Source organism: Nocardiopsis moroccensis, from assembly GCF_055763695.1.
In genome coordinates this window covers 2,215,806-2,272,280 of the sequence record NZ_CP199747.1, presented here as the reverse complement: position 1 = coordinate 2,272,280, position 56,475 = coordinate 2,215,806, and the positions used below count along the sequence as shown (strand labels likewise).

Annotated in this window: 51 protein-coding genes (1 of these 51 cut by a window edge); 37 read left to right on the top strand and 14 right to left on the bottom strand. The window is 70.9% G+C overall.

Annotation, left to right across the window (positions count from 1 at the left end; translation table 11 throughout):
- Window positions 1–170 precede the first annotated feature (170 nt).
- Window positions 171–419, bottom strand: a complete 249-nt coding sequence (locus tag ACUKCB_RS10165) for a hypothetical protein (protein WP_473040267.1) — start codon at window positions 417–419, stop codon at window positions 171–173.
- 525 nt (window positions 420–944) lie between these two features.
- On the opposite strand from ACUKCB_RS10165, the gene ACUKCB_RS10160 reads away from it, so the two are divergent.
- Together ACUKCB_RS10160 and ACUKCB_RS10155 are read left to right on the top strand one after the other, a co-directional pair.
- A complete protein-coding gene (locus ACUKCB_RS10160) occupies window positions 945–1,505 on the top strand; it encodes a GNAT family N-acetyltransferase (protein WP_473040266.1) in 561 nt (186 codons plus the stop codon).
- Window positions 1,506–1,642: 137 nt separating this feature from the next.
- Window positions 1,643–2,950, top strand: a complete 1,308-nt coding sequence (locus ACUKCB_RS10155) for a phosphoribosyltransferase family protein (protein ID WP_473040265.1) — start codon at window positions 1,643–1,645, stop codon at window positions 2,948–2,950.
- A gap of 140 nt (window positions 2,951–3,090) precedes the next feature.
- On the opposite strand, the gene ACUKCB_RS10150 is transcribed toward ACUKCB_RS10155, so the two are convergent.
- Window positions 3,091–3,390: a WhiB family transcriptional regulator gene (locus ACUKCB_RS10150; protein WP_017588640.1), complete on the bottom strand. Its 300-nt coding sequence runs from the start codon at window positions 3,388–3,390 to the stop codon at window positions 3,091–3,093.
- Window positions 3,391–4,143: 753 nt separating this feature from the next.
- Between ACUKCB_RS10150 and ACUKCB_RS10145 the strand changes: the two genes are divergently transcribed.
- The 11 genes from ACUKCB_RS10145 (at window position 4,144) to ACUKCB_RS10095 (ending at window position 17,385) form a co-directional block, all read left to right on the top strand.
- Window positions 4,144–4,551, top strand: a complete 408-nt coding sequence (locus tag ACUKCB_RS10145) for a YccF domain-containing protein (protein ID WP_473040264.1) — start codon at window positions 4,144–4,146, stop codon at window positions 4,549–4,551.
- A 124-nt stretch (window positions 4,552–4,675) separates the two neighbouring features.
- Window positions 4,676–5,992 carry an AI-2E family transporter gene (locus ACUKCB_RS10140; protein ID WP_473040263.1) on the top strand — a complete coding sequence of 439 codons (1,317 nt, stop codon included), beginning with the start codon at window positions 4,676–4,678 and terminating at the stop codon, window positions 5,990–5,992.
- Between the two features lie 266 nt (window positions 5,993–6,258).
- Window positions 6,259–7,857 carry an ABC-F family ATP-binding cassette domain-containing protein gene (locus ACUKCB_RS10135; protein WP_191271073.1) on the top strand — a complete coding sequence of 533 codons (1,599 nt, stop codon included), beginning with the start codon at window positions 6,259–6,261 and terminating at the stop codon, window positions 7,855–7,857.
- A gap of 209 nt (window positions 7,858–8,066) precedes the next feature.
- Window positions 8,067–8,273 (top strand): helix-turn-helix domain-containing protein, encoded by a 207-nt coding sequence (locus ACUKCB_RS10130; RefSeq protein WP_191271071.1) that lies wholly within the window; start codon window positions 8,067–8,069, stop codon window positions 8,271–8,273.
- Between the two features lie 186 nt (window positions 8,274–8,459).
- Complete coding sequence (locus ACUKCB_RS10125) at window positions 8,460–9,302, top strand: enoyl-CoA hydratase/isomerase family protein (protein WP_473040262.1); 843 nt, start codon at window positions 8,460–8,462, stop codon at window positions 9,300–9,302.
- 367 nt (window positions 9,303–9,669) lie between these two features.
- Window positions 9,670–11,223, top strand: a complete 1,554-nt coding sequence (locus tag ACUKCB_RS10120; protein ID WP_473040261.1) for a DEAD/DEAH box helicase — start codon at window positions 9,670–9,672, stop codon at window positions 11,221–11,223.
- A 239-nt stretch (window positions 11,224–11,462) separates the two neighbouring features.
- Window positions 11,463–13,046, top strand: coding sequence for an alanine/glycine:cation symporter family protein (locus ACUKCB_RS10115; protein ID WP_473040260.1), 1,584 nt, complete (start codon window positions 11,463–11,465; stop codon window positions 13,044–13,046).
- A 119-nt stretch (window positions 13,047–13,165) separates the two neighbouring features.
- Window positions 13,166–14,248: a permease gene (locus ACUKCB_RS10110; protein WP_473040259.1), complete on the top strand. Its 1,083-nt coding sequence runs from the start codon at window positions 13,166–13,168 to the stop codon at window positions 14,246–14,248.
- Window positions 14,245–15,084 (top strand): TIGR03943 family putative permease subunit, encoded by an 840-nt coding sequence (locus ACUKCB_RS10105; RefSeq protein ID WP_473040258.1) that lies wholly within the window; start codon window positions 14,245–14,247, stop codon window positions 15,082–15,084. Before ACUKCB_RS10110 ends, ACUKCB_RS10105 begins: the two co-directional genes overlap by 4 nt.
- 120 nt (window positions 15,085–15,204) lie before the next feature.
- Window positions 15,205–16,626 carry a sensor histidine kinase gene (locus ACUKCB_RS10100; RefSeq protein WP_473040257.1) on the top strand — a complete coding sequence of 474 codons (1,422 nt, stop codon included), beginning with the start codon at window positions 15,205–15,207 and terminating at the stop codon, window positions 16,624–16,626.
- Between the two features lie 30 nt (window positions 16,627–16,656).
- A complete protein-coding gene (locus ACUKCB_RS10095; protein ID WP_473040256.1) occupies window positions 16,657–17,385 on the top strand; it encodes a TVP38/TMEM64 family protein in 729 nt (242 codons plus the stop codon).
- Between the two features lie 21 nt (window positions 17,386–17,406).
- Here the strand turns inward: ACUKCB_RS10095 and ACUKCB_RS10090 are convergent, their stop codons facing one another.
- Together ACUKCB_RS10090 and ACUKCB_RS10085 are read right to left on the bottom strand one after the other, a co-directional pair.
- A complete protein-coding gene (locus ACUKCB_RS10090) occupies window positions 17,407–18,723 on the bottom strand; it encodes an ABC transporter substrate-binding protein (protein WP_473040255.1) in 1,317 nt (438 codons plus the stop codon).
- A gap of 307 nt (window positions 18,724–19,030) precedes the next feature.
- The gene (locus tag ACUKCB_RS10085) at window positions 19,031–19,927 is read right to left on the bottom strand and encodes a LysR family transcriptional regulator (RefSeq protein ID WP_473040254.1); all 897 of its coding nucleotides are present in this window, start codon (window positions 19,925–19,927) and stop codon (window positions 19,031–19,033) included.
- Between the two features lie 252 nt (window positions 19,928–20,179).
- On the opposite strand from ACUKCB_RS10085, the gene ACUKCB_RS10080 reads away from it, so the two are divergent.
- Window positions 20,180–21,334 (top strand): acyl-CoA dehydrogenase family protein, encoded by a 1,155-nt coding sequence (locus ACUKCB_RS10080; protein ID WP_473040253.1) that lies wholly within the window; start codon window positions 20,180–20,182, stop codon window positions 21,332–21,334.
- Window positions 21,335–21,373: 39 nt separating this feature from the next.
- On the opposite strand, the gene ACUKCB_RS10075 is transcribed toward ACUKCB_RS10080, so the two are convergent.
- Window positions 21,374–22,144 (bottom strand): 4'-phosphopantetheinyl transferase family protein, encoded by a 771-nt coding sequence (locus ACUKCB_RS10075; RefSeq protein ID WP_473040252.1) that lies wholly within the window; start codon window positions 22,142–22,144, stop codon window positions 21,374–21,376.
- Between the two features lie 101 nt (window positions 22,145–22,245).
- Between ACUKCB_RS10075 and ACUKCB_RS10070 the strand changes: the two genes are divergently transcribed.
- The 5 genes from ACUKCB_RS10070 (at window position 22,246) to ACUKCB_RS10050 (ending at window position 24,997) form a co-directional block, all read left to right on the top strand.
- Window positions 22,246–22,380 carry a hypothetical protein gene (locus ACUKCB_RS10070; RefSeq protein ID WP_473040251.1) on the top strand — a complete coding sequence of 45 codons (135 nt, stop codon included), beginning with the start codon at window positions 22,246–22,248 and terminating at the stop codon, window positions 22,378–22,380.
- Window positions 22,381–22,439: 59 nt separating this feature from the next.
- Window positions 22,440–23,246: a DeoR/GlpR family DNA-binding transcription regulator gene (locus ACUKCB_RS10065; RefSeq protein WP_191271047.1), complete on the top strand. Its 807-nt coding sequence runs from the start codon at window positions 22,440–22,442 to the stop codon at window positions 23,244–23,246.
- 145 nt (window positions 23,247–23,391) lie between these two features.
- Window positions 23,392–24,216, top strand: coding sequence for a polyprenol monophosphomannose synthase (locus ACUKCB_RS10060; RefSeq protein WP_473040250.1), 825 nt, complete (start codon window positions 23,392–23,394; stop codon window positions 24,214–24,216).
- Between the two features lie 83 nt (window positions 24,217–24,299).
- Window positions 24,300–24,563, top strand: coding sequence for a hypothetical protein (locus tag ACUKCB_RS10055; protein ID WP_473040249.1), 264 nt, complete (start codon window positions 24,300–24,302; stop codon window positions 24,561–24,563).
- Between the two features lie 140 nt (window positions 24,564–24,703).
- Complete coding sequence (locus ACUKCB_RS10050; protein WP_191271044.1) at window positions 24,704–24,997, top strand: hypothetical protein; 294 nt, start codon at window positions 24,704–24,706, stop codon at window positions 24,995–24,997.
- Window positions 24,998–25,023: 26 nt separating this feature from the next.
- Here the strand turns inward: ACUKCB_RS10050 and ACUKCB_RS10045 are convergent, their stop codons facing one another.
- The 3 genes from ACUKCB_RS10045 to ACUKCB_RS10035 all read right to left on the bottom strand — a co-directional run bounded on the left by ACUKCB_RS10045 (window position 25,024) and on the right by ACUKCB_RS10035 (window position 30,451).
- The gene (locus tag ACUKCB_RS10045) at window positions 25,024–26,643 is read right to left on the bottom strand and encodes an MFS transporter (protein WP_473040248.1); all 1,620 of its coding nucleotides are present in this window, start codon (window positions 26,641–26,643) and stop codon (window positions 25,024–25,026) included.
- Between the two features lie 344 nt (window positions 26,644–26,987).
- A complete protein-coding gene (locus tag ACUKCB_RS10040; RefSeq protein WP_473040247.1) occupies window positions 26,988–29,681 on the bottom strand; it encodes an ABC transporter permease in 2,694 nt (897 codons plus the stop codon).
- Between the two features lie 5 nt (window positions 29,682–29,686).
- The gene (locus tag ACUKCB_RS10035; protein ID WP_191271041.1) at window positions 29,687–30,451 is read right to left on the bottom strand and encodes an ABC transporter ATP-binding protein; all 765 of its coding nucleotides are present in this window, start codon (window positions 30,449–30,451) and stop codon (window positions 29,687–29,689) included.
- Between the two features lie 407 nt (window positions 30,452–30,858).
- On the opposite strand from ACUKCB_RS10035, the gene ACUKCB_RS10030 reads away from it, so the two are divergent.
- The 5 genes from ACUKCB_RS10030 to ACUKCB_RS10010 all read left to right on the top strand — a co-directional run bounded on the left by ACUKCB_RS10030 (window position 30,859) and on the right by ACUKCB_RS10010 (window position 35,329).
- Window positions 30,859–32,121, top strand: coding sequence for a sensor histidine kinase (locus tag ACUKCB_RS10030; protein ID WP_473040965.1), 1,263 nt, complete (start codon window positions 30,859–30,861; stop codon window positions 32,119–32,121).
- Complete coding sequence (locus ACUKCB_RS10025) at window positions 32,096–32,755, top strand: response regulator (RefSeq protein WP_473040246.1); 660 nt, start codon at window positions 32,096–32,098, stop codon at window positions 32,753–32,755. Before ACUKCB_RS10030 ends, ACUKCB_RS10025 begins: the two co-directional genes overlap by 26 nt.
- 142 nt (window positions 32,756–32,897) lie before the next feature.
- A complete protein-coding gene (gene fabG, locus ACUKCB_RS10020; RefSeq protein ID WP_473040245.1) occupies window positions 32,898–33,602 on the top strand; it encodes a 3-oxoacyl-ACP reductase FabG in 705 nt (234 codons plus the stop codon).
- A gap of 87 nt (window positions 33,603–33,689) precedes the next feature.
- On the top strand, window positions 33,690–34,454 hold the full coding sequence (fabI, locus tag ACUKCB_RS10015; RefSeq protein ID WP_473040244.1) for an enoyl-ACP reductase FabI: 765 nt from the start codon (window positions 33,690–33,692) through the stop codon (window positions 34,452–34,454).
- Between the two features lie 113 nt (window positions 34,455–34,567).
- Window positions 34,568–35,329: an SDR family NAD(P)-dependent oxidoreductase gene (locus tag ACUKCB_RS10010; RefSeq protein WP_473040243.1), complete on the top strand. Its 762-nt coding sequence runs from the start codon at window positions 34,568–34,570 to the stop codon at window positions 35,327–35,329.
- A 77-nt stretch (window positions 35,330–35,406) separates the two neighbouring features.
- Here ACUKCB_RS10010 and ACUKCB_RS10005 read toward each other — a convergent pair whose 3' ends face one another.
- Entirely contained in the window at window positions 35,407–37,197 is a 1,791-nt protein-coding gene (locus ACUKCB_RS10005; RefSeq protein ID WP_473040242.1) for a helix-hairpin-helix domain-containing protein, read from the bottom strand.
- A gap of 104 nt (window positions 37,198–37,301) precedes the next feature.
- Window positions 37,302–37,874: a MarR family winged helix-turn-helix transcriptional regulator gene (locus ACUKCB_RS10000; RefSeq protein WP_473040241.1), complete on the bottom strand. Its 573-nt coding sequence runs from the start codon at window positions 37,872–37,874 to the stop codon at window positions 37,302–37,304.
- Between the two features lie 97 nt (window positions 37,875–37,971).
- Here ACUKCB_RS10000 and ACUKCB_RS09995 point away from each other — a divergent pair, with 97 nt between their 5' ends.
- On the top strand, window positions 37,972–40,242 hold the full coding sequence (locus tag ACUKCB_RS09995) for an LLM class flavin-dependent oxidoreductase (protein ID WP_473040240.1): 2,271 nt from the start codon (window positions 37,972–37,974) through the stop codon (window positions 40,240–40,242).
- Here ACUKCB_RS09995 and ACUKCB_RS09990 read toward each other — a convergent pair.
- On the bottom strand, window positions 40,239–41,186 hold the full coding sequence (locus ACUKCB_RS09990; protein ID WP_473040239.1) for an aldo/keto reductase: 948 nt from the start codon (window positions 41,184–41,186) through the stop codon (window positions 40,239–40,241). The two genes, ACUKCB_RS09995 and ACUKCB_RS09990, sit on opposite strands and share 4 nt — an antisense overlap.
- 212 nt (window positions 41,187–41,398) lie before the next feature.
- Between ACUKCB_RS09990 and ACUKCB_RS09985 the strand changes: the two genes are divergently transcribed.
- From ACUKCB_RS09985 to ACUKCB_RS09970, 4 genes are all read left to right on the top strand, one after another.
- Window positions 41,399–42,148, top strand: a complete 750-nt coding sequence (locus tag ACUKCB_RS09985) for an MSMEG_4193 family putative phosphomutase (RefSeq protein ID WP_473040238.1) — start codon at window positions 41,399–41,401, stop codon at window positions 42,146–42,148.
- A 175-nt stretch (window positions 42,149–42,323) separates the two neighbouring features.
- On the top strand, window positions 42,324–42,905 hold the full coding sequence (locus tag ACUKCB_RS09980; RefSeq protein ID WP_473040237.1) for a DUF3090 domain-containing protein: 582 nt from the start codon (window positions 42,324–42,326) through the stop codon (window positions 42,903–42,905).
- A gap of 5 nt (window positions 42,906–42,910) precedes the next feature.
- A complete protein-coding gene (locus ACUKCB_RS09975) occupies window positions 42,911–43,708 on the top strand; it encodes an SCO1664 family protein (protein ID WP_473040236.1) in 798 nt (265 codons plus the stop codon).
- 99 nt (window positions 43,709–43,807) lie between these two features.
- On the top strand, window positions 43,808–44,611 hold the full coding sequence (locus tag ACUKCB_RS09970) for an HAD-IIA family hydrolase (RefSeq protein ID WP_473040235.1): 804 nt from the start codon (window positions 43,808–43,810) through the stop codon (window positions 44,609–44,611).
- An 87-nt stretch (window positions 44,612–44,698) separates the two neighbouring features.
- Here the strand turns inward: ACUKCB_RS09970 and ACUKCB_RS09965 are convergent, their stop codons facing one another.
- Window positions 44,699–45,082 carry an RNA polymerase-binding protein RbpA gene (locus ACUKCB_RS09965; protein ID WP_191271020.1) on the bottom strand — a complete coding sequence of 128 codons (384 nt, stop codon included), beginning with the start codon at window positions 45,080–45,082 and terminating at the stop codon, window positions 44,699–44,701.
- Between the two features lie 751 nt (window positions 45,083–45,833).
- On the opposite strand from ACUKCB_RS09965, the gene ACUKCB_RS09960 reads away from it, so the two are divergent.
- The 8 genes from ACUKCB_RS09960 (at window position 45,834) to ACUKCB_RS09925 (ending at window position 53,248) form a co-directional block, all read left to right on the top strand.
- The gene (locus ACUKCB_RS09960) at window positions 45,834–47,186 is read left to right on the top strand and encodes an ATP-binding protein (protein WP_473040234.1); all 1,353 of its coding nucleotides are present in this window, start codon (window positions 45,834–45,836) and stop codon (window positions 47,184–47,186) included.
- Window positions 47,186–47,590: a roadblock/LC7 domain-containing protein gene (locus ACUKCB_RS09955; RefSeq protein WP_473040233.1), complete on the top strand. Its 405-nt coding sequence runs from the start codon at window positions 47,186–47,188 to the stop codon at window positions 47,588–47,590. The genes ACUKCB_RS09960 and ACUKCB_RS09955 overlap by 1 nt, the downstream gene beginning before the upstream one ends.
- Window positions 47,587–47,943, top strand: a complete 357-nt coding sequence (locus tag ACUKCB_RS09950; RefSeq protein ID WP_473040232.1) for a DUF742 domain-containing protein — start codon at window positions 47,587–47,589, stop codon at window positions 47,941–47,943. Before ACUKCB_RS09955 ends, ACUKCB_RS09950 begins: the two co-directional genes overlap by 4 nt.
- A complete protein-coding gene (locus tag ACUKCB_RS09945) occupies window positions 47,924–48,553 on the top strand; it encodes a GTP-binding protein (protein ID WP_473040231.1) in 630 nt (209 codons plus the stop codon). Before ACUKCB_RS09950 ends, ACUKCB_RS09945 begins: the two co-directional genes overlap by 20 nt.
- Window positions 48,550–49,767 (top strand): cytochrome P450, encoded by a 1,218-nt coding sequence (locus ACUKCB_RS09940; RefSeq protein ID WP_473040230.1) that lies wholly within the window; start codon window positions 48,550–48,552, stop codon window positions 49,765–49,767. The genes ACUKCB_RS09945 and ACUKCB_RS09940 overlap by 4 nt, the downstream gene beginning before the upstream one ends.
- Window positions 49,767–51,017, top strand: coding sequence for a cytochrome P450 family protein (locus ACUKCB_RS09935; RefSeq protein ID WP_473040229.1), 1,251 nt, complete (start codon window positions 49,767–49,769; stop codon window positions 51,015–51,017). Before ACUKCB_RS09940 ends, ACUKCB_RS09935 begins: the two co-directional genes overlap by 1 nt.
- Before the next feature lie 177 nt (window positions 51,018–51,194).
- Window positions 51,195–52,172 (top strand): hypothetical protein, encoded by a 978-nt coding sequence (locus tag ACUKCB_RS09930; RefSeq protein ID WP_473040228.1) that lies wholly within the window; start codon window positions 51,195–51,197, stop codon window positions 52,170–52,172.
- Between the two features lie 653 nt (window positions 52,173–52,825).
- Window positions 52,826–53,248 (top strand): hypothetical protein, encoded by a 423-nt coding sequence (locus tag ACUKCB_RS09925; RefSeq protein WP_473040227.1) that lies wholly within the window; start codon window positions 52,826–52,828, stop codon window positions 53,246–53,248.
- 250 nt (window positions 53,249–53,498) lie between these two features.
- Here ACUKCB_RS09925 and ACUKCB_RS09920 read toward each other — a convergent pair whose 3' ends face one another.
- Both ACUKCB_RS09920 and fxlM read right to left on the bottom strand, forming a co-directional pair.
- Window positions 53,499–54,530, bottom strand: a complete 1,032-nt coding sequence (locus ACUKCB_RS09920) for a hypothetical protein (RefSeq protein WP_473040226.1) — start codon at window positions 54,528–54,530, stop codon at window positions 53,499–53,501.
- Window positions 54,531–54,601: 71 nt separating this feature from the next.
- Window positions 54,602–56,475 carry the 3' portion of a methyltransferase, FxLD system gene (gene fxlM / locus ACUKCB_RS09915; protein WP_473040225.1) on the bottom strand. The gene runs 145 nt beyond the window's last position, so 1,874 of the gene's 2,019 nt are visible here — the last part of the coding sequence; the start codon falls outside the window, past its right edge — the gene reads right to left on this strand; it ends in the stop codon at window positions 54,602–54,604.

Sequence of the window (56,475 nt, the reverse complement as noted above, 5' to 3'; positions counted from 1 at the left end):
GTGAGGGACTCCGGTGCCGGGCCCGACCGGTCCGCGCCCTGCTCGGTCACAGGAGTTTTTCGGTTTCTGGGACACCGGGCCCCGGGTGCGGCCAGCGTCGTTCTCGAACACACGAACGACTCAGAGGGGTGGGGGCGGAAGGACCGGTGGCTCGCACCAAAACGCGGGGGCTACGTCCGATCGCTGTCCCCTATCTGGCCCCGGGTCCGACCGGTGTGGCGGTGCGCACCCGCCTCAAGCACCTCCTCGTCGAGGACGAGGAGGTGCTTGAGGCTGCTCGGCTCCCACCTGGGCTCGCCGGCGGCCAGGGACCTCAAGGCCCGGTGCGCTGACGGTGTGGACCATGACGGCCACACGTGGGCGGCGCGTAAACGGGCGCTGACACCGGTTTCGTCGTCGCGGTGGGCGGGGTCGATCACCAGGGCCACCCATGAGCAGTGGGCACTGGCCCGCCGCTGCGGTGGCGATCGGGCGGCGCGCTCAGGGGTATCCGGTCCGGCTTCGGACGGCACCGCCCTGTACCCACCGGAGTGATGGGTGCGGGCCTCGGACCGTTCAGGCCGATCGTGGTGTCCCCGGGTGTGAGGGACCCCGCCACTCGGTCTTGGAGCGCGCACACGATGCGCGTGCCCGGGCCGAGGGAGAGAGAACCCGGGGGACCAGCGCGTCCAACACCGTTCGGGAGGCGCGCAGGACCGGGAGAGCACCACAGGGCACTCCCGCACACTGTCAAGGAACGGTTGCCATCGGACACGGAGTCGTTTTACATGGGTGTTCGGCCCTTCCCGTCGCCAAGCCCTCGGTCCTCGCCCGATCTCCGACCCGGCCCCTGCACCGGCTACGCCCCGCGGCCTGCTCTCCGCGTGCGGCACCCCTGACCGCCGACTCCCTCGCCCCGGGACGCGCCGTGCCCCGACGGTCCCGGCCGGAACCGGAAGACCACCATGATCAGAACGAGTGCGCTGCGCCAAACGCCCACCCTCGTCGGGAAGAGCGTCTGCCTGGTCCCGTTGGGTCCGGAGCACACGGACGCCTACTTCGCTGCGGGTCTGGACGAGGAGGTCCGCAGGCTCAAGGGCGCCCACGGCCACCTCACCTACGAGCAGGCCCGTCAGTGGTGCGAGAGCCGCGCGGGCCGGTCCGACCGGTTGGACCTCGCCATCCTCGCGCCCGGGGACGGCCGCTATCTCGGTGAGCTCTCCATCTACGCGGTCTCACCCGAGAACGAGACCGCCGGGTATCGCATCGCGCTGTCGGCGATCGAGTTCACCGGCCGGGGGCTGGGGAAGGAGGCCACCCAGTTGGTCCTGGAGTACGCCTTCGACCACATCGGCCTGCACCGGGTCTGGCTGCAGGTGTACGCCTTCAACATGCGTGCCATCGCCGTGTACCGTTCCTGCGGTTTCCACGTGGAGGGAAGGCTGCGCGACTCCCTGCTCTGGGAGGGGCGCCGACACGACGCCCTGTTGATGGCCGTACTGCGCGGCGGCTTCGAAAGGAGGTGAGTCGGGTCGGTTTTTGCCCTGCGGCGGGGTTGGAATCCGTGTGGGGCGGGGTATGCCGGTACCACTTTTCCAGCGGCTCACTCCACACAGCCGGAAGGAGCGGCGCCGGGCTCCGCGGCTTCGGCGCCGGTGAGGACATGAACCCGGTACCCGTTTCACTGCCCTTCGCAGACCGGTCCGACGCGGGCCGACGCCTCGCAGAGCGGGTGCGTCCCCATGCCGTCAACGATCCCCTGGTGCTCGCGCTGCCTCGTGGCGGGGTTCCGGTCGGCGCGGAACTGGCCCAACGACTGGCCGCCGACTTCGACGTTCTCATGGTCCGCAAGATCGGCCTGCCCGGACATCCGGAGACCGGGGTGGGCGCGATCTCCGAGGACGGCCACGTCCTGTACGACGACCTCGCCCTGGCCCGGCTGCACGTGCCCCGCCAGGCCCTGTCCGACACCGTTGCCTCCGAGCACAGCGAGCTCGACCGTCGGCGCCGTGTCTACCGGGGAGACCGGCCCGCCCCCAGGATCGCCGGGCGCGACTGCGTGGTCGTCGACGACGGGGTCGCCACCGGGGGGACTGCCCGCGCGGCCCTGAGGATGGTGCGCCAGGCGGGCCCGGCACGCCTGGTCCTGGCGGTCCCGGTCGCCGCGCCGGAGACGCTCGAGGCGCTGCGCGCCGAGGCCGACGCCCTGGTCGTGCTCAGTGTTCCGGACAACTTCCGGGCGGTGGGGGAGTGGTACCGGGACTTCGACCAGCTCTCCGACGGGAACGTCGTCGAGATCCTCTCCGAGCAGGCCCGCCACCACCGGGGGACCGACGCCGCCAGGGCGGTGCGGATCCGTGCGGGGCAGGTCTACCTCGACGGGGACCTCACCATGCCGACGGCGCTGCGCGGTGTGGTGGTGATGTCCTTCGGTCAGGGGCAGGGCGACCCGCATTGGCGGTCGACCGCCTCGGTGCTGCAACGCGCCGGGTACGCCACCCTGGTGTTGGACCTGCTCACCGGGCAGGAGCGCGCCCCGGGCGGTGAGGAGCCGGACACCGGCGTGCTGGGGGAGCGGTTGAGCGCCGCGGTGACCTGGCTGCGGCGTGCCACCGACGCGGCCAGCGAACCCCTGGGGGTGCTGGGTTCGGGGGCTGCGGCCCCCGCCGCCCTGGTGACGGCGGCGGAGCGGCCCCAGGACGTGGCGGCGGTGGTGGTCCACGGCGGGCGCATCGACCTGGCGGAGTCGAGCCTGCCCTCGGTGCGGGCCCCGTCCCTGATCCTGTTGCAGAGCGCGGACTCGTTCGTTCGCGAGCTGGGCGAGTGGACGAGGAACCGGTTGGGCGGCCCCTCGGAGCTCAAGGTGGTCTCCGGAGCCGAACAGCTGCTCGGGGACTCCCAGGAGTGGCGTCAGATGGCGGTGGAGACACTGGACTGGTTCGACCGGCACCTGTCGTACCGGCCGGAGTGAGCTCCGTGACCGGGGCCCGTGCGGGGTGCGTGCGGCGACGGGCATGAGAAAACCCGCGGCGCCCTCGACGTACTACGTCGGGGCGCCGCGGGTTAACGGGGCCGGGGCCACCGGGAGGAGATCCGCTCGGCGGGATGACGCTAGGCTGCGTTGGCGCGCCGCATACGGCGACGGCGCTCGGAGGCGCGCTCGTCCTCGTTCAGCCCGCCCCAGGTGCCGTACTTCTCCGGACGCGAAATCGCATAGTCCAGGCAGTCGGTTCGAACAGGGCAGGCTGCACAGATCTCCTTGGCCTTGCGCTCGCGAATCTCCCGCTCCGGCTGGCGTTCGCCATCGGGGCCGAAGAAGAGCACAAGGTCCTCGCCCCGGCACGCGGCGGCATCCTGCCACCCCCAGCTCGGGCGGGGGCGCAGCGCGGCCTGCCGACGTACCTGAGACATGCTTGAACCACCTCTACTGAAATCACTAGTAAGCTGTCTGAAAAAGCTTCAGTCACCAAAAGTTGGTCATGCGGCGTGAGTCACCCCGCACGACGCAAACGTCGAGCGGTGTTGGCGTTGTTCCCCGGTGTGGCTGAGACCACGAGAAGCGCCATCACAGAGGCGATGCCTGCGGATGATGGGGGTGCTCTCACGCGAACGGCCGCGGAGGCGGTGACAGCCTCCGTCCGAGCCGGTACGTAATCATGCCATCCCCACTCCCGATCCTGCACGGGGGGTGGGGAAATTACTCATCCAACCGTTACCGAAACCTGATGCTTGGCGTCCGGTCTCTGGTTGTCTGTCAGATTTTGTCGCAAATCGCTAGATCTACCGTCTTGCGAAGGACACAGCACATCGTATGGTGCGATGTCCCTCCTGCCTAGGGGGTCGTCCTGATGCGCCCATCACATTGCGGTCCCGCCATCCTTCCGAGATTCGGAGGGACCGTATGTCCTCACCCAGGGCGACGGTGACCTGAGGGCGATTCCCCTCCCCCTGCGGCGTTCGCAGACCCCGCCGACCCCTCCGCGACACGCCCGCGATCGTCCGGACACGCCCGTGACGTCCCCTAGGGGAAGGACCAGGGGGACGGAGCGGAACAGGCCGTGGTGTGCGGGCGTCCCAAACGATAGAAAACAGATGCGCCCCTTTCCCGATCCCTTCGGAGAAGCACGCGCCCCCGCACGGGACCGAACCTAGGAGACGAACACCGTGGCCCTCTTGCGGCTCATCCTGAACATCATCTGGCTCTTCGTCGCCGGATTCTGGCTGGCGATCGGCTACGCCGTCGCCGGCGTCATCTGTTGCGTCCTCATCGTGACGATCCCCTTCGGCATCGCCTCCTTCCGGATGGCCAGCTACGCGATCTGGCCCTTCGGGCGCGACCTGGTGCGCAGGTCCGGTTCGGGCGGCGGTACCACCGTCATGAACGTCATCTGGCTGATCGTCGCCGGCTGGTGGCTGACCATCGGGCACATCGCCACCGCGCTCGGCCTGGCGGTCACCATCATCGGTATCCCGATGGCGTGGGCCTCACTGAAGATGATCCCGGTGGCCCTGGCCCCCTTCGGCAACGAGATCGTCCGCAGCGGTCACCCCCGGGAACCCTGGCAGTTCTGACAGAGTTGTCCTCTCATCGGGCCCGGCGCGACCGGACCCCGCGGCGCATCCCCCAGACCGGTGTCTTCAGGTGGCGGCCTCCGCCGGACCGGCCACCGCGCAACAACCAGAGAATGGAGTCCATGTGCAAGCCCAGCGGCCGGGAGTATGGGCGCTCCTGAACAAGTGGCTCGTCGCCCGCAGGGCCCGCGCCGAGCGCCTCGCCCAACGCGAGGCGCAGGAGGCCGAGGCGGAGTCCGCTCCGGAGGCCGAGGACGAGGTCGTCGAGCAGGACGACGTGGGCGCGGGCGACCTGCTCCGGGTGGTCAGTGACGTCGCCTGGCGGACGCTCCTGATCGGTGTGGTCGCGGGCCTGCTCGTCTACGCGGTCATCTACCTCTCCGTGATCACCCTCCCGGTGATCCTCGCGGTCTTCCTCACCGCGCTGCTCATGCCGCTCGCCAACTGGTTGAGGAGCAAGGGCCTGGGGCGCGGACCGTCCACGGCGGCCACCGTGCTCTTCGCACTCGTCGTGCTCAGCGGCGCCATCACGATGATCGTCTCCCCGGCCGTGCAGGGGTTCGAGGGCCTGGTGGCCAGCGTCTCGAGCGCGATCACCGAGCTCCAGCAAGTGCAGGTCCCCTTCGTGGACCCGGCGCTGATCACGGAGCTGATCGACAACGCCTGGCTGCAGGTCCAGGGGATCATCACCGACAACACCGACCAGCTGCTCACCGGCGCCTGGACCGCCGGGGCCGCAGTCGTCCAGATCCTCATCAGCCTGGTCCTGATCATCGCCCTGACCGTGTACTTCGTGCACTCCGGCGACAAGCTCATGGACTGGGTCGCCACCCTGCTGCCCCCCAAGTCCCGCCCCGGCCTGCGCCACGCGGCCAACGTCTCCTACGGGGTGATGGGCCGCTACGTCCGCGGTGTCGCGATGGTCGGCCTGATCGACGCCGTCGGTATCGGCATCATCCTGGTCGCCTTCGTGGACATCAACCTCGCGATCCCGCTGATCGTGCTCACCTTCATCGGCGCCTTCCTGCCGATCATCGGGGCCTTCCTCACCGGTCTGCTCGCGGCCCTGGTCGCCTTCGTGACCGAGGGATGGGTCATCGCCCTGGTGATCGTCATCGCCGTGGTTCTGGTGCAGCAGTTGGAGAGCAACGTCTTCGCACCACGCATCTACGGTCAGGCGCTGGAACTGCCCTCCCCGGTGGTTCTGATCGCCATCACCGTCGGCGGAATCCTCGGCGGCGTCCCCGGCCTGTTCCTGGCCACCCCGGTGGCCGCGGTGCTGGCCGCGCTGCTGCGCAACCGGCCCCCGTCGCACCAGAGCGCCGACCCCGACAACTCCTCCGAGGCGGAGAAGGCCCCACCGGAGGGGTCGGAGCGGGAACCGGCCGCCGTCGTGGTCGTCGCCCCCGTGGAGGAGGGGGACCCGCCCGGCAGGGAGTGACCTCGCACCGGATCCGTGCCCCTGGGGAATGCACGGCGCCCCCGACCCCGTTGTGCGGGTCGGGGGCGCGTCCGTTCGCGCGGAGCCCCGGAAAAACCCTCGCCCCACCCTGCTCGCTTGCCGTTAGGCTGGTCTGGTTGGTCTGAGGACACGTCCGCCGCGGCCCCTTGCCGCCACCAGACGCCCGGCGAACCCCACGGGGCTCGGAGCGCCGCGCGGACCCCGGCCGCCCCGAACCGCCACACCACCTTGAGGATGCCCCACCCATGTTGATCGCCACCGACCTCGAACTGCGCGTCGGCCCTCGGCTCCTGTTGGAGCCGACGACATTCCGAGTCGCTGCTGGGGACCGGATCGGACTGGTCGGCCGCAACGGCGCGGGCAAGACCACGATGACCAAGGTGTTGGCGGGGGAGGGGATGCCCACCGACGGCACCGTCACCAGCTCGGGAACCATCGGCTACCTGCCGCAGGATCCGCGTACCGGCGACCTCGACGTGATCGCCAGGGACCGGGTGCTGTCCGCTCGCGGGATCGACGAGGCCCTCAACGGTCTGCGTGAGGCCGAGAAGAAGATGGCCAGTGACCACGAGAAGACCCGGAACAAGGGTGTGCGCGCCTACAGCCGGTGGGAGGAGCGCCTCCACGTGCTGGGCGGATACGCCGCCGAGTCCGAGGCCGCCGCCATCGCCTCCAGCCTGGGCCTGCCCGACAACGTGCTGTCCCAGCCCCTGCACACGCTCTCCGGCGGCCAGCGCCGCCGGATCGAGCTGGCCCGGATCCTGTTCAGCGGTGCGGACACCTTGCTGCTGGACGAGCCCACCAACCACCTCGACGCGGACTCCATCGTCTGGCTGCGCGACTTCCTCAAGTCACACCAGGGCGGCCTGATCGTGATCAGCCACGACGTGGAACTGGTCGAACACGTGGTCAACAAGGTCTTCTACCTGGACGCGAACCGCAGCGTCATCGACATCTACAACATGGGCTGGAAGCAGTACCTGGCCCAGCGCGAGGCCGATGAGCGCCGCCGCCGCCGTGAGCTGGCCAACGCCGAGAAGCAGGCGGACACCCTGCGCAAGCAGGCGGACAAGTTCCGGGCCAAGGCCTCCAAGGCGCGTGCCGCCCAGCAGATGCTCAACCGCGCCGACAAACTCCTGGACGGGGTACAGGGCGTACGCAAGTCCGACAAGGTCGCCAAGCTGCGCTTCCCCGACCCGGCCCCGAGCGGGCGCACCCCGCTGATGGCCGAGGGGCTGTCCAAGTCCTACGGCTCGCTGGAGATCTTCACCGGCGTGGACCTGGCCATCGACCGGGGCAGCCGGGTGGTCATCCTGGGACTGAACGGTGCGGGCAAGACGACACTGCTGCGCCTGCTGGGCGGGGTGGAGGAGCCGGACCGGGGGAGCGTCATCCCCGGCCACGGGCTCAAGCTCGGCTACTACGCGCAGGAGCACGAGACCCTGGACGTGAACCGGAGCGTGCTGGAGAACATGATGAGCGCGGCGCCCGACCTGCCCGAGGTCGAGGCGCGCAAGACGCTCGGATCGTTCCTGTTCACCGGTGACGACGTGGCCAAGCCCGCGGGTGTGCTCTCCGGCGGCGAGAAGACCCGTCTGGCCCTGGCCACCCTGGTGGTCTCCAGCGCCAACGTGCTGCTGCTCGACGAGCCCACGAACAACCTGGACCCGGCCAGCCGGGAGGAGATCCTGGGGGCCCTGCGCAACTACAAGGGCGCGATCGTCCTGGTGACACACGACGAGGGCGCGGTGGAGGCACTGCAGCCCGAGCGTGTCATCATGCTGCCCGACGGTGTCGAGGACGTGTGGAACGCCGAGTTCGAGGACCTCATCTCCCTGGCCTGAGCGCCGGGCGCGATCGCGGTGGACGGAGGTGGACGCTCAGGGCTCTGGGAGGTTCACCTCCTTTCTTTTCGGACACGGTTACCGGTGTTCCGAAACCCGGGCGGCCCGGCGCGGCGCCGGGCGGATGTGGCGCTGTGTGAGCGCGATGTCCGATCATGGCTGTGGCTGCCGGGCCGGTGGGAATCCAACCGTCGTCGAAGGGGAGAGCTGTGCGTGACACGTTGAGGAAGGGCACCCGTGTGTCGGGGGAGGACCGTTCGGAGCTGGCTGCAGAGCTCAAACGCCGCTACGACGGGGGCGAGAGCATCCGCAGTCTGGCGGCCGCGACCGGTCGCTCCTACGGGTTCGTGCACCGCCTGTTGGGTGAGGCCGGGGTGGAGCTGCGCGGACGCGGCGGGGCCACGCGCAAGGCATGACCTCCGGGCGGTCCGTACCCCGGGGCCCTTGCCCCCGGGCGGGGCGTCCGTACCGCCCCGGGGCGGGGAGGCGCTGCTCGTGGCCCGTGTCGTTTGGCCTGTGTCGTTTGTGGTCCCTGTTGCTCGCGGTCGGGGTTACCGACGAGTAAGGTCGGTTTGCAGCCAACCGAAGTGACGGAGGAACCCATGGCACAGGCCCCGACGGAGTCCGGGAAACAGGAACCGCCCACCGAGGAGGAACTGACCCGGGCCGGGCTCAGGCTCGCGGTGGACGGGGCGGTCGCCCGCATCACCATCAGCCGTCCCGAGCGCCGAAACGCGATGACCGGGCGCACCTGGACGACCCTGGCCCACATCGGCCAGGCGCTCCCAGGCGATGTCCGAATCGTCGTCATCGCCGGCGAGGGCGACATCTTCTCCGCCGGTATCGACCTCAACATGTTCACCCCCGAGGGCGTGGACGGGGAGCGCTCCATCGTCGCCGGGCTCGCCGACGGCGCGGCCGACGAGGCCGACCTGGACGCCTACATCGCCGAGCTTCAGCAGGGCTTCCTCTGGCTTCGCCGTCCCGACCTGGTCACCATCGCCGCGGTGCGTGGCCACGCCATCGGTGCGGGGTTCCAGCTCGCGCTCGCCTGCGACCTGCGCATCCTCGCCGACGACGCCAAGTTCTGCATGAAGGAGCCCGCCCTGGGCCTGGTGCCGGACCTCACCGGTACCAAGCCCCTGGTGGACATCGTCGGCGTCCACCGCGCCACCGAGATCTGCCTGACCGCCCGCAAGGTCGGCGCCGAGGAGTCCCGCGACCTCGGCCTGGCCACCCTGGTCGTCGGGGCCGACGAACTCGACGGTGCCGTGGACGACGCCGTCGCCGCCCTGCTGGCGACCAACCCCGAGGCCGCCGTCGCGACCAAGGGTCTCCTCCAGCAGGCCGCGGACAACACGCTCGAAGAGCAGTGCGCCGCCGAGCGCAGAGCCCAGATCTCTCGCCTGACCGCCCTGGCCAAGAGCATGGCCCCGGGCTCCTGACCATCGGGGTGCCCGGCCTCCGGGCGCTTCGGGGGCGGGGTGGGGAGACCCGTATCACCGGTGAAAAACACCCATCCCGTCCCCGGCCCGGGGCGACTTCTAGTACGCTGCTGCAGGCGGTCGTTGAATGCCGCGCGCATCCGAGCGCGCCGGGCCGCCAAGACGCGGAGAGCGTGCTGACCACGTCGGCATCACTCTTGACCCGAAGAGCACACGAACCCCGCACAGATCGGGGTCGCTTCCGCGTGTGATCAGGCGCGTTTGTGTGATTTCTTCGCTGGGTCCGCCGTGACCGTGTGGAGCCTTCCTCGAAACGCTGCCAAACGACGAGGAAGGTACACGTCACTTGACGACGGACACTGCCGTAATGCCCGCTTTCGACAGCCTTGGTCTTCCCAGGGACATCGTCGGAGAGCTGGCCAAGAACGGTGTGACCACCCCGTTCCCGATCCAGGCCGCGACCATCCCCGACGCCATCGAGGGCCGTGACGTCCTCGGCTGTGGTCGTACCGGTTCTGGCAAGACCCTGGCCTTCGGCCTGCCGGTCCTGATGCGCTGCTCCGAGCGCCGCGCCGCCGCCAACCGCCCCCGGGCACTGATCCTGGTGCCCACCCGCGAGCTCGCGCACCAGGCGCGCGACGCCCTCCGCGGCTACGCCCGTGTCCTGGGCGTCAAGATCGGCGACGTCGTGGGCGGTAGCTCCTACACCCGACAGATCAACGAACTGCGCCGCGGCGTCGACGTCCTCGTCGCCACCCCGGGCCGTCTCACCGACCTCATCGACCAGGGCGTCTGCGACCTGGGCGACGTCGAACTCTCGGTGCTGGACGAGGCCGACCAGATGTGCGACATGGGCTTCATGCCGCAGGTCAGCGAGCTCCTCGACCAGGTCCGCCCCGACGGCCAGACCCTGCTGTTCTCGGCCACGCTCGACGGTGACGTCGACAGGCTGGTCCGCAGGTACATGAAGGACCCGCAGACCCATTCCGTGGACCCGCCCGTCTCGCAGGTCACCACGATGGAGCACCACCTGCTCAAGGTGCTGCCCCGCGACAAGAACAAGATCGTCACCCAGATCGCCGCGCGCGACGGACGCACGATCCTGTTCGTGCGCAGCAAGTTCCGGGCCGACACCATCAGCGAACAGCTGGTCGAGGCCGGTGTGCCCTGCGCCTCCCTGCACGGCGGCAAGACCCAGAGCGTGCGCACCCGCACCCTGGCCAAGTTCCGTGAGGGCAAGATCCAGGCCCTGGTCGCCACCGACGTCGCCGCCCGCGGCATCCACGTCGACGGCATCGACATGGTCGTCAACATCGACCTGCCCACCGGCCACAAGGACTACCTGCACCGGGGCGGGCGCACCGCCCGCGCCGGTTCCTCGGGCGTCGTGATCTCCCTGGTCGCGCCCAACCAGCGCCGCCTGGCCCGCCGTCTGCTCAGCGACGCCGGCGTCGAGGCCAAGCAGCACCTGGTCAACCCCGGGGACGAACTGCTCTCCCAGGTCACCGGTGCCAAGGAGCCCAGCTGGGAGCCGTGGATCGAGCCGCCCGAGCCCGTTCGCGAGCGCCGCGGCCGTGGCGGCCCCCGTCGCGGTGGCTACCGCGGCGGCGGTGGTGGCGGCTACCGCGGTGGCGGCGGCGGTTACCGGGGTGGCGGCGGCTACCGGGGCGACCGTCCCCGCGGTGAACGCGGCGAGGGCGGCTACCGAGGCGGCGACCGCCGCAACGACCGCGGCGAGGGTGGCGGCGGCTACCGAGGCGAGGGCGGCTATCGCGGCGGCGAGCGTCGCGGTGAGGGCGGCGGCTACCGCGGTGGCGAGCGTCGCGGCGGCGGTGGCGGTTACCGGGGCGGGGACTCCCGCGGCGGTTACCGTGGCGGCCCCCGTCGCAACGACCGCTACGATTCCGCTCCGCAGCGCTAGCCGACGGCGGCGCCGCGGTACGGCGGCACAGTGTCATCCCGGGGACCCGGGCGCCACGAGGCGCCCGGGTCCCCGGCCCCGGGGCGGGTCCGACCACAGGTCGGGCCCGCCCCGTCATCGTTTACGGTCCTTTACCGCCCCTTCGCGTGTCCCCGGTGACCGAAACCGTGCCCAACAGGGACAGTTGCCGGAAACCCCGACGTCGCACTCGGGACCACACGCCGCCTGAAGGGGAACGCGTGACCGTCCTCAACAACGCACTGGTCGCCCTCAACGACTTCTTCTGGAGCGTCTTCGTCATCCCGCTCCTGATCGTGCTCGCCCTCTACTTCACCGTGCGCTCGGGGTTCGTCCAGCTGCGTCTTCTGCCCGAGATGGTGCGGGTCCTGCGCAGCAGCCCGGGCGTGGCCCCCGACGGCAAGAGGGAGATCTCCTCCTTCCAGGCCTTCGCGATCTCGGCCGCCTCCCGCGTGGGTACCGGAAACATCGTGGGCGTGGCCACGGCGATCATGCTCGGCGGCCCCGGGGCGGTGTTCTGGATGTGGGCGATGGCCACGGTCGTGGCCGCCGCCTCGTTCGTGGAGTCCACCCTCGCCCAGCTGTACAAGGTGCGCACCAGCACCGGGTTCCGCGGTGGCCCGGCCTACTACATGCTCCACGGGCTGGGGCAGCGGTGGATGGGCGCACTCTTCGCCGTGGTCATCACGATCACCTTCAGCCTGGTCTTCAACTCCGTCCAGGCCAACAGCATCACCGGCGCCATCTCGACCTCGGCCGACACCGTGGGCGCCCCCACCGGCTGGCTGCTGAACACCGTGGTCGGAGTGGTGCTGGTCGGGGTCACCGCCTCGGTCATCTTCGGCGGGATCCGGCGCATCGCGAACGTGGCCCAGGCACTGGTCCCCCTCATGGCGATCCTCTACATCCTGCTGGGCGTCGCGGTGCTGGTACTGAACATCGGCGCGGTGCCGGGGGTGATCGCCGACATCTTCGCCTCCGCCTTCGGACTGCGCGAGATCGCGGCCGGCGGTGTGGGCACCGCGATCGTGCAGGGCCTGCGGCGCGGCATGTTCTCCAACGAGGCGGGACTCGGCTCCGCGCCCAACGCGGGCGCGACCGCCTCGGTCTCCCACCCGGCCAAGCAGGGCCTGGTACAGACCCTGGGCGTCTACTTCGACACCTGGCTGGTCTGCTCGGTGACCGCGTTCGTCGTGTTGCTGTACGGACCCGACTTCGACACCGAGGCCGGTGCCGAGGTCACCCAGCGCGCACTCCAGGCCAACCTGGGCGACTGGTCCGTCCACGCGCTCACGGTCATCCTCCTTCTGCTGGCCTGGACCTCCGTACTGGGCAACTACTACTACGGGGAGTCCAACCTCCAGTTCCTGGACGCCAACCCCCGGCACATGCTCTACTTCCGCTCCGCGGTCCTGGTCGCGGTCTTCCTCGGCTGCATGGCACCGCTGACCCTGGTCTGGAACACCGCGGACCTCTCCATGGGCGTCATGGCCATCGTGAACCTGATCGCCCTGGCTCCGTTGTCAGCGACCGCCTTCCGGCTCCTGGCCGACTACAGCCGCCAGTTGCGCAACGGCCTCGATCCGCAGTTCACCCTGGCCAAGATGCCGGACCTGCGGAACGTGACCTGCTGGGGTGAGCCCGGCGGACCGCTGCCCGAGGAGGTCGACCGGTCCGAGGGCATCGCGTCCGGTGACCCCGGCCTCCGGGCGGACGGCAGGGACGCGGGGGATGCGGGCAGCGGCCCGGACACCGACGACGGTCCGGACGCCGGCGAGGGCCCGGGCCCGCGGCGCAACGACTGAGCACTGCGGTCCGGCCGGGCTCCGCCCCCGGGCCGGCCCCCGGTCGGACCAAAGAACGAACGAAAACGATTGTCGGTTACTATTCGTGGAGTCCCCAACCGACCCCACGGAGTACCCCTGTGTCCGAACGGACGACACCGGAGCGCGGATCCGCACCCGACCCCGCCACCTCGCTCGGCGACACGATCGCCGGCGGCTGGGACGACCGCGGGGACGAACTCCCCCCTGCCGATTGGGGGCGGAGTTCGAGTTCGCGCAGAACCGGAACGGTTTGGCTCTTCGCCCTCTTCATCACGGCCATGGCGGTGGCCCACGCCTGGCTCACCGACGACCTGACCGGGCAGGCCTTCCTGGCCTGGGCGACCATCTTCACCGCCATCAGTTTCCAGGCGCTGCCCTTCCTGGTCTTCGGGGTGGCCCTGTCCGCGGCGCTCGTCGCCTTCGTGCCGGCCTCGGCCTACCAGAGGTTCATCCCGAGCAGGCCGGGACGCGCGGTTCCCGTCGCCGGGGTCTCCGGTGCACTCCTGCCCGGGTGCGAGTGCGCCTCGGTTCCCATCGCGGGAAGCCTGATCAAACGGGGGGTCGCACCAGCGGCGGCGCTCACCTTCCTGCTCGCGGCGCCCTCCATCAACCCGATCGTCATGATCGCCACCGCCGTGGCCTTCGCGGGACAGCCGGAGATGATCCTGGCCAGGTTCGCGGCCTCGCTGCTGGCCTCCGTGGTCATCGGCTGGGTCTGGGTGCGCTTCGGCCGCGCCGACTGGCTGCGCCTGCCCTCGCGCACCCACGCCCCGGACGCCTCCAAGTGGGAGGTCTTCCGAGAGTCGATGGTGCACGACATGATGCACGCGGGCGGATACCTGGTGGTGGGCGCGCTCGCCGCCGCCACCCTCAACGTCATGGTGCCCCGGGAGTGGCTGCTGGCCGTGGCCGAGGCCCCGGTCATCTCGGTACTGGTGCTCGCCCTCCTGGCCATCCTGCTCTCGATCTGCTCGGAGGCCGACGCCTTCGTCGCGGTCAGCCTCACCGACTTCTCGCCCACCGCCAAGCTCGCGTTCATGGTCATCGGTCCGATCGTCGACCTCAAGCTGATCGCGATGCAGGCCGGGGTGTTCGGCTGGCGGTTCGTCGCCCGCTTCGTACCGATCTGCCTGGTGGTCGGCCTGCTCAGCACCTTCCTGATCGGAGGTCTCCTGCTGTGAATCGCATTGCTCAGGGGCTCACACTCGTGCTGCTCGGTGCCGCCGCGCTGACCAGTACTGTCCCCACCGACCTGTACCTGAACTGGGTCAAGCCGGGCTTCGGCCCGTTCCTGATTGCCGCCGGCGTGGTCATGGTGCTGCTCGGCGTCCTGGTCATCGTGGCCGAACTGCGCGGCGGCGACCAGGCCCTGGACCAGGAGGACGTGGTCCCGGCCGGTGCCGCCGCGGCGGGGGACGACGGACCGGCCCGCTCCGAACTCGACCACGCCGCGGCCGAGTACGCCGGGCACACCGGCGACGGGCACGGGCACGACCACGAGCGCGCCCCGGGGGTGGCCTGGCTGCTGCTGCTCCCCGTGCTCGCGGTGTTCGTCGTCGCGCCGCCCGCGCTGGGTTCCTACACGGTGGAGAGCACCGGGGGGTCCTCCGGGCCGCCGCCCAGGGACGAGAACGGTTCCTCCCGTTTCACCGACAACCTGAGCAAGGCCGCCCCGGGCGAGGTCGTCGAGCTCGACGTCCAGCAGTTCGTGATGCGGGCCTGGGTCGACGAGGAGCGGGAGTTGGCCGACCGCGAGGTCGAGCTGACCGGCTTCGCCGTTCCCACCGAGGACGGGGAGGACTGGTACCTGGCCCGGCTGCAGATGGCCTGCTGCGCCGCGGACGCGGTCGTCAACAAGGTCCTCATCACCGACCATCCGGCGCCGGAGGCCGACACCTGGTGGAAGGTACGCGGCACCTGGGTGGAGCCGGAGGGGGAACTGTACGACGTCTCCGAACACGAGATCGAGACCTCCTCGGTCGAGGCGGTGACCGACCCTCCGGACCCCTACGAGTAGGGCGACCGGAGCGGCTGGAGCGAACAGGACGGAGCGGGACCTCGGGCCCGCTCATGCTGGTCAGCCGCCACACCGGTGCCAATTCGACGGTTTGGGACCGCACCGGGTGACAATGGGGGCGTGTCAGAACGGGACGAGCGAGCACGGAGCAGGCGCGGACTCTGGCGCAGGGCGCGCCCCCGTTCGATCCGCGCCCGGGTCACCGCCGGGGCGGTCGCCGTGCTGGTCCTGGTCGTCGGCATCCTGCTGGTCCTCTCCTTCGTGGTCATCCGTGGGCTGGCACTCGACCAGGTGCGGGACCGGGCGGCAGACTCGGCGCGCGAGGTCGCCGAGCACATCACGACGGACCGCTACCCCGGGGCGGTCCCGTCCTCCGGAACCGCGGTCCGGCGCATCCAGATCGTCGACCAGGAGACCCACGAGGTCCTGGCTTCCAGTGAGTCGCTGCAGGGCCTGCCGGCGCTGACCGAGGAGGTCCCCGACCCCGGGGGCTCGCGGCTCGACACCACCGTCTGCGGGGCGGTCGAGGGGGAGGACCCCCAGGAGTGCTTTCTCGTGGCGGGCTACGCCGTCCCCGACTCCGCCTACGGGGACGTGACCGTCCTCGGAGCAGCGCACACTCCCCAGCTCCTGACCACCAACACCCTGCAGGGCGTGCTGCTCGGTCTGTCGGTGCTCCTGGTCGCCGGTACCGCGCTCGTTATCTGGCACGGGGTCGGCAGGGCCCTGAGGCCGGTGTCCAGGATCAGTGAGGAGATGGACCGGATCTCCGCCAGCGACCTGCACCGGAGGCTCCCCGTGCCCAGGAGTGAGGACGAGATCGCCCACCTGGCCCTGACCGCCAACTCCAGCCTGGCCCGGTTGGAGGAGTCGGTCACCCGGCAGCGCCGGTTCGTCTCCGACGCCTCCCACGAACTCCGCAACCCCATCGCGGGGATGCGCACCAAGCTGGAGGTCGAGCTCTCCGACCCCGAACCGGACCAGCGCGCCAGGGAGCGGCTGCTGACCGGGCTGCTCTCCGACACCGAACGGTTGGAGAACATTGTCTCCGACCTGTTGGAGCTGGCCCGGCTGGACACCGGTGTGGCGGTGCCGCAGGAACTGGTCGACCTCTCCGAACTGGTGGAGCGGGAGTTCTCCGGACGGCGCGGAAGAGTCGCGGTGGAGGTCCACACCTCCGGACCGGTGTACGCGTTCGTCAACCGGCTCCGGACCGTCCGGGTCGTGACCAACCTGGTGGCCAATGCCGAGCGGCACGCGAACAGCCGGATCGACATCATCGTCCACGGCCGGGACCCCGCGGTGGTGGAGGTGCACGACGACGGCTCGGGGATTCCGGTCAAGGACCGGGAGCGCGTGTTCGAGCGCTTCGCCCGGCTGGCGGAGTCCAGGGAGCGCGACCCCGGCGGGAGCGGCCTGGGCCTGGCCATCTCCCGGGAGATCGTGCAGGGCTACGGCGGCACCCTGGTGGCCGGGCACAGCGACCTGCTCGGCGGGGCCGTGTTCGTCCTGAGCCTCCCCGGCCGGGATGACCAGCGCTGACACCGACCGGGCGCCTCTATTCTGGGAGGAATGGTGCACAAGAAGGCGGGTCGGGTGCGGCGGGCGGCGCTGCTCGCGGGGTGGGTCCTGTTGTTGGTCTGGGCCGTGCTGCACGGGCCCGACCCGGAGACCGTGCGGTCCTGGACCGCCGACGCCGGAGTGGCCGGATTCCTCGTGTACCTGGGGGCCTACACGCTGGCGGTCCAGGCGTTGGTGCCCCGGCCCGCGCTGAACCTCGCCGGGGGAGCACTCTTCGGCCTGGCACTGGGGGCGGGGCTGGCCCTGGCCGGGGGTGTACTGGCCGCTCTGGTCCAGTTCATGGTGGCACGGCACGTGGCACACGACGCGATCGCCCGCAGACTGCCGGAGAGGGTCCGGGACAGGCTGGCGGGGCTGTCCGGAGGCCGCGCACTGTTGGCGGTGGTGCAGCTGAGACTGATCCCCGTGGTGCCCTACCAGATGGTCAACTACGGTTTCGGGCTGACCGGGATGCGTGCGGCGCCCTTCGTACTGGGCACGGCGCTGGGGTCGCTCCCCGCCACGGTGGCCCTGGTCCTGGTGGGTGCGGGCGGAGCCGATGTCGCGTTCCAGGTCGCTCTGGGCACGGGAACCGCGGCGGTGGTCCTCGGCCTGCTCTGGTGGCTGTACTCGCGTCGCGCGGCCGTGCGGAGGGCGCGGGGGGCCGAGTTGACGGAGACGGTCGCGCGGAGCGGGCCGACGGACGAGAGCGGCCAGGGCGAGTGGCGGGCGCGCGCCTGAGCGGTGCGCGCCCGCCCCCGCTCAGCCGGTGCCGCCGAAGAGTTCGACCTCGTCCGGGCCGGGCCGGTCCAGGTCGAAGGGGAGGATGTCCCCGCCGTCGCTGTCGGTGACCCGCGGCTCCTGGAGGACCTCGGGCTTCTCTCCGGCGCTGTGCTGGACCACCATCACGCCGGAGTAGCCGCTGTGGTCCTCCTCGGTGGCGGCGAAGGGCACCAGGCCGGGGCCGACCCACTCCTGGGAGTTCAGGGTCCGGATGAGGGTCTCCCGGTCCAGGTCGGGGCCGACCTCCATGAGGAGCTGGGCGAACAGGGTCGCCTGCACCATGCCGTACACCGTGGTGTCGGTGAAGGGGGCGCCGTCGTTGTACTCGTCGTGGATCTCGCGGTAGAACTCGGTCCACGGGTCGTCGGTCTGCGCCGCCATCGGCAGGAAGGCCGTGACGATCAGGCCGTCGGTGAAGGCCTCCGGCGGTACGTCCTCGGCGGGGGTGCCCTCGGCGTACTCCTCGATGAGCTGCGAGATGATCTCGACGTCACCGCCGAAGCTGGGTGCCACCCACTGGGGTTCGTAGCCGATGGACTGGGCCTCGAGGATGGCCAGGCCCAGGAAGGCGGGGATGCAGTAGCAGACCGCGACGTCGGCCCCGGACTCCTTCAGCGCGGCGATCTGGCCGTCGAGCTCGGGAACACCCGGGTCGTAGGACTCCCAGGCGACGATGTCGTCGATGAGGTACTGCTCGATACCCGCGTGCGAGGCCGGGCCGACGTCGTCGTTCTGGTAGAGCAGGCCGACGTCCGCGTCGGGGAGGTTCTGCGCGATGTAGGCCCCCTGAACCTTGGCCTCCGTGGAGTAGTCCACCTGGAACCCGTAGCTGTACGGGTACTCCTCGGGCTGGTCCCAGGCCAGGGCCCCGGAGGAGACGAACAGGTCGGGGACGCCCTCGTCGTTGAGGTCCTGGATGACCGCCTCGTGGGTGGGTGTCCCCAGACCGCCGAGCATCGCGAAGATCTCGTCCTCGTCGATCAGCTCGCGGGTGACGTCCATGGTCTGCGCGGGGTTGAAGGCGTCGTCCTTGACCCGGTAGTCGATCCGGCGGCCGTGGATGCCGCCGTTGTCGTTGATGTAGTCGAAGACCGCGCTCGCTCCGGTGGAGACGTGCACGAAGCCGGGGGAGGCCGAGCCGGTCAGCGGCTGGTGGGTTCCGATGACGACGCTGTCGTCGGTGACCCCCGTGGTGATGTCCGAGGCGGTGTCGTCCTGCGCCGACTCGGAGTCCGCGCAGGAGGCGGCGAGAACCGCGACGGCGAGCGCCGAAGAGATGATTCCCAGTGATCGCATGGTGGTGTCCTGAACTCGGTTGTGCCTTCGCAGCGGGAGGCCTTCTCGGCCCGTGGGGAAAGCGGCTTCGTAGCTCGGGAGAGGATCATGGGACGGATATACCTACTCGCCAGTACGTTACCGGTTGGTAAACATCATACGAACACAGCTCGTCACTGCAACCTGCGGTAACCCCATCAGGGGCGGGATCGGTGCTCGGAGGCCGCCGTCCTCGGGCGTGCGCGGGCCGGGGGAGTGCTTTCGGAGACGGCGAAGGGGACCACGCCGCGTGGTCCCCTCGAAGCTTCCCGGTCCCGGCTTCCCGGCCTCAGGCCCCGGTGCGGTCCAGGAGTTCGCGGGCCAGGCGGGCGACACGGTCCGAGGCCTGGTGCACGGCGCTGTCGCGGCGCCAGACCAGGAGGTGGCGGAGCTGTATCGGCGCCCCCTCCAACTGGCGCACCACCACACCCCGGCCGGCCTCGAAGTCCGACTGGCACGGGGCGATCGCGCGGCGGTCGGCGATGAGGTCGCGGATCTCGGACCGGTCGTAGAGGCGGTAGGGGACCTCGGGGCTGAAGCCGGCCCGCTGGCAGGCCAGGTAGAAGCACTCGGGCCAGCCCGTGCCGTCCGGCGGGGTCAGCGCCCACGGGCATCCGGACAGGTCCTCCAGACGGATGAGCGGTTTCTCCGCCATCGGATGGTCGGCCCACACGGCCACGTGCAGGGGGTCCACCGCGAGCATCGCCCAGGCCAGCGGTCCGTCGGTGGGCAGGTCGCGGTCCACGTAGTCGATGGTGGTTCCCAGGTCCAACCGGCCCGCCCGCACCAGGTCGGTGACCAGCTTGGGCGAGTACTCGGTGCGCACGTGTACCGGAACGCCCGGAAAGACCTCCGGCAGGCGTGCGGACAGCTCCACGGTCAGGGGGCCGACCCCGCCCACGCGCAAGGTGCTCGGTGAGGCGCCCCGGGCGGTGATGTCGTGCACCAGGTCGTCCATGGACAGCAGGACCGCGCGTGCCCGGACCAGAACGAACTCGCCGAGCTCCGTCGGCCGCACCCCCGAGCGACCCCGGTGGAACAGGGGGCCGCCCACCTCGCGCTCGATCCGCTGCAACTGGGTCGTCAGCGCCGGCTGGGACGTGGACAGCGCTGCCGCCGCCCTGGTCACGCTGCCGGTGTCGGCCAGCAGGCAGATCGTACGCAGGTGGCGGAGTTCGAGGTCCATGCGTGGAATCTAAGGCGAGGAGGCGCTCCGTGTACAGCCGGGCCGGGGCGGGCGGTCGCGTCACGCGTCCCGTCCGGCGGCCGGTGCGTTCCCGGCCCCGCCGTCCGGGCCCGTCTGGTCGAGGCGCCGGACGCCCCCGTGGGATAGGGTGCCGTTCATCACCATATAGTTGGACGACCTACTAAATTCGCGGAGACCCCGCGGGGGCGGTGGGTCCGAGGCGCACCCGGGCGCGTAACCGTGGGGGATTTCATGGCGGTCGAACGCATGCTGCACACACCCGAGGCCGAACAGCTCCTGGAGCTGACCAGGGAGCTCGTCGACAAGGAGGTCGCACCCCGTGCGGCCGCGGATGAGGAGGAAGCCCTCTTCCCCCGCGACCTCTTCGCCACCCTGGGCGGGAGCGGGCTGCTCGGGCTCCCCTACCCGGCCGAGTACGGCGGTGGCGAACAGCCCTACGAGGTCTACCTCCAGGTTGTGGAGGAATTGGCCCGCGGCTGGCTCGCCGTCGGGCTGGGGGTCAGCGTCCACACCCTCTCCTGCTACCCGATGGCGGCCTTCGGCAGCCGGGAGCAGAAAGCCGCCCACCTGCCCGCCATGGTCGGCGGTGAACTCCTGGGCGCCTACTGCCTGTCCGAGACCTCCTCCGGTTCCGACGCCGCCGCGCTCGCCACCCGCGCGGAGCGCGTCGACGGCGGTTACCGGGTCAACGGAGCCAAGGCGTGGATCACCCACGGGGGACGGGCCGACTACTACACGCTCTTCGCGCGCACCGGCGCCCCGGACTCGGGGACACGCGGCATCAGCTGCTTCCACGTGCCCTCGGACACGCCCGGACTGGGCTCCGCGACCCCCGAACACAAGATGGGCATGTGTTCCTCGCCCACTGCCGGGGTTCTGTTCGACGAGGTCTTGCTGGGCGCGGACGCCCTCGTGGGGGAGGAGGACCGCGGGTTCGGTATCGCCCTGGCCGCCCTGGACTCCGGCCGCCTGGGCATCGCCGCCTGTGCCGTGGGCCTGGCCCAGGCCGCACTGGACGCGGCCCTGGCCTACTCCCGGGAACGCCGCCAGTTCGGCAGCGCCATCGGCGACTTCCAGGGGATGGGCTTCATGCTCGCCGACATGGCCACCCAGATCGCGGCCTCCCGCGAGCTCTACCTCTCCGCCGCCCGACTGCGTGACGCGGGCCGCCCCTTCGGCAAGCAGGCGGCGATGGCCAAGCTGATGGCGACCGACACCGCCATGAAGGTCACCACCGACGCCGTCCAGGTCTTCGGCGGTTACGGCTACACCCGGGACTTCCCCGTCGAGCGCTACATGCGCGAGGCCAAGGTCCTGCAGATCGTGGAGGGCACCAACCAGGTGCAGCGCCTGGTCATCAGCCGCCATCTGGCCAGGGAGGCCTGAACCGCCGCAGGAGCGTACCCGGGGGCCCGGCGCCGGAACCTATCGGCGCAGCAGGGCCGGGGCGGCCTCGGGCGGGTGCACCGTCAGCTCCACCCGGCGGTCGGTCAGCACCGCCAGCGCCGACCGGTACTCGGGCCCGCGGTCCAGGTCCGACAGCCACGCGGCCCCGGGGTCGGCCCCGCCCTCCCAGAAGAGCAGGCGGGCCCGCGTGTGCGGCGGGGTGACCCCGACCCGGCGCAGACCGCCGGACAACCCCAGGCCGGTGGCCTTGAGCAGCGCCTCCTTGCGCGCCCAGTAACCGAAGAACGCCCCGGCCCGATCGGCCTCGGGCAGCGCGCTCCACACCTCGTGCTCGGTGTCCGCCAGGGTGTACCCGGCCAGCCCGGCCAGGTCACGGGTGTCCGAGACCCGCTCCACGTCCACCCCCACCGCCACCCCGTGGGCCAGCGCCAGCGCCACCCACTCACCGGAGTGGCTGACGGAGATCTCCCAGCCCTCGGCCGCACCGGTGGGCACCGGTTTGCCGTGGGGTGCGTCATCGCCCCCGCCCGCACCGGCCCGCGACTTCTCCTCGCAGGAGGCGCAGCGCAGCTCGAAGGTCACCTTCTCCGGCGCGCACCCGGCCCGCTCGGCCAGGACCAGCCGGGCCATCGAACGCCCCAGGAGGTAGCGGTCGCGGTCCGCCTGCAGCCGGAACCGGGAATGGCGGGCGAGTTCCCCGCTGTCCAGCAGGCGCAGCAGACGTTCGTTCGCGGCGGAGGTGTGGGCCCACCACACCGTGGACTCAAGGGGTGCGGAGCTGAGGGTCATCCCCCCATTGTGGCTGATCTGCCGCGCGATCAGTGGTGTGAGCGGGCGTGAAACGGGGCATTCGTCAAGTGGCAGGTCAGCCCGCCCCCTTGGAGGCTCAGATGTCTGTCGTCGTGTTGTTCGGAGCCGGAGCGCTCATCGGACTGGTCGCCCTCACCGCGGTCGTCCTGGTGACGCTCGTGACAGAGAAGCCGGAGCCCGGGACGCGGTCCACCGAGGATCACTCCGTACTCTAGGACGGCGCGGTTCCCTGCCGTGCAGCACAGTCAACGGCACGGAAAGCGGGACCGTACCCATGGTCGAGGAGAGCCGTCCGGCGTTCGCCGCCGAGCGCCGGGAACGCATCCTGGAACTGGTGCGAACCAACGGCAGCATGTCCCTGCGCGACATCGCCGCCAAGGTGCGCGCCTCGGAGGTCACCGTCCGCCGTGACGTGCGCGCGATGGAGGCCGAAGGGCTGCTCGACCGCCGCAGGGGCGGCGCCGCGCTGCCCGGACGGATCGGCCACGAGCAGAGCTACACGGGCAAGAGCAGCCAGTGCGCGGCGGAGAAGGCCGCGATCGCCGCCACCGCTGCCCGCCTGGTCCGCCCCGGAGACGCGGTCACGATCGGTCCCGGCAGCACCGCGGAGGCCTTCGCCCGAGCGCTCCTGGGCCACGGCGACCTCACCGTGGTCACCAACTCCCTGCGGGTCGCCGACGTGCTGGCCGGTGCCGCCGGGGTCGAGGTGGTCATGACCGGCGGCACCCTGCACGCGCCGATGAGAGCCCTCGTCGGGGCCGCCGCCGAAGCCTCCCTGGCCGGTCTGAGGGTCAACCGGGCCTTCCTGTCCGGCAACGGCGTCAGCGCGGACCGCGGGCTGAGCACCCCCAACCCCGCGGTGGCCGGCCTCGACCGCGCACTGGCGGCCTGCGCCGAGGAGACCATCGTGCTGGCCGACCACACCAAGGTGGGCGCCGACACCATGGTGCCCACCGTCGCCCCCGAGGAGATCGCCCACCTGGTCACCGACAGCAGCGCCGACCCCGAGGTCCTGATGACCCTGGAGGAGACCGGAGCCCTCGTGCACGTCGCCGTGGTCGCCGACGAACGCGGCCAGTGACCCCGGGCCCCGCCTCTGCCGCTTCGCCACGTGACGGGTGTGTACCCGGGTGTTCGGACGTATTGTGCGGTGAGCGTTCTATGCGTGATCCTGGACGCGTCCCGTCCAGTCGGTACCGACGTCCACGCACCAGGAGCCGCCGAGCATGACCTCCCAACCGCCGCCCCCGGAACACCAGCCGTCCGCGCCGGTGCGGGTCACCCCTGAGCCCGTGGCGCTCCCCGAACCCTGGCGGAGCTCGTCCCTGACCGTGGTCGTCCCGACCTACGACGAGGCCGGGAACCTGCCGGTGCTGGTGGCCCAGCTCATGGCGTTGGACCTGCCCGGGCTGCGGATCGTGGTGGTGGACGACAACTCGCCGGACGGGACCGGGGAGGTCGCCGACAAGCTCGCGGCGGAACTCGGCGGACGGTTGACGGTGGTCCACCGCACTCGCAAGGACGGTCTCGGCCGCGCCTACGTGGAGGGCATGACCCGGGCCCTGGCGGAGGGGGCCGAGTACGTGGTGCAGATGGACGCGGACCTCAGCCACCCGGTGGGCTACGTGCCCCAGCTCCTGGGAACCCTGCACGCGACCAACTCCGGGGTGGTCATCGGCAGCCGCTACGTGCCCGGCGGCAGTCTCTCCGAGGCGTGGGGCCTGCGCCGACGCCTCCTCAGCGGATGGGCCAACACCTACGTCAAGACGGTCCTGTCCATCCCGGTCCGGGACGTCACCGCCGGTTTCAAGATCTGGCGGGCCTCGGCCCTGGAGGCCCTCGACCTGTCCAGTATCGAGAGCACCGGTTACGCCTTCCAGGTGGAGATGCACTACCGGGCCTTCCGCCGGGGCCAGAAGATCATGGAGATCCCCATCCACTTCGAGGACCGTGTGGTGGGGCAGAGCAAGCTCGACGGGGCGGTCGCCCTGGAGGCGGCTCTGCGTCCGCTGCGGTTGCGGCGTGCGGAGAACGCCAGGCGCCGCCCGTAGCGGCCGTGGACACCCCGTGTCTTCCTTCGCCGCACCACCCTGAACTGCGATCATCGGGAGAACGCGAGAAGGGGGCGACAACAGTGTCCGAACAGCCCTACGACGTCGACGCCGACATGGGGGAGGACCCCCAGGAGAGCGAGATCGCCGAGGCGGAGAGCCGGCAGAACCCGGACGCGCCCGTCTACGGCTACACCTTCGAGGACGAGAGCGCCGCCACCGAGCGGGGTATCGACGAGGAGGTCCGGGAGGAACGCGACGACGTCATCCCCAGGGAGGACTTCGACATCGACGAGCCCGGAGCCGAACGGGAGGCGGTGCACGAGGTGGACGACTCCGACGCCTGAACGGCCGCGCCGGGCCCCGGGCCCCCGAGGAGGGCTCCGGGGCCCGGCCCGTGTCCGGCCCCGTTTTCTGCACAATCGCACGAGGATTTGCGATCATCGAGGTCAAAGCGGGGAAGACCGTGGGCAAGGAGGCGGACACAGTGACCGAACAGCCCTACGAGGTGGACCTGGACCTGGGTGACGACCCCCAGGCGAGCGAGGTCGCCCAACGAGAACGTGTCATCGACCCCGACTTCGGCATCCTCGGCTACAACTTCGAGGACGACGACAGCAAGGGGAGGCTGGGCATCAACGACGGGGTGCGCGCCGAGCGCCTGGGGGTCATCCCGCACCAGCGCTGGGGCGGTGACCGCAGCGCCGAGGAGGAGGCGCTGAGCGTGGTCCCCGATCCCGACGCCGTCAACGACCGGCCCCCGGAGGGGGACGAGGGCTGACCGGCCCGAGCCCCACCGGGTGCCCCTCATTCCGTCGCGGAGCCGTTCCCCTCCGCGGGGCCGTCCGTGGTGTCCCCGGCGGTCGATCCCGGGCAGGACCGCAGGGGAGGGCCGGACGCGCCGCAGAACCGCACCGGCTGTTCCTCGCCGAACGGCTCCAGGGCGCTGGCCTCCTCCGGCAGGGAACCCCGGTCGGCGGCCTCGGCCGCCTCGGGCATCCGTCCGCGCGGCAGCACCAGAGCGCACAGCGAGGCCAGCACGCACAGCCCCGTCAGGATCAGCATCGCCGCCCCGAACCCGTCCGCGAGCGCCGAGGAGTCCCCGGGCGTCCCCGCCCCCTCGCCGCCGGAGCCACCGATCCCGGCCAGCACCGGAACCGCGGCCACACCGATCAACTGCGCGCTCCGCGCGAACGTGTTGTTCACCCCCGAGGCCAGCCCGGCGTGCCGTTCGGGTACCGAGGCGAGCACCGTGGCCGTCAGCGGGGCCACCGTCGTGGCCAGGCCCAGCGCGACCAGCAGGACCCCGGGCAGCACCCCGGTCAGGTAGGGGGCGTCCCCCTCCAGCCGGGACAGCAGCACGAACCCGGCGGCCAGCAGCAGGGGCCCGGCCACCAGCTGGACCCTCGGGCCGATCCGGGCGGCGAGCTTGCCCGAGCGCGCCGACAGCAACAGCATCAGAACGGTGATGGGCAGGGAGGCGGCCCCCGCAGCGATCGGCGGGTAGCCCGCCACCTCCTGGAGGTAGATCACCAGGAGGAACAGCAACGGCCCCAGCGAACCGTAGATCAGCACGGTGGCGGCGTTGGTCACGCTGAACGGTAGCGACCGAAAGACACCCAGCGGCAGCATGGGGGCGGGGCTGCGCGCCTCGGTGAACAGGAACGCGGCCAGGGCCAGCACACCGACACCGACGGCGGTCCACACCGCGGGGGTGCCTCCCGACGCCCCCCACTGGATCAGGGCGTAGGTGATCCCGGCCAGCGCGACCACACCCAGCAGCGCGCCGTTGTAGTCCAGGCGCCGGGCCGCGGAGGAGTCCCGGGACTCGGGCACCTTGAACCAGGCGATCAGCAGTACCGCGGCCGCGACCGGCAGGTTGATGAGGAAGATCAGCCGCCAGTCGCCGATCTGTACCAGCCAGCCGCCCACGAACGGTCCCACGGCGGAGGCCACGCCGGTCAGCCCGGACCACGCCCCGATCGCACGCGCCCGGTCGTCCTCCCGGAAGCCCGCCTGGAGAATGGCCAGGCTCCCCGGGGTCAGCAGCGCCCCGCCCACCCCCTGGACCACCCGTCCGGCGACCAGCCACTCCAGGGTCGGCGCGAACGTGCACAGGGCCGAGGCCAGCGCGAACACCGCGACTCCGACCATGAACAGCCGCACCCGGCCGAAGCGGTCCGACAGTGAGCCGCTGAGCAGGATCAGCGCGGACAGCGTCACCATGTATCCGTTGACGATCCACTGGAGTCCGGCCAGGCCCGTGTCCAGGTCCCCCTGGATGGCGGGCAGCGCCACCGTCACCACCGTCGAGTCCAGGAACGCCATCCCCGAACCCAGGACCGTGGCCGTCAGCATCCACCGGGCGGCGGGCGTCCCCCACGCCACCTGCCCGGCGGCGACCGGTACCGAGGCCGAACCACTCATGAAAACCCTCCGAGCACTGGAAACACAGTGACATCCTCTCCCATCCGAAGGCGGGAGAACCCAGCTGACGGAAAGTGTCCACTGCTTCCGAAAACCACTAAACCATCGTGATCTTGCTACCAGGGGCAACTTCGGCGCCGAAATTGCCCCTGGTAGCAAGATCACGGTGAAAAGGGGTCCCGAACCCGCCCGGGGCGGTGAGTCCGGTGGGCGATTCACCCACCGGCTGAAGTCGGCGGCGCTCTCGCAAAGGAGAAGCTCGCAAAGGAGAAGTGGGCGCGGACCCCGCCCGAAGGTGGGGCCCGCGCCGACTTTCCGTCGCTCTGTGCGGTTTTGACTGATGGTTATTCGCTGGCCAGGGCCCCGGTGATCGAGGTCCCGGCGGCTCGGCGGGCGGGCAGCACCGCGGCCAGCAGACCGGCCAGGACCGCGATGGCGATGAACACCGCGATCTGGGGGCCCGGGACGCTGAACACCAGGCCCGGCAACACCGCCGCTCCGGCGGCCCAGCCGAACAGCACGCCCAGGACGATGCCGATGCCCGCGCCGATCAGGCAGAGCAGCACGGCCTCGATGCTGAGCATCCGGCGCAGCTGGCCCTTGGCCAGGCCCAGCGCCCGCAGCAGCGCGGACTCCCGGGTGCGTTCCAGGACCGACAGCGCCATCGTGTTGGAGATACCGAACACCGCGATGATGATCGCCAGGCCCAGCATCGCCGCGATCGTGTAGAAGGCGATGTCCATCATCTCGGAGAACTGGTTCTTCATCTCCGCGACCGACATGACCTGCACGGTCGGGTGGTCCTCGACCGCCGTGTAGACGGCATCGCGGACCTCGGCCGGGTCGGCCCCGTCAGCGGCGCTGATGTACAGGTAACGGCTCTCCTGGATGCCGGGGAAGGCCGATGCGAAGTCCTCGGGGGTGATGATCGCCCCCCAGAAGGTCCCCCCGTTCTCCAGGACCGCGGCGATCTCCAGGTCGAGGTCGCCTCCGGGGGCGGGCACGGGGAGGGTGTCACCGACCCCCCGGCCGTCGGCGTAGCTCTCGGTGAGCAGGACCTTGCCGGGTTCGAGGTCGGCCATGTCGCCCTCGACGGTGTCGCCCTGCATGTCGACGCCCATCTCGGCCCCGTAGTACGCGGACACGGGCAGACCCATGTTGGCGTCCTCGGGGTCCTCCACCGAAGTGGAACGCTCGGACATCACCTCGTCCAGGAGGGGGCTGGCAGCCAGCGCCTCCTCGACCTCGTTCGGGACCAGGGGCTCCCCGACCCCCTCGTTGATGGTCTCGGCCTCGGTGGTCCCGTCCTCGGCAGCACCTTCGTCCGGAGTGCTCTCCTCCGGAACACCCTCCTCGGAGAGGTCCTCCTCCGGGGCCCCCTCTTCGAGCTCCTCCTCCGGGTCCGCGGCGGCTGCCTGAGTCTCGGGGTCGTACTGGGCGCTCACCTGGTAGTCCACCGGGAACTGCTCGTCCAACTGCTTGGTCATGGTGGACTCGACCGACGAACTGATCACCGAGTAGCCGGTGATGAGCGTGGCCCCCACGGTGAGCGCGATCATCGCGGTGGCGGCGCGCCGCGGGCTCCGGGTGGAGTTGTCCACCGCCAGCATGCTGGGCACGCCCATCCGGCGCAGCGGTACCCCGACCACCCGTACGATCCCCCGCACCAGCAGTGGGCCGAGGATGACCACACCGACGAAGGCGACCAGGGCCGCGCCGGTCACGATGAACAGGCCCGCGGGGTCGGGGCTCGCCATCTGGGCCAGGGCGACCAGGCCGGCGGAGACTGCGAAGGCCAGCAGGCCGAACACCACGCGCACCCAACCGGTGCCCTTCTCCAGCCCGGAGGCGGTGGCACTGCTCTGCAGAGCCGCCAGCGGCGCCACACGGGTGGCGCGGGTGGCCGGAACGAGCGCGGAGAACACCGTCATCAGGGTGCCGACCAGCAGGCCGACGATCACGGCGGTGGGGCTGACCACCACGGAGGCGGTGGCCTCGGTGCCCATCATCTGGCCGCCGAACCGGGCGCCGGCCATACCGATGCCCACACCGGCCAGGACACCGAGCGCGGAGGCGAACAGGCCGACCACGAACGACTCGGTCAGCACCGAACGGAAGACCTGGCCGCGCTTGGCGCCCACACAGCGCAGCAGAGCGAGTTCGCGCTGGCGCTGGGCGATGAGGATCGCGAAGGTGTTGTAGATGACGATCCCGGCGACGAACATCGCGACGACACCGAAGAGCAGCAGGGCGATGCGCAGGAGTTCGGTCTGCGCGCCGGAGCTCTCCGCCATCTTCTCGCCGAATTCCATACCGGTCTGCACGTCGGTGCCGGTGACGGTGGCGACCGCGATGGCCGCCTCCTCGGGGGTCGTGCCCTCGGCGGCCAGCACGTCGATCTCGGAGTAGCCGTCGGCCCCGGTCATCTCCCGGATCGTGTCCGGGGCGAAGATGACGGCACCGCCGTAGCTGTAGCTGCGGTCGACGCCGAAGTTGACCAGACCGGTGAGGGTGAACTCACGCTTGTCCTGGTCGGGGTCGAGCACGGTGACGGTGTCGCCGACCTCGAACCCGGTCTGGTCCGCGGTGGAGGTCGCCAGGGCGATCTCGTCGTCGGCGGCGGGCAGCTCGCCCTCGCTCGCGGAGAACCTGCTGGTCTCCCCGAACGCGACGGCGGCGGGCGGGGTGAAGCCGAAGGCGCGGCCCTCGTCGTCCAGGAGCACGGCCTGGCCGCGGACCAGTCCGTCGGCGTCAGCCACCTCGGGCAGGGCTCGGATGTCCTCCAGGACGGACTGTTCGAAGGGGACGGGGTCGGCCGGGAAGCCGTCCTCGGTCTCCGCGTCCTCGTCCGCTTCGGGGGTGGCGATGGCGTCGACGCTGGTCGCCGACCCCATCACCGACTCCTCGTAGCTGCCCTCGAGGGTGTCGGCGAAGACCATCGTCCCGGAGACGAACATGACGCCGAGCAGGATGGCCAGAACAGTGGTGACGTACCGGGACTTGTGCAGTCTCAGCCCGGCGAGTGTGGTGCGCAGCATGGAGTTCAGGCCTCCAGCTTCAACAGGTGCTCGGAGACGGTCTCGGCGGTCGGGTCGAGGACCTCGTCCACCAGGCGGCCGTCGCGCAGGAACACCACGCGGTCGGCGTAGGAGGCCGCCACCGGGTCGTGGGTGACCATGACGATGGTCTGGTCGAGGTCCTTGGCCGAGTCGCGCAGGAAGGTCAGGATCTCGGCGCCCGAACGGGAGTCCAGGTTGCCGGTGGGCTCGTCGGCGTAGACCACCTCGGGTGCGTTGAGCAGGGCCCGGGCCACGGCCACGCGCTGCTGCTGGCCGCCGGAGAGCTTGGCGGGCAGGTGGCCCAGTCGGTCGCGCAGCCCCACGACGTCGACGATGTGGTCGAAGCGCGCCTGGTCGATCCGGCGTCTGGCGATCTGCGAGGGGAGCAGGATGTTCTGCTCGGCGGTCAGCATCGGCAGCAGGTTGAACGACTGGAAGATGAAGCCGATCCGGTCCCGGCGCAGCAGGGTGAGGTCGCCGTCGCGCATACCGGTGATCTGGGTGCGGCCCAGGTGGACGGTACCGGAGGTGGGCACGTCCAGTCCGGCCAGGCAGTGCATCAGGGTGGACTTGCCGGAGCCGGAGGGGCCCATGATCGCGGTGAACGCCCCCCGGTGGAACTCCACGTCCACGCCGGCCAGGGCGTGCACCTGGTTGCCGCCGGTGTCGTAGATCTTGGTGAGTCCTCGCGCCACCACCACCGGCGGGGCTTGGACCGGGGACGTGGGTTTCACAGCGGACTCGGTCACGGAAGAACAACTCCAGGAAATCGGGAATCGGGATGGTGCCGGTGGGTCGGGGCGGCCCCCGGCGCTTCGGCGTGGTCTCCACGCTAGGCCCGCGTGTCAGGTCGCGGCCTCCCCCCACGGGCCGAACCCGGTGTCGGCCAAAGGCATGACGGAAGGCGGGTTCGGGACTCCTTCGTCCGGCCGTACCCCCCACTTTCGTAGGGGGGACGTCCGCACCCGGAGCTTCGCCTCCTCCCGGGACGCCTCGTCGGCCTGGGAAAACGCAACGGACCGACGATCGGACCGAGGTGCGCGGCGCGTCGGCCGGTCGGGGGCGGCGACCGAACCGCGGACCTAGACTCGGGCGGGTGAGAGGCTGGCTGAGATCGCGGGCGGAGAGCGCCGCCGCCCTGGCGCGGCACAACTGGATGTGGTGGTGGGACCGTCGGCTGCGCATCGCCGACTGGTGCTACGCCGTCTTCACCCTGCCCTTCAGCGGGATGATGATGCTGGCCGGGACCAGCAGCGGTCTGGGCCTGCTCTCCTTGCCGCTCACGGGAGTGTTCGGCCTGCTCTCGAACGTCCTGGTAGCCCTGCCCGCGGTCCTCGTGCTCTTCGTGGTGCCCGGGACCCTGGCCTCGGTGGCGATGCTCTGGCGCCGCAGCAACCCCAAGTGGCTCATGCTGGCCGGGGTGCTCCTGATGGCCCTGTACGCCAACCCGATCCCGCTGATGGTGGGCCTGTACTCCTACCCCGCCCACTTCAGCGACCGCAGGCCCCTGACCGGCTGGTTCGTACTCGGCCTCCTCGCCACCGCGGTCACCTACAACCACACCCCGGTCTCCTTCGTGGTGCTGTCCGTGCTCTACCTGGTCGTGCCGGTCATCGCCGGGCTGTGGATCGGCACCCGCCGCCAGCTCATCGACCGCCTCCAGGAGCGGGCCGAACGCCTCGAACGCGAACAGCACATGATGGCCGATCAGGCCATCAGCGCCGAACGCACCCGCATCGCCCGTGAGATGCACGATGTGGTCGCCCACCGGGTCAGCCTGATGGTCCTGCACGCGGGCGGCCTGGAGGTCTCGGCGGCCGACGAGCGCACCGCCCAGGCGGCCGGGCTCATCCGCACCACCGGCCGGGAGGCCCTGGCGGAGCTGCGCGGCATCCTCGGGGTCCTGCGCGACGACGGCACGGACACGGCGCCCACCGCGCCCCAGCCCGTCCTCAACGATCTCGAACGCCTGATCGCCGAGTGGCGCGGGGCCGGGATGGAGGTGAGCCGGGAGGAGACCGGACCGCGGCGTCCGCTCCCGCCCGCGGTCCAGCGCACCGCCTTCCGCATCGTCCAGGAGGGGCTGACCAACGCCGCCAAGCACGCCACCGGCGCGGCCGTGCGGGTGTGGCTGCACCACGGCCCGAACCGGCTGGAGGTCGAGGTGGTCAACGAACCCGGCAACGGCCCGGTCCACGCCCCGCCGCGCAGCGGGTACGGCCTGACCGGGCTGCGCGAGCGCGTCGTGCTGGCCGGGGGCGAGCTCAGCGCCGGAGTGTGTCCTGACGGCGGGTGGCGGATGCGCGCTATCTTGCCGGTGGGGGAGGAGAGCCCGGACACGGCCGCCGAACCCGGACCGCACTCCGCCGAGGTTGAGGAAGAGGGCACCGACGGTGATCCGCACGCTCCTGGTCGATGACGAACTCCTGGTCAGGTCCGGGCTGCGGATGATCCTGGAGGCCGCACCCGACATCGAGGTGGTCGGGGAGGGCAGCGACGGCGAACAGGCCGTGCGCCTGGCCGAGGAGCTCGCCCCCGACGTCGTACTGCTGGACATCCGGATGCCCGGCACCGACGGGCTGGCCGCGGCCGGCCGGTTGACCCAGCTGCCCGAGGCGCCCAGGGTGGTTCTTCTCACCACCTTCGACCTGGACGAGTACGTGCACGGCGCACTGCGCGCGGGCGCGGTCGGCTTCCTGCTCAAGGACACCCCGCCGCGCGAGCTCATCAACGCCGTGCGCACCGTGTACGAGGGCCACGCCATGCTCGCGCCCAGCGTCACCAAGCGCATGCTCGAACGCTTCGCCTCGCCCGCCCCGGCCGACTCGGCGGCCGGCCGTACGGAGGCCCTGCGCCGTCTGTCGGTGCTGAGCGAACGCGAACGCCAGGTGCTGGTGGCGGTGGCCGAGGGCAAGTCCAACGCCGAGGTGGGGCGCGCCCTGAACATGCGGGAGACCACCGTCAAGGCCCATGTCAGCCGGATCCTCGCCAAATTGGAGATGTCCAACCGGGTACAGGCCGCCATCCTCGCCCATGACGCGGGGTGGGCCTGAATCGCCGGGAACGTTCGGAGGGGTCCTGTTCCTCACCTCGGTTGCGTCTACCGGCGGGTAGCTCGGTACCCTGCAAGGCGGTCCGCCCGCAGGAACATCACGTCGTGGCTGTTCACCACAGTCGCAGAGAAGAGGAGCCCCTATGTCGCGCTCGGTACTGGTCACCGGTGGCAACCGAGGGATCGGTCTGGCCATCGCCCGTGAGCTGGCGGCTGGTGGGGACAACGTGGCGGTCACCTACCGGTCCGGCGAACCCCCGGAGGGGTTCCTGGGCGTCCGCTGTGACATCACCGACTCCGCCCAGGTCGACGCCGCCTTCAAGGAGGTCGAGGAGGCCCAGGGGCCCGTGGAGGTGCTCGTCGCCAACGCGGGGGTCACCAAGGACCAGCTCCTCGCACTCATGAGCGAGGAGGACTTCTCCTCCGTCGTCGACACCAACCTCACCGGCTCCTTCCGCGTCGCCAAGCGCGCCGTTCGCGGCATGATGCGCAAGCGCTCCGGCCGCATCGTCCTGATCTCGTCGGTCGTGGGCCTGCTCGGCTCCGGCGGCCAGGCCAACTACGCCGCCTCCAAGGCCGGGCTCGTCGGCTTCGGCCGCTCCCTCGCCCGCGAGCTGGGCTCGCGCAACATCACCGTGAACGTCGTCGCCCCCGGCTTCATCGAGACCGACATGACCGCGGCACTGCCCGAGGAGCGCCAGGCGGAGATCAAGAAGAACGTCCCGCTGGGCCGCCTCGGCTCCACCGACGACATCGCCAAAACCGTCGGCTTCCTCGCCGGGCCCGGCGGCGGTTACGTCACCGGCGCCGTCATCCCCGTCGACGGCGGCCTGGGCATGGGCCACTGAGCCGCGTAGGCGCACCCCGCCCCGCAACGGCAAGCCACCGGCCGGACCAGTCCGGCCCCAGCCACAGACAGGACGGACCACCCGAACATGGGAATCCTCGAAGGTAAGCGCATCCTCGTCACCGGGGTGCTCACCGACTCCTCCATCGCCTTCCACGTCGCCCGCCTCGCCCAGGAGCAGGGCGCCACGGTCGTGCTCACCGGCTACGGCCGCATGGGTCTGGTGCAGCGCATCGCCAAGCGCCTGCCCGAGACGCCCCCCGTCCTGGAGCTCGACGTCACCAACGACGAGCACCTCGCCGGCCTGGCCGAGCGGGTCGGCGAGCACGTCGACGGGCTCGACGGCATCGTCCACTCCATCGGCTTCACCCCGCAGGAGGCCCTGGGCGGCAACTTCCTGAACACCGAGTGGCAGGACGTCGCCACGGCGATGCACATCTCCACCTTCTCGCTGAAGTCGCTCACCACCTCCCTGCTTCCGCTCATGGGGAGCGGCGGCTCGGTGGTCGCCATGGACTTCGACAACAGCGTGTCCTACCCCATCTACGACTGGATGGGCGTGGCCAAGTCCGCGCTGACCTCCACCGCCCGGTACCTGGCCCGCTACGTGGGCGACCGGGACGTCCGGGTCAACCTGGTCTCGGCGGGACCGCTGAGCACCATGGCCGCCCGCAGCATCCCCGGTTTCGAGGAGCTGGCCAGGCACTGGCCCGAGCGCGCGCCCCTGGGCTGGGACGTCACCGACCCCGAACCCGCCGCCAAGGCGGTCGTGGCCCTGCTGTCGGACTGGTTCCCGGCCACCACAGGCGAGATCGTGCACGTCGACGGCGGGTTCCACTCGACCGGCGCCTGAGCCGTTCCGAGGCCGGGGCGCCGTCCGCGTCCGTGCCCCGGCCACCGGTACGATCTGCCCGCCGGTACCCGAACGGGTCCCGGCCGCACGTAAGGCTTCGGAAGGTGGACGGTATGGATCTGGGACTGTCGGGGGCACGGGTCGTGGTGACCGGGGCCAGCAGGGGGATCGGTCGCGCCATCGCTCAGGTGTTCGCCGAGGAGGGCGCTGACCTGGCGATCTGCGCCCGCACCCGCCGCCCTCTGGACCAGGCGGCGCAGGAGCTGGCCGAGACCGGCGTGAAGGTCTTCACCCGGGACCTGGACGTCACCGACCACACCGCGCTGCCTTCCTTCGTCGACGACGCGGCCGAGGCGCTCGGCGGGCTGGACGTGCTCGTCTCCAACGTCTCCGGCGGCAGTGCGCCCACCCCCGACCAGTGGGAGCGCGGGTTCAACACCGACCTCATGCCGTTCGTGCGGCTGACCGAGGCGGCCGGGCCCTACCTGTTGGGCTCCGAGCGGGGCGGCTCGGTGGTGCTGGTCTCCACCACCTCGGCGCTGCACGTGACCAGGCCCGCGGGGGCCCGCTCCTACGGTGCGGTCAAGGCGGCGCTGAACCACCACGCGTCCTCGCTGGCCCGGGAGTGGGCGCCCGAGGGCGTGCGGGTCAACACGGTCTCGCCCGGCCCCGTCGAGTTCTCCGGCGGAGGCTGGGAGCGGCGCAGGGAGAACGACCCGGACTTCTACGAGAGCGTCCGCGCACGCATCCCCTCGGGCCGCCTCGGCCGCCCGGAGGAGGTCGCCCGTTCCGTGGCCTTCCTCGCCAGCCCCGCGGCCACCTTCGTCACCGGCCAGAACCTGGTGGTCGACGGGGGCTTCCTCGACCGGGTCTGAACCTCGGCTGCGCCTGAACCGCCGCCGTCCGACCCCGGTCCGGGCGCAGCGGATCCGCTCCGGGACGCGGCCGGGAGTCAGCCCTCGCGCAGAACGAGGGCCAGCCGGGTCGTCCGCTCCGGGGCGAGGGTCTCGCGCACCCCCGCCTCCAGCGCGCCGTCGGTGGCGTCCACCACCGACACGTGCCGGGTGGCCCTGGTCAGCGCCGTGTAGACCTGCGGGCGCGACACCGGGACCTGGGGCGGGAACACCGTGACCACCGCGGGCCAGCAACCGCCGTGCGCGGCCGCCACGCCCACCGCCCAGCCCGGGCGCAGCGCGGCCGGGTCGTGCACGGTCACCCGGCTGCCCCCGGTCAGCTCGACCACCGCCCCCTCGGAGACCGCACGCAGGTAGCCGGTGTCGCCCGGGCCGTAGCCGGGGCCCTCGGCGGCCAGGACCACCCGGTCGCCCACGTCGAACCCGCCGTGCGCCCCCGGGCCCGGGTTCAGCCTCTCCTTGCATGCGGCGTTGAGCGCCCGTGCGCCCGCCGGGCCGTCCTCGCGGGCGGCCACCACCTGGACCTGGTCGGCGTCGATACCCAGGGCCCTGGGTATGGAGTCGGTGACCAACTGCACCACGCGGTGGGCGGCCTCCTCCGCGGAGGAGGCCGGAACCCGCACCACCTCGCGGTCGGGCGCCTCCACCTCGGGCCACCCGCCCCCGGCGACCGCGCGGACGAGCACGGTCAGGGGGGAGGGTTCGGCCTCGTCGGCGAGTGCGGCCACGTGGGCGGTGCGCGAGGCGGCCACGTCCGCCACCACCCGGCCAGGGGTGGCGGAGGGGGCCTGATCCGGGTCGGCCAGCAGCACCAGGTGGGTGTCGTCGGTGCAGGTCGCCACCAGGTCGGCGGTCCGGGCCACCCCCAGCGACATCGACTCGTGCAGCACCACCAGTCCCGCGGGGTCCGGTTCCGCGGCCAGCAGCTCGGCCAGGGACACCGCGCGGACCGGGGTCGGCTCCCCGCCCGGCTCCCCCTCGTCCGCCTGTCCGGACTCCGGCTCCTCGCGGCCGGTGACCCGGGCCAGGTCGGCGTTGACGGCGGCGGCGGTCTGGGCGGTGGGGGCGACCACGGCGATCCCCACCTGACTCTCCCGCGCGATCGCGGCCAGGCACACCAGGGTTCGGGCGGTCTCGTCCCGGTCGCCGGGACCGTGGTGCACCACGGTCACCGGACGCAGGGTGGCGGTGAGCAGGGCCTCCCGGGTGGTGTCGGAGATCTCGAAGCCGCCCCGGGAGGTGGCGGCCTCCAGGGTTTCGGCGGCGGTCACCGGGTCCATGATCGGCTCGCTGCCACCGATGAGCCGGAGCAGCTCCTCACCCAGCCGCTGCTCGGCGCGGCCGACCTCGGGGGAGGCGTAGAAGCGTTCGGGGTCGGGCAGGTCCGGCACCTCGGGGACCCCGCCCTCCTCGAAGTCGAAGTCGTCGTCGGGCTCGTCGGCGCTCTCGAACAGGGCCGCCTCCTCGGCGGACACCGCGGCCTCCAGCGCCGCCCGCGGGTCGGCGACCCCGAGTTGGCCGACCACCGTGGCCAGGCGCTTCTCCTCGATCGCGGTGTGCCCGCGGCGCGCGGCGGTGCGCAGGGTGTGCCCGACCAGGGCACCCAGCCGGCGGGGGTCGTCGGGGCGGGCGGCCTCGCCCAGGTGTCTGCGCGCACAGTAGTCGGCCTGTTCGACGGTCACGACGGGCAGGCGCAGCAGCAGCCAGGGGTTGGCGTCCAGCTCGGCGGCGGGTTGCGGGCCCAGCGCGGCCGCCAGGCGCGGCGCCAGGGCGCTCGGGGCACCCATCCGGCCAAGGACGGCACTGACCTTCTCAACAGCCTCGGACACCGGTTCCCCTCGTCAGGTGGTTCGTGGACTCGGGGGGAGCCTATCGACTCGCGGGGACACCCGCGCCCGTTGTCCACAGGTGCGCCCGTCCGTCGGCCGCGGCGCTATCCGGTGCCGCGCCGTCCGCCCCCGGGCCTGGTGCCGGCACGCCCTCCGGCATCTCCCGACGCCGTCCCGCCCCCGGTCACCCGGATCACGGCGGCGCAGGGGTCGGTATCGGGGGAGGACTCCTGGATCGTGGTGGCGGCCCGTGCGGCGGCGGCCCGGAACAGGGCCTGGGTCTCGGGGTCCAGGCCGCCCAGGACCCGCTCCTCGGCGTGTTCGACCAGAGCGCCCACCCGGGCCAGGACCGCACGGCCGTGATCGGTGGCGCACACCCGGCGCACCCGTCGGTCCTCCGGGTCGGGCCGGCGCCGGACCAGGTCGGCCGCTTCCAGGTCGTCGAGCAGGTAGGTCATCACGCTGCGGTCGATGAGCAGCCGTTCGGCCAGCGCCGCCTGGGTGGGGGCCTCGCCCCGGGAGAGCGCGGCGAGCACGTGGTAGCCGCGGCCGCCGTGCGGCAGCTCGGCCAGGGCCGTCTCCGTGCGCTCGTGCCAGTTGCGCAGCACCACGGCCAGGGACCAGCCCAGATCGCCGTCCCCGGCGGTGCCGTTCCGGTCCGGCGTGGTGGGTGTCATGGTCCGAGATTACCAGGAATAGGTGTTCGAGAAGATAAGTTGTGCAAACCATCATTTGCCCGACAAACGATCTCGTATCCTCTGAGGAGAACCCGCCATGCCCGACTACGGCCGCCCCCTGGAGTTCGGCACCTTCGTCACGCCGAGTGCCCAGGACCCCGACGCGGTGGTCGGGCTCGCCGAACTCACCGAGGCGGCCGGGCTGGACCTGGTCACCTTCCAGGACCACCCCTACAACCCCGACTTCCTCGACACCTGGACCCTGCTGAGCTGGGTCGCCGCCCGCACCGAACGCCTCCGCGTCTCCGGCAACGTGCTCAATCTGCCCCTGCGCCCGCCCGCGGTCCTGGCCCGTGCGGCCGCCAGCCTCGACCGTCTCTCCGGCGGCCGCTTCGAACTCGGCCTCGGCGCCGGGGGCTTCCAGGAGGCCGTGCACGCCATGGGCGGCGGCCACCGCACGCCCGGGGAGGCCGTCGACGCGCTCTCCGAGGCCGTCGACCTCATCCGCGCCACCTGGGACACCGACGCCCGGGGCGGGGTGCGCGCCCAGGGGGAGCACTACTCCGCCCACGGCATGCGGCGCGGTCCCGAACCCGCCCACGAGATCGGCATCTGGCTGGGCGCGTACAAACCGCGCATGCTGCGCCTGGTCGGCGCCAAGGCCGACGGCTGGCTGCCCAGCCTCGGCTACCTGCGGGTCGAGGACCTGCCGGAGTCCAACCGGATCATCGACGAGTCCGCGGTACGGGCCGGACGCGATCCCCGCCAGGTCCGCCGCCTGCTCAACCTCAGTGGCGCGGCACTGCTCCCCACCGGCCGCGGCTTCCTCCGCGGCCCCGCCGAGCAGTGGGTCCGGGACCTGCTGCCACTGGCCCTGGAGAACGGGATCAGCACCTTCGTCCTGGGCACGGACGACCCGCGCACCATCCAGGCGTTCGGCCGGGAGGTGGCCCCCGCCCTTCGGGAGGCGGTGGAGAGCGAACGCACCTCGGCCGGGACCCCGACCGGCCCCGTCCGCCCGTCCGCGACCCTGGCCGCCCGCCGCCCCGGCATCGACTACGACGCCCTCCCCGCGGCCCTGCGCGACACCGCGGTCGAACCCGGTGACAGGGGCTACACCGGGCTCCGGCACGGCTACATGCAGCAGGGCAGGCCCGGCCTGGTGCTGCGGCCCGCGGACCCCGGGCAGGTCGCCCAGGCCCTGGCCTACGCCCGTGAACAGGACGTGCCGCTCAACGTGCGCAGCGGCGGACACGGCATCAGCGGCCGGTCCACCAACGACGGCGGCGTCGTCGTCGACCTCGGCCGGATGAACCGGATCGAGGTCCTGGACGCCGGGTCCGGCCGGGTCCGGCTGGGCGCGGGCGCCCGCTGGGGCGACGTCGCCACCACCCTCCACCGGCACGGCCTGGCGATCAGCTCGGGCGACCACGGGGGAGTGGGGGTCGGCGGGATCGCCACCACCGGGGGCCTGGGCTACATGTCCCGGGCCCACGGCCTGACCATCGACCGGCTCACCGCCGCCGAACTGGTCACCGCCGACGGCCGGGTGCTGCGGGTGGACGCCGAGCACCACCCCGAACTCTTCTGGGCGGTGCGCGGAGCGGGCGCCAACTTCGGCGTGCTCACCTCGGTGGAGGCCGTTGCCTCCCCCGTCCGCGACGTCGTCCTCGGCCAGTTCGTCTACGACGCCGCCGACACCGAGGAGTTCCTCCGGTCCTGGGGCGCGACCGCAGAAGCCGCCCCGCGCGAGGTCACCGCGTTCCTGACCATGGGGCCGGGCCACGGCGGGCAGGGTCCCGCGGCCCAGGCGATGGTCGTCCACGCGGGAGACGACACCGACGCCGCCGTCCGGGCCCTGGAACCCTTCCTCCGGGTCGGACCGGTCCTGGACCAGCGCGCCCAGGTCGCCCCCTACCCGGCCGTCCTGGTCGGCCACCAGGGGCCGCACGGCGGAGGCGCGACCCCGGTCTCCCGTTCGGCACTGCTGGAGCACATCACCCCCCGGGCGGCACGGGCCATGGCGCGGACACTCGGTGCGGGTGACGCGTACTTCATGCAGTTGCGCCAGGTCGGCGGCGCGGTCAACGACGTCGCACCGGACGCCACCGCCTACGCCCACCGGTCGGCCAACTTCTCCCTGGCCGCGATGGGGCGCCGCGCCGACCTCCTGGACCGCCGCTGGGCGGAGCTGGGCGAGACCGCCCGCGGGCTCTACCTGAGCTTCGACACGCGCACCGGCCCGCAGGTCCTGGCGCAGGCCTTCCCCGAACCCGCGCTGGGGCGGCTGCGTGAGCTCAAGGCCGAGTACGACCCGGACCACGTCTTCGACCAGAACTTCCCGATCGCCCCCGCGCCCGTCCGTTAGCCGCCAGCGGTCGCGTCGTCCAGGGCGTCCCGGATCTTCGGGGGGAGTTCCACGGCCTCGACCGAGAGGATCTCCTCCAACTGGGAGAGCGTGCGCGGCCCCACCACGGCCGCGGCCACCCCCTCCTGGTCGCGTGCCCAGCTCAGCGCGACCGCCAGCGGGGGCACGCCCAGCCCCTCCGCGGCGGTGCACACCGACTCCACGACCCGGCGGCTGCGGTCGTCCAGGTAGGGCTCCACGTAGGGCGCCATGTGGGGGAAGGCCGCGCGGGAGTCCGCCGGGACGCCCCCGCGGTACTTGGCGCTGAGTACACCGCGCCCCAGCGGCGACCACGCGATCACGTGCGCGCCGTTGGCCGCCGCGGCGGGCAGCAGCGCGTGGTCGGCCCCCCTGTTGAGCAGCGAGTACTCGCTGCCGACGCTCACCAGGGGCACCCGTCCGGCCTGTGCCCGCTGCCAGGTCGCCAACGTGGCGAACTGCCAGGCCTCCAGGTTCCCGGTCCCCACGTAGCGGGCCTTGCCCGAGGCCACGGCCGACTCCATCGCGGTGAGGGTCTCCTCCGGCGGGGTGTGCCGGTCGAACACGTGCAGCTGCCACAGGTCCACGTAGTCCGTCTGCAACCGGCGCAGCGACGCGTCCAGGGCTCCCAGGAGGTGGCGCCGGGAACCGTCCACCCGCCGGTAGCCCTCGGGGGTGTGTCCGCTCTTGGTGGCCACCACCACGTCCTCGCGGCGTACCGCGCCACGGAGCAGGCGGCCCAGGATCCGCTCGCTCTGCCCGCCCGTGTAGATGTCCGCCGTGTCCACGAGCGTCCCGCCCGCGTCGACGAACGCGGTGAGCTGCTGCCCGGCCTCCTCCTCGGAGGTGTCCTTTCCCCAGGTCATCGTGCCGAGAGCGGTCCGAGAGACCCAGAGCCCTGATCTGCCCACCTGTCGCTGTTCCATGCGGCGGAGAGTACCGTGTTCGCCCGGGACAGGCCTTGGGGACACCTTGTCCGCGTACCGTCATCGCAGCTCGGGCAGCAGCCGATCCCCGGCACGGCCCGCCCGAGCCGTCGGAGCGCCGGTTCGGGCTCCGTGCTCCTGGAGGCGGATCCGGCGGGAAAGCCCGTGCCGGGTGTCCGTCTTCGAGGGACCCGGCCCCCTAGGCTGTCCGCATGGCGACACCTGCTGACACCAAGGACACCCCGCCCGCGTCCGGGGCGGTGACCCTCCTGCTCGTCCGGCACGGCATGACCGACGCCACCGGGCCCCGTCTGGCCGGCCGCGCGCCCGGCGTGCACCTCAACGACAACGGGCGCTCCCAGGCCGCGCTCCTGGCCGACAGGCTCGACGGCCTCGCCCCCGCCGCGCTCGTCTCGAGCCCGCTCGAACGCTGTCAGGAGACCGCCGAGACGCTCTCCGAACGACTCGGCGCCCCCGTCACAACCGACGAGCGCTTCGTGGAGTGCGACTACGGCAGCTGGACCGGTCGTTCCCTCGCCGACCTCGCGGCCGAGCCCCTGTGGCGGGTCGTCCAGGACCACCCGAGCGCCGCCCGCTTCCCCGGCGGGGAGGCCCTGGCCGCGGCCTCGGCCCGCGCCGTGGAGGCGGTACGGGACTGGAACGGCCTGTTGCTCCAGCGGGCCGGTGCCGACGCGCCCCCGCCCGTGTACGTGGTGTGCAGCCACGGCGACGTGATCAAGGCGATCGTCGCCGACGCCCTGGGCATGCACCTCGACCTGTTCCAGCGCCTGCGCGTGGACCCCTGTTCGGTCACCTCCATCACCTACACGGCGACCCGTCCCTTCCTCAACAAGCTCAACGACACCGGGGAGCCGCTGGCCGGGACGCTTCCCACGGCGGCGGAGACCAGGGGCGACGCGGCGGTCGGCGGAGGCGCGGGCCAAAGCACCCGAACCGGTTAGGGCGAGCGCCCATCGGACCACACCGACGACTCCTCCAGGAAGGCATCGGTGTGTCCCCGACCGGATCCTGACAGGGTGCCCGTTCCTGCCCTTCGAGGCGGCGGAGTCCGCCTGATGCCGGGCATTGGCGTGGGCGGATCGCACCGTGTCACCTTCATCCCGTAAGGTTCTTGGTATGCCCGTCTTTCAGTTCAATCCGCCGGAACGGTTCGTCGCCGGGACCGTGGGTCAGCCTGGGGACCGTACCTTCTTCCTCCAGGCCGTCGGTGAGGGCCGCATCACCAGCGCAGCCCTGGAGAAGGCCCAGGTGGAGGCCCTGGCCACCCGTATCGAGGAGTTGCTGGAAGAGGTGCACCGCCGGTTCGGGACACCGCCGGACGACGTGGCCCCGCCCGAGGACGACGGCCCGCTGGAACAACCCATCGAACAGGACTTCCGGGTCGGCACGCTCGCCCTGGCCTGGGACGCCGAGGCGGCCCGCGTCATCATCGAGGCCCAGGAGATCGACGAGACCGCCACCGAGGAGATGCTGGAGGACGACGAGGAGGAGCTGGAGGTCTTCGCCGAGGAGGCACCCGCCCACCGCGACGTCCTGCGCGTCTACCTCACCCCCGGGGAGGCGCGCGCCTTCGCCGGACGGGCCCTGAAGGTCGTGTCCGCGGGGCGCCCCGACTGCCCGCTGTGCGGCCGCCCCCTCGATCCGAACGGCCACGTCTGCGCGCGTCAGAACGGCTACCGCCCGGACCGTCTCGTCTGACGGCCGTGGACGACGACACCACCGGCACCCGGCCGGGCGCGGCCGCCGCGGCCCCCGACGTCCAGGACGCCTTCGGCGGGCTCACCCCCGCTGAAGGGCTCGACCTGCTGCGCCGGGGCGAGATCACCGTCGAGGGCCGTCTGACCGCGGCCTCCAACGCCACCCTGTACTGCACGGTCTCGGACGGCAGCCGTTCGGCCGTGTGCGTGTACAAACCGGTGGCGGGGGAACGTCCGCTGTGGGACTTCCCCGACGGCACTCTGGCCGGTCGGGAGGTGTCGGCCTACGCCGTCTCCGAGGCCCTGGGCTGGTCGGTGGTCCCGCCCACCGTCCACCGGGACGGACCCTACGGCGAGGGCATGGTCCAGCTGTGGGTGCACGGCGACACCACCGTCGACCTCGTCGCGCTCTCCCGGGAGAGCGACCACCCCGGGCTGCGGCGGATGGCGGTCCTGGACGCGGTCATCAACAACTCCGACCGCAAGATCGGCCACCTGTTGCCCACCCCCGGGGGGCACCTGTACGGCTGCGACCACGGGGTGTCCTTCGCGGAGGACTACAAGCTGCGCACCGTCCTGTGGCAGTGGCAGGGCCAACCGCTCACCGAGGAGGCACTGGCCGCCCTGTCCGAGGTGCGGGCCCGTCTGCGGGACCCGGACGACCCCCTGTCGGCCGAACTCGCCGGGCACCTCACCGGGCCCGAGGTCCACGCGGTCCGCGCCCGGGTGGACCTGCTCATCCACCACCGTATCCACCCCTATCCGGCCCCGGACTGGCCGTCGGTCCCCTGGCCGCCGGTGTGAGCGCACACGTGCGGGCGGTCCCGGTGTGAGGAGCGTCAACCCCGTCGTGCGTGACTACCGGGGGGTAGGAATGGCGCCGGTGTCTGCTGTACCTGCACAATGGTGCACGTGAGCAATGAGTGGAACTACCTTTTCGACATGGATGGCGTGCTCGTACGCGAAGAGCACCTGATCCCGGGCGCGGACACGCTCATCGCGGAGCTCCGCGAGCAGCGGACCCCCTTCATGGTGTTGACGAACAACTCCATCTACACCCCCCGCGACCTGCGTGCACGGCTGCTCAACACGGGACTGGACATCCCCGAGGAGGCCATCTGGACCTCCGCCCTGGCCACGGCCCAGTTCCTCCAGACCCAGCGCCCCGGCGGGTCGGCCTACGTGGTGGGCGAGTCGGGTCTGACCACCGCCCTGCACAACGTGGGTTACGTGATGACCGAGCGCGACCCGGACTACGTGGTGCTGGGCGAGACCCGCACCTACAGCTTCGAGGCCATCACCCGCGCGATCCGGCTCGTCCGCAACGGGGCCCGCTTCATCGCCACCAACCCCGACCAGACCGGGCCCAGCGCCGAGGGGCCGCTGCCCGCGACCGGTGCCGTCGCCGCGCTGATCGAGAAGGCCACCGGCCGTCGGCCCTACTTCGTGGGCAAGCCGAATCCGCTCATGATGCGTTCGGCGCTGCGCCGGATCGGAGCGCACTCGGAGAACACCCTGATGGTCGGCGACCGGATGGACACCGACGTGCTCAGCGGGCTGGAGGCCGGTCTGCAGACCGTGCTGGTGCTCTCGGGGATCTCCGACAGGGGCACCGCAGACCAGTTCCCCTACCGGCCCACCCGGGTGATCGAGTCGGTGAAGGAACTCGTGGGTGTCACCCAGAACCCCTTCGGCGCCGAGGACTGACCGGGGCCCATCGCGCCCCGGGCACGGCGACGGGGGCGGTGGACCATGTCCACCGCCCCCGTGCTGTCGTCGCTCGGGCCGTTGCCGTCAGGCGCTCTGCCGCTGCTTGGCGATCTCCTCGACCTTCGCCGCTTCCTCGCGGCGACGGGCGCGGAGCAGGGCCAGGCGTTCGGCGAGGACCTCCTCCAGGTCCTCCATGCTGCGGCGTTCCAGCAGCATGTCCCAGTGGGTGCGGACCGGTTTGGTGTTCTTGGGCTCCTCGCCGCTGCCGTCCCGGCGCAGCGCTCGGTCGCCGCAGAAACGGCATTCCCATTCCGCGGGGATCTCGGCCTCGGTCGCGAAGGTGACCGAGAAGCGGTGACCCCGTGTGCAGTCGTAGGTGACTTCCTGCCGGGGAGCCAGGTCGGTGTTGCGGTCGTTCTCGTAGCTCGTCGCCCCGAGCCGGGTGCCGCGAAGTGCTCGCTCGGCCATCGTGTGGGTGCCTCCAGGCGCTTGTGCGGTCTCGCGGGGTGTAACGCGTCGGTCCACGTCAAGATTCCCCGCTGACCTGAGGTCGAACCACTCCGGCGGACTCGGGAGCAGCGCACGCCGCCAGGGCCTGCGACACCGAGCCCTCCGGTGTTTGTGACCTGCACCACTCTAAGGGGTGGGTGTCGCGGGTCCCGGATCCCTGCCCGGGACATCCTCCGCGCCGAGCCCCCACCCGTGCACCCCGACCTCCCAGGTGTGGCCGCGCCGGGTGAGAAGCCGCCCGAACGCGCGCTGCGCCCTCTCGACTTCGTGCACCAACCGGACCCGGCTCGCGCCGGCGGAGGAGTCGCCAGGATGCGTATGTGGGCGCGGTCCGCTCCAAGTTGGGTCGCCCGATTCCCGGTGATGTGGATTTCCCGGGTGTCGCCGCAGTTCAAGATATGTACCCGAGAGATCGGGGCAGAGTTTTCGCGTGTCATCGGGGCCGAGTTCGCGATGTGGTGATTCCTGCGGGAACCCCCTGTGTCGCCGGAGCCCCAGGCCGATCACTGGATTGCATTATCTTGTTCTTTTTCTGACATAGGCGACAGACGAACTTGATGGTATGTTGACTCGCTGTGTGCACAAAAAGATAGGTTGGAGTTAATTCGTCCACCTATTCAGCACGCCTTCGCACGTTGATTACCGGCACCCGTTCGGTGTGCCCTCCAATGTGTGCGAAGAGTGACGACATGTCCGGACGTGGAGCACCATGACTGACAAATCCCCCCGATCCCGCGGAGCGCTGCCACCGAGGCCGGCCGCCCAACGGTGGCTTCTCGTCCTGGCCCCGGTGCTGCCGGCCTGGGGCTGGGCCCTGTGGGCCGCTCACCCGGAAGGGCTGCTGCCGGTCCTGGTCGCCGGAGGCGTCGCCCTCCTGCTGCTCCTGGCCCTGGCGCTTCTCCTCGCGCGCCGGGACCGCCGGATCGCCGAACTCCGGGCACGGGTCGAAGAGGTACGGGCCGAAACCGAGGCCCTCGCCGAGGAGCACCTGCCCCGCCTGGTCGAACGGCTGCGTGACGGCGACTCCGCCGACACCGCCCTGCACCGGATGCCCGCAGTGTCGGATCCCTCGAACGCCGCCGTCCTGCGGGCCGTCGCCACCGGCATCTCCACCGCCGAACGCCGCCGCTCCGCCGCCATGGCCGCCTGTGCCACCGCCGCGGGCCGGGTCCAGGCACTGACCACCACGATGCTCGCCGACCTGCGCCAGATGCAGGAACGCCACGGCGACGGCAGCGCCGGGGCCGACGTCCTCGGCGACCTGATGCACCTGGACCACACCACGGCCCAGACCGGGCGGGTCGCCGACAGCATCGCCATCCTCACCGGAGCGCGTTCGGGACGCAGGTGGGGCCGCGCCATCCCGATGGAGAGCATCCTGCGCGGCGCCATGGGCCGCATCGGCGCCTACCAGAGGGTCCGCACCCACAGCGTCTCCGAACTCGCGGTCGCCGGGTTCGCCGCGGAGGGGGTCATCCACGCGCTGGCCGAGCTCCTCGACAACGCGGCCAAGTTCTCCCCGCCCACCGCCGAGGTCCACGTCCACGTGGAGGAGGTCCAGGCCGGGGTGGCGATCATGGTCGAGGACGGCGGTCTCGTCATGGGAGAGGAGGCGCTGCGCCGGGCCCGCCAGGCGGTGGAGGGCGGACTCGACCTCTCCGCCATCTCCGGTTCACGCCTGGGCCTGGCGGTCGTCGGGCAGATCGCCCACCGCTACGGCCTCGAAGTCTCCTTCCGCTCCTCCTCACGCGGCGGCACGGCCGTGATCCTGCTCCTGCCCCAGCGGCTCATCAAACCGCTGCCCGCCCCCACGGCGCCCCAGCCGGTCGTCGCCCCCGAACCCTCCCCCCGAAAGACGGCGGCAGCTCCCGCCGACTCCGCTCCGGCACCCAGGGCGGAGAACGGCCTGCCGCAGCGCCGCCGGGGCCGGACCCTCGCCGCCGCGGAGCGCAGACAACCCGCCCCCGAAAAACCCAGTCCCCCCGCCTCGGCGAAGGATTTCGGCGCGTTCCGATCCGCGGTGCGCGGCCAGGGGCCGACTGACTCACCGAAGGACACCTGATGGACCTCAACAAGCTGACCTGGCTGCTCGAAGGCCTCCTGGAACACACACCGGGCACCCGGCACGCGCTCGTGCTCTCCCGGGACGGGCTCAAGCTCTGCCACAGCTCGGGCCTGAGCACCGACAGCGCCGACCACCTCGCCGCCATCGCGGCCGGGGTGCAGAGCCTGGCACACAGCGCCTCGGTGGAGTTCGGTGACGGCAGAGGCGGCGTACGCCAGGCGATGGCCGAGTTCTACGGCGGCCTGCTCTTCATCGTCGAGGCCGGCCACGGCACCCACCTCGCCGTTGTCACCAGCGACGATGCGGAACCGGGACTGGTCGGCCACAACATGAACGAGCTGGTCGAACAGATGGGCGAGCACCTGACCACACCGCCCCGGGCCGGGGCCGAGACGGTATGAGCTCACACCGCGGGGAGAGCCCCGACCGGCTCTACGTCATCACCTCGGGGCGCAGCAGCGGGGCCGACGACTCCCTGGACGCGGTGACACTCATCGTCGCCGAGTGCCTCCCGACCCAGGGCATGCAGTCCGAGCACGCCGAGATCCTGCGCCTGTGCGTCAGCCCCATGGCCGTGGTCGAGGTCGCCGCCCACCTGCGCCTGCCCGTGACGGTCGTGCGCATCCTGCTCACCGACCTGATCGACACCGGCCGGGTGACCGCACGTCACCCGGTCCCCGCGCCTTCACCGGCGCACCCGCTCGCCTCACCGGACGTGTTGGAGAAGGTGCTCGTTGCACTCCACAACCTCTGAACCAGCCCCTGAACCCGGCACCCCGCCCGACGGGCCGGCCTCCCCGCTCGCCGACAGCACGGAACAGGCCCTGAAGATCGCCGTCGTCGGCGGTTTCGGGGTCGGCAAGACCACCCTGGTCCGCTCGGTCAGCGAGATCCGTCCGCTGACCACGGAGGAGACCATGACCCGGGCGGGGAACGGGGTCGACGACCTCAGCGGGGTGGAGGGCAAGCGCACCACCACCGTCGCCTTCGACTTCGGCCGCATCACCCTGGACGCCACCTCGGTCCTCTACCTCTTCGGAGCCCCGGGACAGGAGCGCTTCTGGTTCCTGTGGGACCGGCTCTTCACCGGGGCCCTGGGCGCGGTCGTGCTCGTCGACACCCGGCGCCTGGAGGACTCCTTCTACGCCATCGACCGCCTGGAGGCGCAGGGCACCCCGTTCATCGTCGCGCACAACGACTTCGGTGACACCGAACACACCCTGGACGAGGTGCGCTCCGCCCTCGACCTGGACCCCGCCGTCCCGCTCGTGCGGTGCGACGCCCGGGAACGGGAATCGGCCAAGCAGGTCCTCATCGCGCTCGTACACCACGTGCGTTCCCTGATCACGAGGAGGGCCGGATGAGCGGCTGCCCCGTCCAGTTGTACGGCCCCGACTTCCAGTCCGACCCCACCGGACACTTCGAGAGCATGCGTTCGGCCCACGGCCCGGTCGTGCGCGTGCGGCTGGACGGCGACGTCCCCGCCTGGTTGGTGCTGGGGTACCGGGAGCTCCACCACGTGCTGAGCAACCCGAAGATCTTCGGTAGCGACTCCCGCAGGTGGAACGGCTGGGAGGGGGTGCCCTCGGACTGGCCGCTCATGCCTTTGGTGTTCCCGGCACCGAACATTCAGCACGCGGAGGGGGAACAGCACCGGCGGCACGCCCTGGTGATCAACGAGGCCCTGAACGGGGTGGAACCCTACGAGCTGCGCAGGGTGATCACACGGATCGCGGACCGGCTCATCGACTCCTTCTGCGCCTCGGGCGAGACGGACCTGAGATCGCTGTACGCCTATCGGCTCCCGGCCCTGGTCCTGTGCTGGATGTACGGTCTGGACGACGACCAGGGGGACGCGCTCAGCGCCAAGATCACCACCATGCTCGACGCCGAGGCGGACTCCCAACAGGCCTACCTGGAGCTCAGCGCGGCACTCCGGCAGTTGGTGCTGGAACGCCGGGCCAGAGCCGGGGCCGACGTGGTGTCCCGTATGATCTCGCACCCTGCCGGGTACAGCGACGAGGAGCTCGTCGTCGACCTGCTGGCCATTATCGCCGCCGGTCAACAGACCACCGCCGAGTGGATGGGCAACGCGCTGCGGCTGATGCTCACCGACAGCCGTTTCTCCGCCTCGATGGCCGGGGCCCGCAGCAGCGCGGGGGAGGCCCTGTCCCAGGTGCTGTGGGAGGACAGCCCGTGCCAGATCCACGCGGGCCGGTACGCCGTGCACGACGTGGAGCTGGGCGGCCAGTTCATCCGCCAGGGCGACCTGGTGCTCCTCAGCCTGGCCGCCGCCAACCGCGACCCGCGGGTGCGCCCGGATTCGGGGGCCTCCGGGGAACGGGGCAACAAGGCACACCTGTCCTTCTCCCACGGTGAGCACCGGTGCCCCTATCCGGCCCAGGAGATCGCGGAGACCATCGCCACCACGGGGATCGAGGTCCTGTTGGACCGGTTGCCCGACACCGAACTCGCCATTCCGGCCCAAGACCTGCGCTGGCGCCCCTCCCCATGGGTTCGGGGGGTCGCCGTCCTCCCGGTCACCTTCACCCCCACCCTCCCCCAAGGAGTCCACTGATGCCCTGCCCCGTCTCCCACACCGACGGTTCCGACGACATCACGGTCATCCACCCCGTGGTGGACAGCCTGCCCGCCGAGCGTGAGCGCCTCTACCAGGCCGGGCCCGTCGCCCGAGTCCAGCTGCCCGGCGAGGTGACGGCCTGGGCCACCACGCACCACGAAGTCACCAAAGCCACCCTCAACGACCCCCGCCTGGTCAAGGACGCCGAGCACTGGGCCGACTTCCAGGCCGGGCGGATCCCCGAAGGGTGGCCGCTGCTGTTGACCGTCCCCATGGGCACCGAGGACATGCTGGGCCTGGACGGCGCACCGCACAAGAGGCTGCGCAACCACATCGCCAAGCCGTTCTCGGCGCGCCGGGTGGAGCGGCTGCGCCCGAGGATCGAGCAGATCACCGCCGACACGCTCGACCGGTTGGAGCTCAGGGCCGACCAGCCCCTGGACCTGAAGTCGGAGTTCACCTTCCCCATCCCGATCGGGGTCGTCGGCGAGCTCTACGGGATCGACCCGAGCCACTACCCGTACCTCGGCGACCTGTGCAACGCGCTCTTCGACTCCACCAACACCGCGGAGCGGTTCGTGGAGACCTACTCGACCCTCCAGAGCTTCTTCGCTGACGTGGTCGCCGCCAAGAAGGCCGAACCGGGCGACGACATGACCACCGACCTGTTCGGTGAGGGCCCGGACGGAGACCGTCTCAGCGACGGTGAGATCCGGCAGATTCTCCTGAACGTCATCGTGGCCGGGCACGAGACCACCGTGAACCTGCTCAACAGCGCGGTGCGCGCCCTGCTGGCCCACCCCGAGCAGCTCGACCTGGTCAAGAAGGGCGAAATCGGTTGGGACTCAGTGGTCGAGGAGACCCTGCGCTACGACCCGCCCAACATCTCGATGCTGTTCCGCTTCGCCACCGAGGACATCGAGATCGGCGGGGTGACCATCCGCAAGGGCGAGGCCCTGATGACCCACTACGGCGCGGTGACCGTCGACCGGGAGGAGTACGGCGAGGACGTGCACGTGTTCGACCCGGCCCGGACCAGGGGCCGCCACATCTCCTTCGGCTACGGCCCGCACGTGTGCCCGGGCGCGCCTCTGTCCCGTCTGGAGGCGGGCGTCATCCTGCCGATGCTCTTCGAGCGCTTCCCGGACCTGACCCTGGCGGTCGCCGACGAGGAGTTGGAACTCAACCCCTCGCTCCTGGTCAACAGCCTCAAGGAGCTCCCGGTCCTCCTGCGTCCCCGGGGGTAGCACGGGGTTCGCCGCCGGGCCGTCTCCGGGAGGGCCCGGCGGCGCTGTTCCGGGGACCAGGTCACGGGGGGACAGAGGGAATTCAGGAAACCCCCAAAAAAGGTTGAAAGCGGACTATTATCACTAATCCACCCTAAAATCGGCAGTCCGAATGTCGTTCCGAGAGGACGTCAGGACATGCCGAAGTCGGTCGTGACCGCCGCCGCCATCCTGGTCCTTCTCCTGACCGGATGCGACCTGGGCGGAGTCCGCGAACTCGTGCCGTCCGCAGACGAACGGGAGGTCTCCGAACCCGGCGACCAGGGGCAGGAGACCCCCGTCCCCGGGGCGGAGGAGCCGGTCGGCGACCCGGAGCAGACCTCCGGACCCGAGCGGACCTCCGAGCCCGATCCGGGGGAGCCCTCGCCCGATCCCGGTTCCGAACCCGCCCCCGATCCCGGCGCCGGGACCGGGGAGCCGACGGAACCCGGGGGAACGGCCGCGCCGGAGGAGTCCGGGGAGGAGATCCCGGACGAGGCGGCCGAGTACATGGCTGCCCTCGCCGCGAGCGACGATCCCGAGCGGATGCGCGAGGGGCTGACCCTGACCGCGGAGGACTCGACCGCCCACACCTACCTGCGCCACCACGTCCAGCTGTTCAGCGCCTGGGACTCGGCCGGCGACACCCGCCCGAGCGCCACCCTGGAACCCTCCGAGGAGGGCTTCGAGCTGTGCCGACCGGACACCGGTGGGCCCGTGTGCGTCGTCTTCGACCGGTTCACCACGGAGGACGGCCTGATCACCGGTTTCCTCATCGACGGCCAGGACCCCGGCAAGCGCCTGGTCTCCGGCAGCGGTGTCGCCGACAGCTCGGAGGGGGTCGACGTCCACCTGCTGACCGCCTACCAGAGCGTCACCGACGACGCCCTGGTCGTCACCGCCGAGTTCACCACGGTGGACGACGTCGCCCTGGACCTGTTCGGAGCCACCTACACCGCCCCGGACGGCCACGAGCACCGGGCCGAGGAGGCCGTGGGGGAGTACGAGCTGGACGCGGGGACCGCCACCCAGACCGCCCTGTTCTTCAGCGGCCCGGAGGTGGGCGGCGACCTGGCCGTGACCGGCTGCCTGGACGAGTGCTTCGCCACCGTCGACCTGGAGTTCCCTGTCGAGTGAACAGCCGCGTGGTCGGGGGCCTCTTCTGATCCCGGCCGGAACCATCGGATGAGAAGTTCGGTGCCCGGGTGCCGCCACGTGGCACTTCATGCCGTTGCGTCCCACATCATCCGAATCAGGTTGCCATTCTGTGCCGCGTCATGCCGCCTGCTGACGCCCCGGTCCAAAACTGCGGAGCGAAAACGGAGCACACACCGGCCCTCGGTGGTGTCCGATGGCTACCCGTGAGTTGTCTCCCCCAGCGGTGCTGCGGATGGTGTCCTATACCGCCGTACACACCCATGCCGGCTCGCGCCGTGAGGCCTCGGCCATGGCGCACCTGGCCGTACCCGCCGAGGGCATGGGCGCCCCGTGGCGGATGGGTGCCTGCCCTCCAAGCGGAGGACCCTTCCCGGCTCCAGTTGTGGCCCGCCGCGTTTGACTTCGACGGATCCGGTGGTGCCCGTATCGCTCGGAAAGGGGGTGGGCGGGAGACTCTGGCTGTGGGAGAGGGCGCTCTGGCTTTGGATGCCCGGACCCGGAGTGAGGTGTCTCCAGGACGGTGACCCGCATCAGCACGGTTCTCCGACGGATTCGCCAGGGAAGACCGGCTCTGAAACCGTTTCCCTGTACTCCCCTGTATCCTGGGTCTCCAAAGAGAGGGCCGCGGTGGGATGTTCCAAAGAATTAGGGATTACGGTTCCGACTGTCCTTTGAGGGAGTTGAGCCCAAGGGAGAAGGGTGTCCTCGAAGAGATCCTGTCCCGCGACATTCCTGGTTTCGAAGGGCTTCGCCAGCAGGTGCAAACTGCGCGCGTCAGCGGAAACTGGGGTTCAGATTTGCCGAGTATCGATATTGAAGTTCCGGAGACAACTCCACGGTCATCGGTTCGGAATATCATTGCTCCGGTGGATGTGAGCGTCTTGGGTGAGCGCGGAGAATATCTGGGGGAGATCCTGGTGTGGCTGGACGATGGCAGGATATCAGCTGTTGAATACGCCTGGGTCTCTGGCTCTCCCCCGCGTGAACTTCCCGAAGTTCGGCAGTTGAAAATTTCTCCCGACCGGAGGAATCGTGAGATCTTCCCGGGGGAGTGAAACGGGAGACTCGGTGAAGAAGGTTTGGGGGTTATCTTCTCCGAACTTTCTTGGGCGGGGTTGCTCGGTAGAGTTCTTTCTGCGGTCAAGGTTCCCGTGGTGCGCAATGTTCCGTTGTGGATCTGGTGTTTGTCGGGGCCGCCTACCGGCACTCGCCGTGCTTCGAGGTGTGGGTTCAGCGCATTATAATACCAAGGACCTCCGCAACTAATACTGGTTGCGGAGGCCGGTGTGATGACAAGGTTCTGGACTACTTGGTTCCCCGGTCCGGAGCAGCGGTTGAAGGGAAGGCTGCGTCGAGTCTGTCGGCCGCCGTCATGACCGCGTTCGTCAATCGATCGTGTAGGTACATGGGGAGGCCAGTCCCGGTGAGACCGGAAACGCGAAGCACTCTCGCTAAATCCCTGTTCTGATCAGCTGTGCCCTTCCACGAGCTGAGCAGCTCTCGGGCAGCGTACCCGTCCTCGGCACGTAGGACGATTGCCGTCACCGTGTTGGTGAGATCTGTTGTTTCGGCTCCCACACGGTGAAGCAGGTGCAGTGCTGCCAAGCCGAGCCGTGTGGAGAACAGAGGTCGGCTCACATCGAATGCCTGACTGACACTCTCGCTAAGATCATCGACTTCGAGCGAGGCCTGATCCGAGAGTTCCGCTCGACACCACAGGTTCAGGACCGCTCGGAGCGCCTGGTCCCACGGCTCTTGCGCGGCCGAGCCCTCGATGAGCGCCAGGGCGTGCTCGGTTCGGCCTGACAACAGATGGGCGATGATCAGGGTCTGGCGCCCGTCGAAGAGCCGATCCCCGACTCCGCCGTGCCGCTGAGCCTGGTCTGTGGCTTCGTCCCACCGGCCTGCTGAGGTCAGGGCGCGGAGCCCGTCACCGAGCAGGACCGTCCACACCCACCGGTGCAGTTCATCATGATCAGCCTCGGTCGCGGTGAAGCGACCTAGGGGCAGCGTTCGACCGTCGAACACGGTCGCCTGCCCTGTACGCACTCCTTCGTGAAGGGCAGTGAGCATCGTGAAGGCCTGTCCACCATCGCCCGCGCGGATCCGCAAACGGGCCAGGTTCACCACGGGCTCCAGGGCACGTTGGGCCATCGTTGCGTTCAACGGAAGGCGGGCGAGGTAGTGCTCGGCATGCTCCCAACACCAGGTGCGGGCCAACTCCTGCTGTCCGGTGTCGGAGGCGATCAGAGCGGCCCCGTTGTAGACACGCGAGGCCGCGTCCAGCGCCTCTTGCCCGGTCCCCTCGCGGGCCAGAACAGCGTCCTGGCTGATCATGTCGACCCGGTCGGTGAGCCGGTGGCCGGGTGGACGGGGCCGCGGAACGAGAGGAAACCATCGCTCGAGGTTCATACGGGGTCGCCCCAGGCGACCACCAGCGAGGAGCCGCCCCTCGCCATGACGCGCCGCGTCTCGGTCTCCTCAGCAGCCACCGAGCTGTAGGTCAGCGCGAAGTGCAACGGGTCGTTCCGGTGTGCCTCCCAAACGGCGACCTGTTCGGCCATCTGCTCCGCGAGCACGTGTCCGGCTTTGACGTGTCCGATGACGCCGAGCTCGTGACGGCCCGGCTGGTTCTCCACCGGGCGCAGGGTGAGGTAGGCCAGGCCGCGCTCGACCACGGGCACTCCGGCCATGTCGCCCCAGGGCAGACCAGGTGAGACCAGGCCGCTGTCCACAGCAGGTCGGGTGACGGGCATACGCGAGAGCCGGTTGGGCAGGTGGGTGGCCAGCCACAACCACATCGGGTCCAGCGGCTGCCCCTTGCCGAACGTCACCCCCGACCACACGGTGCGGGACGACTCGGCCAGTACCTCATGGACCTGGGCGCGTTCGATGGCCTGGTCCTGGTTGGTCTGGAGCAGCACGGTGGCGTCGGCGTCCAGAGCCAGAACGGTGCGGGGGTCGTCGCCGATCCCGCCGCCGCGCAGCGGCATGAACGTGCACAACTGGCTGTCGGTGCTCGACCAGTGGTCGCCGTCGGCTTCGAAGACGATGGAGCGGGAGACGTCCCCTGCGATACGCACCGGTGCGATGAGCCTCCCGCCCGGGGCGAGCTGGTCCACCCAGGCGCGTGGTACGTCGTGTGAGCCGACCGTGGCGATGATCCGGTCGAAGGGCCCGCCCCCGGGGTGGCCGAGTGCGCCGTCTCCCAGAAGGACCTGCACGTTGGTGCTGCCGTTCTCCTTCAACTGTGCCCGGGCTCCGTCGACCAGGTCGGTGTCGACGTCGATGGTGGTCACCGATCCGGTCGGTCCGACCAGGCGGCCCAGGAGAGCGGCGTTGAACCCGGTGCCGGCGCCGAGTTCGAGGACACGCATACCGGGTTCCAGGGCAGCCTGTTCGAGCATCATCGCGACCACGCCGGGCTGGGAGCCGCAGCTGATCGATGCGCCGTTCTCGTCGTGCTTGATGTGCACGGGCGTGTTGGCGTAGGCCTCTTCCAAGCTGGCGTTGGGGACGAAGGCGTGCCTGGGGACCGATCCGAACGCGTCGGCTACCGCCTCGGTCCGGATCTGGCCGCTCTGGCGCAGTTGGTCGACGAGTTCTTCTCGGAGCCGATCGGCATCGGCCGCAGAAGAGGTGGTGTAGGTGGTGTCGGTCATGACGACTTCTTTCGCGGTCGTGGTCAGGATGTGCTGGTCGCGGTAGGGCAGGCCCCACCGGTTGAAGGCGAAGATCAGGTGGTGGGCGAGCACGGCTCTGAGCCCTCGGGTCAACAGGCCGCGGGTCGACAGGTCCGCCAGTGCTCGGCCGGTCGTGGTGAAGGCTTCTGCCCACGGGGCGAGCGCTCTCAGCGGTTCTCTGGTGTCCCAACCCTTGGGAGCGGTGCGCATGAGGGTGTGCACCTGGGCGCGGAGCCGGTCGTCGGAGGTGAAGAGTTCGGTGGAGGGGCGCAGATCAGCCGCACGTGCCCACACGTCCCCCTGCTCGAACCAGTCCAGGCCCGCCCCGCGCAGCAGGGCGGAGCCGAGGAGGAGCGCGAGTTCACGCCGCCCCAACTCCCGTTCAGGGGCCGCGTGGAGGCGCTCCAGGTAGACCAGGGTGTGGCGGCTGTCGGCCTGGAACAGGTGGTGGGCCAGATCCATGCTCGCCCGACCTCCGAAGGCGTGAACCTCCGGTTCGTAGACGGAGTACACCCAGTCGGATACGGCACCGCCAGAGCGGAGCCTTGCGAGCTCGGTATCGAGAAGAGCTACGGCCCCGGGCCCCGCGCTGTAGCGCA

What these genes read in the sequence shown, in the direction of transcription:
- ACUKCB_RS10160 (WP_473040266.1), top strand. Translation starts at nt 945, where the DNA reads ATGATCAGAACGAGTGCGCTGCGCCAAACGCCCACCCTCGTCGGGAAG.
- ACUKCB_RS10095 (WP_473040256.1), top strand. Translation starts at nt 16,657, where the DNA reads ATGGTGCACAAGAAGGCGGGTCGGGTGCGGCGGGCGGCGCTGCTCGCG.
- ACUKCB_RS09965 (WP_191271020.1), bottom strand. Translation starts at nt 45,082, where the DNA reads ATGGCCGAGCGAGCACTTCGCGGCACCCGGCTCGGGGCGACGAGCTAC.
- ACUKCB_RS10065 (WP_191271047.1), top strand. Translation starts at nt 22,440, where the DNA reads ATGGTCGAGGAGAGCCGTCCGGCGTTCGCCGCCGAGCGCCGGGAACGC.
- ACUKCB_RS09950 (WP_473040232.1), top strand. Translation starts at nt 47,587, where the DNA reads ATGAGCTCACACCGCGGGGAGAGCCCCGACCGGCTCTACGTCATCACC.
- ACUKCB_RS10045 (WP_473040248.1), bottom strand. Translation starts at nt 26,643, where the DNA reads ATGAGTGGTTCGGCCTCGGTACCGGTCGCCGCCGGGCAGGTGGCGTGG.
- ACUKCB_RS10085 (WP_473040254.1), bottom strand. Translation starts at nt 19,927, where the DNA reads ATGGACCTCGAACTCCGCCACCTGCGTACGATCTGCCTGCTGGCCGAC.
- ACUKCB_RS09940 (WP_473040230.1), top strand. Translation starts at nt 48,550, where the DNA reads ATGAGCGGCTGCCCCGTCCAGTTGTACGGCCCCGACTTCCAGTCCGAC.
- ACUKCB_RS10090 (WP_473040255.1), bottom strand. Translation starts at nt 18,723, where the DNA reads ATGCGATCACTGGGAATCATCTCTTCGGCGCTCGCCGTCGCGGTTCTC.
- ACUKCB_RS10135 (WP_191271073.1), top strand. Translation starts at nt 6,259, where the DNA reads ATGTTGATCGCCACCGACCTCGAACTGCGCGTCGGCCCTCGGCTCCTG.
- ACUKCB_RS10080 (WP_473040253.1), top strand. Translation starts at nt 20,180, where the DNA reads ATGGCGGTCGAACGCATGCTGCACACACCCGAGGCCGAACAGCTCCTG.
- ACUKCB_RS10070 (WP_473040251.1), top strand. Translation starts at nt 22,246, where the DNA reads ATGTCTGTCGTCGTGTTGTTCGGAGCCGGAGCGCTCATCGGACTGGTC.
- ACUKCB_RS10010 (WP_473040243.1), top strand. Translation starts at nt 34,568, where the DNA reads ATGGATCTGGGACTGTCGGGGGCACGGGTCGTGGTGACCGGGGCCAGC.
- ACUKCB_RS09955 (WP_473040233.1), top strand. Translation starts at nt 47,186, where the DNA reads ATGGACCTCAACAAGCTGACCTGGCTGCTCGAAGGCCTCCTGGAACAC.
- ACUKCB_RS09960 (WP_473040234.1), top strand. Translation starts at nt 45,834, where the DNA reads ATGACTGACAAATCCCCCCGATCCCGCGGAGCGCTGCCACCGAGGCCG.
- ACUKCB_RS10120 (WP_473040261.1), top strand. Translation starts at nt 9,670, where the DNA reads ATGCCCGCTTTCGACAGCCTTGGTCTTCCCAGGGACATCGTCGGAGAG.
- fabG (WP_473040245.1), top strand. Translation starts at nt 32,898, where the DNA reads ATGTCGCGCTCGGTACTGGTCACCGGTGGCAACCGAGGGATCGGTCTG.
- ACUKCB_RS09970 (WP_473040235.1), top strand. Translation starts at nt 43,808, where the DNA reads ATGGTGCACGTGAGCAATGAGTGGAACTACCTTTTCGACATGGATGGC.
- ACUKCB_RS09985 (WP_473040238.1), top strand. Translation starts at nt 41,399, where the DNA reads ATGGCGACACCTGCTGACACCAAGGACACCCCGCCCGCGTCCGGGGCG.
- ACUKCB_RS10125 (WP_473040262.1), top strand. Translation starts at nt 8,460, where the DNA reads ATGGCACAGGCCCCGACGGAGTCCGGGAAACAGGAACCGCCCACCGAG.
- fabI (WP_473040244.1), top strand. Translation starts at nt 33,690, where the DNA reads ATGGGAATCCTCGAAGGTAAGCGCATCCTCGTCACCGGGGTGCTCACC.
- ACUKCB_RS09935 (WP_473040229.1), top strand. Translation starts at nt 49,767, where the DNA reads ATGCCCTGCCCCGTCTCCCACACCGACGGTTCCGACGACATCACGGTC.
- ACUKCB_RS09980 (WP_473040237.1), top strand. Translation starts at nt 42,324, where the DNA reads ATGCCCGTCTTTCAGTTCAATCCGCCGGAACGGTTCGTCGCCGGGACC.
- ACUKCB_RS10040 (WP_473040247.1), bottom strand. Translation starts at nt 29,681, where the DNA reads ATGCTGCGCACCACACTCGCCGGGCTGAGACTGCACAAGTCCCGGTAC.
- ACUKCB_RS10000 (WP_473040241.1), bottom strand. Translation starts at nt 37,874, where the DNA reads ATGACACCCACCACGCCGGACCGGAACGGCACCGCCGGGGACGGCGAT.
- ACUKCB_RS10155 (WP_473040265.1), top strand. Translation starts at nt 1,643, where the DNA reads ATGAACCCGGTACCCGTTTCACTGCCCTTCGCAGACCGGTCCGACGCG.
- ACUKCB_RS10150 (WP_017588640.1), bottom strand. Translation starts at nt 3,390, where the DNA reads ATGTCTCAGGTACGTCGGCAGGCCGCGCTGCGCCCCCGCCCGAGCTGG.
- ACUKCB_RS09925 (WP_473040227.1), top strand. Translation starts at nt 52,826, where the DNA reads ATGTTCCAAAGAATTAGGGATTACGGTTCCGACTGTCCTTTGAGGGAG.
- ACUKCB_RS10060 (WP_473040250.1), top strand. Translation starts at nt 23,392, where the DNA reads ATGACCTCCCAACCGCCGCCCCCGGAACACCAGCCGTCCGCGCCGGTG.
- ACUKCB_RS09930 (WP_473040228.1), top strand. Translation starts at nt 51,195, where the DNA reads ATGCCGAAGTCGGTCGTGACCGCCGCCGCCATCCTGGTCCTTCTCCTG.
- ACUKCB_RS10030 (WP_473040965.1), top strand. Translation starts at nt 30,859, where the DNA reads ATGTGGTGGTGGGACCGTCGGCTGCGCATCGCCGACTGGTGCTACGCC.
- ACUKCB_RS10075 (WP_473040252.1), bottom strand. Translation starts at nt 22,144, where the DNA reads ATGACCCTCAGCTCCGCACCCCTTGAGTCCACGGTGTGGTGGGCCCAC.
- ACUKCB_RS09990 (WP_473040239.1), bottom strand. Translation starts at nt 41,186, where the DNA reads ATGGAACAGCGACAGGTGGGCAGATCAGGGCTCTGGGTCTCTCGGACC.
- ACUKCB_RS09920 (WP_473040226.1), bottom strand. Translation starts at nt 54,530, where the DNA reads ATGATCAGCCAGGACGCTGTTCTGGCCCGCGAGGGGACCGGGCAAGAG.
- ACUKCB_RS09995 (WP_473040240.1), top strand. Translation starts at nt 37,972, where the DNA reads ATGCCCGACTACGGCCGCCCCCTGGAGTTCGGCACCTTCGTCACGCCG.